Here is a 57,099-nt window from a genome sequence, read left to right as displayed (position 1 = left end):
ACCCACTTCGACCTTGCCAATAACTACGGACCGCCGTACGGATCGGCCGAAACCAACTTCGGCCGCCATTTCAAGGACGACTTCCGCCCCTACCGTGACGAACTGGTCATCTCCTCCAAGGCCGGATACGACATGTGGCCCGGACCGTACGGCAACTGGGGCTCCCGCAAATACCTGCTGGCGTCCCTGGACCAGTCGCTGGAGCGCATGGGCCTGGACTACGTCGACATCTTCTACAGCCATCGCCCCGATCCGGAAACACCGCTGGAAGAGACCATGGGCGCGCTGGACACCGCCGTCCGCTCCGGCCGGGCCCTCTATGCCGGCATCTCCTCCTACTCGCCGGAAAAGACCCTCGAGGCGGCCCGGATCCTGCGGGAAATGGGCACGCCGCTGCTCATCCACCAGCCCTCGTACTCGATGCTCAACCGGTGGGTTGAGCAGGGTGAGCCCAACCTGTTCTCGGCGCTGGAGGAGACCGGTGCAGGTTCCATTGCCTTCTCGCCGCTGGCCCAGGGCCTGCTGACGAACAAGTACCTCAACGGCGTGCCCGAGGACTCACGTGCCGCCGCGGGCAAATCGCTGGGGAAATCCCAGCTGTCCGAGGACAACCTCCGCCGCGTACGCTCCCTGAACGAGCTGGCAGAGTCCCGCGGCCAGACACTGGCCCAGATGGCCATAGCCTGGGTACTGCGCCCGCAGGCCGGCGGCGGAGCGATCACGTCTGCGCTGGTGGGAGCCTCCAGCGTGAAGCAGCTGGAGGACAGCCTGGCCGCGGTCAACAACCTCGGATTCACGTCTGAAGAACTCGCGGCCATCGACAAGTATGCAGTGGAGTCGGGCATCAACCTGTGGGCCTCGGCGCTGGAGGCCTGACCGCGGGTGAAAGAATGGGTCATGTGAATGACCTACAAGCTCCTCCCGCCGCAGAACGACTAGCCGTGATTGACCTGGACGCGCTGCGGCACAATGTCCGCCACCTCGTCCGGCTTGTCAGCCCGGCCCGGGTGATGGCGGTTGTCAAAGCAGATGCCTACGGGCACGGCGCGGGCCCGGTGGCCCGCGCCGCGCTGGAGGCGGGCGCCTCCTGGCTGGGCGTTGCCCATATCTCCGAGGCGCTGGCCCTGCGCAGCGCCGGAATCAATGCCCCGGTACTGGCCTGGCTGCACACGGTGGACAGCCCCTTCGCCGAGGCGGTGGCTGGCAACATTGACCTGGGCCTGTCCGGCTGGGAACTGGAGTCAGTGGTGGCTGCCGCGCGCGAACTGCAGATTCCGGCCCGCGTCCACCTGAAGATCGACACCGGGCTGGGACGCAACGGGTGCCCGCCGGACCTGTGGGAGTCCTTCGTGGGGCGGGCACTGGCCTATCAGGAGGAAGGGCTGCTGCGGGTGGTGGGCATCTTCTCCCACTTCTCCGTCGCCGATGAACCGGAACGCCCCGAAACGGACCTGCAGCTGGAAAGGTTCCGGACCGCCGTCGCGGTCGCCGAAGACGCCGGAGTGGACCACGAGGTGCGGCATATCGCCAACACCCCGGCGGCGCTTTCCCGCCCGGATTCACACTTCGACATGGTGCGCGTGGGCCTGGGCCTATACGGTCTATCGCCCTTCCCCGGGCAGAGCCCGGAGCAGCTGGGCCTGCAGCCGGTCATGACGCTGAAGACCACCATTGCCAACTGCAAGGAGGTCCCTGCGGGGCAGGGCGTCTCCTACGGGTTGCGGTACTCGACCGCTGAGCCGACCACGCTGGCCCTGGTTCCGCTGGGCTACGCCGACGGCGTTCCCCGGGTCGGCACCGGCGGCCCGGTCTGGGTGGATGGAACCGTGTACCCCGTGGTGGGACGCATCGCCATGGACCAAATGGTCATTGACCTCGAAACCACAGGCATCGCCGGGACCGGCAAGGACCTGGTGGGCAGGGAAGCCATCCTGTTCGGAGGCGCAGGCCTGCCGTCCGTGGATGAATGGGCCGATGCCTCCGGCAGCATCAACTATGAAATCATCACCCGGATCAGCGGCCGCGTGCAGCGCCGGTATACGGATACCGGATCGTCTCAGGAAGCAGGCCAAGGGCCCGCGGAGCCGGAAGCAGCACCCGAGGGGAGCGAAGCATGAGCCCCGCGGAACATGCCGGAGCGGACCGTCCGGTCTGGGAGACCGAAATCCGGACCACCGACGCCGGCCACACCCAGGCTGTCGCCGAACGGCTCGGCCATCTGCTCGTCGCCGGAGACCTGCTGCTGCTGACGGGGGAACTCGGCGCCGGGAAAACCACCTTCACACAGGGGCTGGGCCGCGGACTTGGCGTCCGGCCCGGCATCATCTCGCCCACCTTTGTCCTGGTACGCATCCATCCCAGCCTCACCGACGGCCCGGATCTGGTGCATGTGGATGCCTACCGGCTTGGCTCCAGCGCCGAGGTCGATGACATCGACCTGGAAAACACGATGGACAGTGCGGTCACGGTCGTGGAGTGGGGGCAGGGTCTGGTGGAGCACTTGAGCGACCACCGGTTGGAGATCACCCTGATCCGTCCCACCGGGACCGGGACCGGAACCGGAACCGGAAGCGTGGCCGGCGCGGCCGGCCCTGTTGTGCCCGGCTTTGACTTCGAGGACGACCCCGACGAAGAACGCGTGATCCGGATCGCGGCGTATGGCCGGCGGTGGGAAAACAGCAGGCTTCCCCAGGACGTAAAATAGACACCGTGCTTATTCTCTCCATTGACACCTCCGCCATTGCCAGCGCGGCACTGCTAAACGGGGAAGGGGAGATCCTGGCTTCCTTTGCCACCGAAGACACCCGTTCCCATGCCGAAGTGCTGGCACCGGGGATAGCCGATCTGCTGGCGGCCGAGGGTTTGGCTTCCGAAGACCTCGACGCCGTAGTGGTGGGCGTTGGTCCCGGGCCCTTCACCGGCCTGCGCTCGGGCATCGTTACCGCCCGCACCCTCGGCTTCGCCTGGGACAAGCCCGTACATGGTGTCATGAGCCTGGATGCCATCGCCTTTGAGGCGGCCCTTGATGCCTGGCGGCTGGGCATCGACGAATTTGTGGTCGCCACGGATGCCCGGCGCAAGGAAGTCTACTGGGCGCGTTACCGCAGCACCGGCGGCACCGCGGAACTGCTCGCCGGGCCCTTCGTCGGAGATCCGTCGGAGGTGCCCGACCTGCCGGTCTACGGCGCCGGCGCCGGACTGTATCCCCAGGTGCTGCACGCCGTAGCCGGCTTCGAGGGCGCCCAGCCCACCGCTGCCGCCCTGGGCCGCACCGCCGTCGTCCGCCTGGTCCGCGGCCTGCCTCTGCTCGACACGACACCGCTGTACCTGCGCGAATCTGACGCCAAGGTCCCCGGACCGCGGAAGCGCGCCCTGTGAGCGCCGCAGATCGGGCCGGAGCCGCAGCCACCATCCGTCCCATGACCTTCGACGACATTGCCGCCGTCGATGCCCTGGAAAAGGCACTGTTCCCGGTGGACGCGTGGCCGCTGCAGATGTTCTACGACGAGCTGAACCAGACAGACACCCGCTCCTACTACGTGGCTGAAGCAGACGGCACGGTAGTGGGGTACGCCGGCCTGATGTGCGTGCTGCCGATCGCCGACGTCCAGACCATCGCCGTCGTGCCTGCGGCCGAGGGGACCGGCATCGGGTCGGCGCTGCTCACCGTCCTCATCACCGAAGCCAAGGAACGCGGCGCCGACGACGTGCTGCTGGAAGTGCGCGACGACAATCCCCGCGCCCAGCGTCTGTACCGCTGGTTCGGGTTCGAACAGATCCATATCCGGCCCCGCTATTACCGCGACGGCGCCGACGCCCTCATCATGCGGCTGGCCCTGTCCACATGGGACGGGCCCCCGCAGGCAGCTACGAAGGAAACAGAATGAACCGCACCGAACCCCTGGTGCTTGGCATCGAATCATCCTGCGACGAAACCGGGATCGGCATTGTGCGTGGCGACAAGCTGCTGACCAACACCGTGTCCTCCTCCATGGATGAACACGTGCGGTTTGGCGGCGTGATCCCGGAGATCGCCTCCCGCGCCCACTTGGACGCGTTTGTCCCCACGCTCCGGCAGGCCCTGGACGAGGCCGGAGTGCGCCTGGACGAGATCGACGCCATCGCCGTCACCTCGGGCCCGGGCTTGGCCGGCGCCCTCATGGTGGGAGTCTGCGCCGCCAAAGCGCTCGCCGTAGCCACCGGCAAACCCCTCTACGCGATCAACCACCTGGTGGCGCATGTGGGGGTGGGAGTGCTCGACGGCGGTAAACTGCCGGACAATCTCGGCGCGCTGCTGGTCTCCGGCGGCCACACCGAGATCCTGCGGGTGACATCGTTGACCGGCGACGTGCAGTTGCTCGGATCCACGATCGACGACGCCGCCGGCGAGGCCTACGACAAGGTGGCCCGCATCCTTGGCCTGGGTTATCCCGGCGGGCCGGCGATCGACAAGCTGGCACGAACAGGAAATCCGAAGGCAATCCGTTTCCCGCGGGGCCTGACACAGCCCAAGTACCTGGGAACGGCTGAGGAACCAGGTCCCCACCGTTACGACTGGTCCTTCTCCGGGCTGAAGACGGCAGTGGCCCGCTGCGTTGAACAGTACGAAGCCGCCGGAGAAGAACTGCCCGTGGCTGATATCGCGGCCTCCTTCCAGGAAGCGGTAGTGGACGTGATCACGGCCAAGGCGGTCCTCGCCTGCACCGAAAACGGCATCACCAACCTCTTGCTGGGCGGGGGAGTGGCCGCCAATTCCCGGCTCCGGGAGCTGACGGCCCAGCGCTGTGCGGCGAAGGGCATCACCCTGCGGGTGCCGCCTATCTCGCTGTGCACCGACAACGGCGCGATGGTTGCAGCGCTGGGTTCCCAGGTAGTGATGTCCGGGGCTGAACCGTCAGGCCTGAAATTCGCGCCGGATCCTTCCATGCCGGTGACCAGCATCCACCTCTAGGCCGGGGATTTCCGCCAGCCGTGGGGACATCCCCGGAAACGGTGGGCGGGTTCCCGGCAGCGGTGGCGACGTGGATCCGTAGCGGTGTCCGGTGGGTGTGATGGTTTCGACCGTGTGCCTGGTTGCGGCTGCCGCGCCCGCGCTGCCAGGAGCAGGCTGTGTCACCACGGCCGCGCTCCAGCCCGGTGCTTCCTTGGCCTGGTTGCAGGCCTGGCACAGGCCCTGAATGTTCTCCGCGCTGGTTGTGCCGCCCTCGCGGAACGGTTTGATGTGGTCGAAGTGCCGGATCGGCGCCCCGCACCACGGCATCCGGCAAACCTGATCCCGGACCGCAATAAACCGGGCCAAACCCTCCGGCACCAACCGCGCCCGGGAATCCATGCCGACCAGCTGGCCGGTGGACGGCTCCGTATACAGCCGCCGCAGCCAGGTCCGGGCGGCCTTATCAGTGCGGCTGCCTGTCTTCCGGACCAAATCCCGGGCGAACTGCGCCGGAACCATCCCGTATCCGGGCAGTACCGCCGGCTCCGCGGACCCGGCCAACAGGGCCCGGTCCGTCATCACCAGCTGCACCTGAACCCGCACATCCTCGGCCTTCGCCCGGCCGGTGACCCGCTCCACGAGGGTGTCGGCCATGATCTGGCCCTTCGTGCGCGGATCCCCGGCCGCCCGCAGCCGGTCCGCTTCCCGCGTGAGCGCCGCGAACACGCCCACGCCTTGGGCGACCGGCAGGAGCCCGGTCAGATACGTCATGGTGTCCGGTGCCGGACGGCAGGACACATAGCGTTCCGAGGCCGCTTTGGAGGCCCGGTTCACCACGGAGTGCGGATCCAGGGCGTAGGAGAGGGTCTTGATCCGGGCAATCAACTGGTTATCCCCGAGCGTTTCCAGCTCGGCCAGGTTCCCGGCGACCTGCTCGTCGATCCGCTGCCGGTCTTCCAGGGACAGGCATGCGGTTTCCTTCACCAGGATGGTGGCCCGCCACTCGTTGATCACGCCCAGGGTCAGGGCGTGCAGGGTGTGCGGCATTTCCCGGGTCAGGATCCGGGCGGTGCCCAGCATCCGGGTGCCGCGGTTCGGGGACTCCCGCCGGGCCAGCCCGATCTGCGCTCCGACCCCTTTACCGAGCTGATCGGCCTTCACACCCGCTGCGGCCTGGGCGCGGCGGGTCAGCGCATCAAACACCGCGGTGACCCGGACCTGCGCCGCCGAGGCAGCAGCCTTCAATTCCTCCAAGGCCCGGATCTGATCGATCAACCCGGACAGGACAGCAGTATCCGGGCCTTCAGGAGCTGACGCCCGGGTGGCTGTACCGGCGGTTGTTTCGTACATGTGTTCTACTTTAGTGCTGCAGATCACACCAGAGTCAGGGCTTGGACTACGGGTCTTTTACCCTAACTCCCCAGGAGCAACTGCTCCGGGAACACCGAATTACCCTGGCTGAAAGCCGAGCCGATCCGGCTTAGCCCTGGCCGCGCAGCTGGCGGATGCCGTCCTGCACCACGGCGCGCAGGTCGCCGTCGTTCTCTGCCGCGATCCGCCGCTGCCGCTGGTAGCCCGCACCGCGCTCGATGATGACTGCCACGTCCGCCAGCTCGGCACTGCAGCCCAGCTTTTCGGCCACGGGAGCCAGCCGCGGGAGGACGTCTTCCAGCAGGTGGTCGGTGACCAGCTTCTCGTTGCCGGCCGCATCGAGGATGATGATCGCGTCCAGACCGTACCGGGCGGCACGCCACTTGTTCTCCTGCACATGCCACGGCGGCATGGTCGGGATGGTGCCGCCGTTGTCCAGGATCGTGGAGAATTCATCCACCAGGCACTGGGTCAGCGCCGCTACGGCTCCCACGTCCTCGATGGTCGCCATGCCGTCACAGACCCGCATTTCCACGGTGCCGAGATTGGGTACGGGGCGGATGTCCCAGCGGATTTCGCTGATCGAATCGATCACTCCGGTGGTGAACATGTCCTGTACATACGACTCGTATTCGCCCCAGGAACCGAACTGGAACGGCAGGCCGGCGGTGGGCAGCTGCTGGAACATCAGGGCGCGCTGGGACGCGTAGCCGGTGTCTTCGCCGGACCAGTACGGGGAGGACGCCGACAGGGCCTGGAAATGCGGGAAGTAATTGACCAGCCCGTCGAGCACCGGCAGGGCCTTGTCCTTGGAATCCAGGCCGACATGGACGTGCACCCCGTAGATCAGCATCTGCTGCCCCCACCACTGGGTGCGGTCGATCAGTTTGGCGTAGCGTTCCTTGTCCGTGACCGGCTGTGAACGCGGGGCGCTGAACGGGTGCGAGCCGGAACAGAACAGCTCCACGCCCATCGGGTCGGTGACCTTGCGCAGGGCTTCCAATGAGCGGTTGAGGTCTGCCTTGGCTTCAGCGACCGTGTGGCAGACGCCGGTCACGAGTTCCACCGTGTTTTCGAGCAGCTCCTGCTTGATGTGCGGATGCTCGTCGTCTTCGCTGATCCCAGGCCAGGCAGCGCTGACGCCGCGCAGGACTTCGTCCGCCACGGATACGAGATCCCCCGTGGTCCGGTCGACAAGTGCCAGCTCCCATTCAACGCCGAGGGTTGATTGTGCTGACTGGGCGAAGCCGATTTCCAAACTGTCTCCTGCTGTATGCGTAATCCGTGGGAACCCGGTCCCGCATCTTCGCGCATGAGTAACCCGGTTCAATCCTAGCTGTGCAGCGGACCCACTCAGTCAACAGTCCCGGCCGGTTATTCCCGGCCTGAACTAGGGATCAGGAGACCGAAGGACATAATGGGTACGTGCCGATCCTGAACAAAGACATGACCCTGTGTATCTCGCTGGCAGCGCGGCCCTCCAACATCGGAACGCGCTTCCACAATTACCTGTATGACCTGTTGGAGCTGAACTACGTCTACAAGGCCTTCGCTCCCGCCGACCTGGCGCAGGCCATCGCCGGTGTCCGTGGCCTGCCGATCCGCGGCTGCGCCGTCTCGATGCCGTACAAGGAGGACGTCATAGCCCTCGTAGACCGGATGGACGCTTCGGCACTGGCGATTGCCTCGGTGAACACGATAGTGAACGACGACGGCGTCCTCACTGCCTACAACACCGACTACCTGGCCATCGTCCGGCTGCTCGCCGACCACCACGTCCCCGCTTCCTACTCCGTGCTGCTGCGCGGATCCGGGGGCATGGCCAAGGCGGTTGCCGCGGCGCTGAGGGATTCCGGTTTCTCCGATGTCACGGTGGTGGCCCGCAACGAGGCCACCGGCCGGCTGCTGGCTGACGCCTACGACTTCAACTGGCGGCCCGACGCCGCCGGTGCCACGGCGGACCTGCTGATCAACGTGACCCCGCTGGGGATGGCCGGGGAGGACGAAGACATCCAGGCGTTCGACGACGCCGCGGTGGCTGCCGCGCACACTGTGTTCGACGTCGTCGCGCTGCCCTCCGAAACGCCGCTGATCAAGGCCGCCCGGACGGCCGGGAAACCGGTCATCACCGGGGCAGAGGTGATCGCGGTCCAGGCGGAGGAACAGTTTGTGCTCTATACCGGGGTGCGGCCCACCCCGGAGCAGGTCAAGGCTGCCAGCGAGTTCTCCCGCGCCTAGGGAACTACAGGTTCCACCACGATGGCCACCCGGTCTTCGCCCAGCCGGGTGAGGACCAGGGTCGCCTTGTTCGGCCCCTTGCCGGAGCCGGTCAGCAGCTGCTTGCGCAGCTCTTCCGGGGTGACCGACATCCCGCGCTTCTTGATGTCCAGGACGCCGATCCCGTTGGCCTTGACCCACGCCTTGAGCGCCTTGACGTTGTAGGGACGCACCTCGAGCACCCGGTAGGCCCGGGCAAAGGGTGTTTCCATCAGCTCGGGCGCACCGATATAGGCAATGTGTTCATCCAGCAGGTGCCCGCCCAGGGAACGGGCGACGTCGGCGACCAGCCCCGCACGGATGACGGCGCCGTCGGGCTCATACAGGAAGGCATCGACGGCGCCGACGGCCACGTCTTCACCGCCGGGCGCGTAGTCCACCGGTGAGGTCAGCTCGGCCGCACCGTTGGGGCCGATCACCAGGGCTGCCCGGCGGACGCCCTCGCGGCGCAGCGCGTTGAACCAGAGCGTCGCTTCGGTGACGTCGCCGTCCACCGAAACCCACTGTGCTTCGCAGTTTCCGGGAAGGGCCTCGTGCGGAATGCCCGGGCCCATCTTCACGCCAACGGGCAGGCCGCGGTCCGCCAGGGACTCCACGAAGGACAGCGGCGGCGAGAAGGCCTCGGGATCAAAAATGCGGGTGGTCCCCGAAGTGGAAGTGGTGCGGCGCGCCGGATCCAGCCACACGCCGTCGAACCCGGAGAGGTCAAAGTCCTCGGCGTTGCCCTGGACAACCTTCGCGTCCGGCCAGGGCATCAGGTTGATGGTGGCGGCGGCGGCGGTGATTTCATCGAGTTCGACGGCGGTCACCTGCCGGTCCAGTGTGGCCAGCGCAAGTGCGTCGGCGCCGATGCCGCAGCCCAGGTCGGCGATCTTCTCCAGCCCGGCCTCAACGTACCGCTGCGCGTGCAGTGCTGCGACGTTCAGGCGGGTGGCCTGTTCCAGTCCGGGGGAGGTGAAGACCATGTGGTCGGCAAAGGGACCGAACTTGGTGCGGGCCTTCATCCGCAGTTTCGCCTGGGTCAGGACGGCGGCAACGAGTTCGGGGGAGTGCCCGGCCTTGCGAAGGTCGGTGTTGAGCTTGAAGGACTCGGACTCCAGATACGGGCCGAGGGAGTTCAGCAGTTCCCAGCCTTCGGAAGTCAGAACATGGGCAAGGGAAGTGTCCGGCATGCCTACCAGCCTAGTTCTTCTGCGGGGCCGCACGTTAGCTGTAGGTTGGGCGGCATGACGAAGATCGCCGCCGAGCCGCTGGCTGCGCTGCGGGCCAGGACCAGTGCAAAATGGCAGACCTACCCGGCTGATGTGCTGCCGTTGTTCGTGGCGGAGATGGACTTTCCGCTGGCAGTGCCCGTGCAGCAGGCCATCATCGAACGGGTCCTCGCCTCGGATACCGGCTATATCGCCGGGCCGGAACCCGTGGCCGCAGCCTTCGCCGGATTCGCGGAACGCAGCTGGGGCTGGGCCGTGGACCCCGGGGATGTGCGGACCACTACCGATGCGTCGGTGGCCATTGTCGAATGCCTGCGCCAGGCCGTGCCGGTGGATGGGTCGGTGATCATCACGCCGCCGGTCTACCCGCCCTTCTACGAGCTTCCGCCGGAGGCCGATGCCTCGGTGGTCGAAGTGCCGCTGCTGCTCACGGGGACCGGCTGGCAGTTGGACCTGCCGGAACTGGAGAAGGCCTTCGCCCGTGGCGCCGATGCGCTGCTGCTGTGCAGTCCGCATAATCCGCTGGGCCTTATCCATTCCGCCGATTCACTTCGCGTCGTGGCGGAGTTGTCGGCGAAGTACGGCGTGGCAGTCATCAGCGACGAGATCCACGCCCCGCTGGCCTACATGCCGGGCGCGTTCACACCGTATCTTTCCGTCTCCGCCAACGCCCGGGAATACGGCATCTGCGTCACCGCAGCGTCCAAGGCCTGGAACATCGCGGGCACCAAGTGCGCGTTGATGGTGGCCCAGTCCGACCGCACCCGGCTGCAGCTGGACTCGATGCCGGAGGAAGTGGCCGCCCGCACCTCGATTCTGGGCCTGCACGCGACGAAAGCCGCCTATGATGACGGCGCCCCGTGGCTGGCCGGCGTCCTGGAGTCGCTGGATGCGAACCGCAGGCTGTTGGGGGAGCTGCTGGCGGCGGAACTGCCTGAGGCCGTGTATCGCCCGCCGGCTGCCGGCTACCTGGCATGGCTGGATTTGCGCGGCCTGGGCTGGGGCGATGATCCGGCGGCGGTGGCACTGGAACAGGGACGGGTGGCGTTGGAATCGGGCCTGAAGTTCGGCCGGCGCGGCGCAGGTTTTGCGCGGTTGAATTTCGCTTGCTCCCCGGAGGTGCTCACCGAGGCCGTGGACCGGCTGGCGCGGGTAAGGGCAGGGCGTCAGGCGAAGTAGACGCCGATCCGGTTGCCGTCGATCTCCTCGATGCGGATGTCGATCTCGTAAATGTCCCGCAGCACGTCCGGCTGCATAATCCGGGACGGCGGACCCTGATGGATAATCCGGCCCTGCCGCATGGCAATGATGTCGTCGGAGTAGCAGGAGGCGAAGTTGATGTCGTGGATGACCAGCACCACCGTCTTGCCGAAGTCGTCGGTGAGCCGGCGCAGCAAGCGCATCATTTCCACCGAGTGCTTCATGTCCAGGTTGTTCAACGGCTCGTCCAGCAACAGGTAGTCGGTGCCCTGCGCCAGGACCATCGCGATGAACGCCCGCTGGCGCTGCCCGCCGGAGAGCTCGTCCACGAAGCGGTCGGCCAGGGCGGTGAGGTCCAGGTAGGCCATGGCTTCATCGATGAAGACCTTGTCGGCGCTGGTGGGCCGGCCGCCGTTGTGCGGGTACCGGCCAAAGCCCACCAGGTCACGCACGGTCAGGCGCACGGTCAGCTGGTTGTCCTGCCGGAGGATGGCCATCTTCCGGGCCAGCTCCTTCCCGGGGGTGGCGAACACATCGAGGCCGTCCACGCTCACGGAGCCGGCATCCATGCGCAGCAGCCGCGACATGATGGAGAGCAGCGTGGACTTCCCGGCACCGTTGGGCCCGATGATGGAGGTGATGCCGCCTTCCTTGATGTCGGCGCTGACGCCGTCGACCACCACTTGGTTGGCATAGGACTTGGAGACGCCGGTTACGGAGATCATTTGACGTTGCCTCTCAGCAGCAGGATAAGGAAGACGATGCCGCCGACGAACTCAATGACAATGCTCAGTGCGGTGTCGAACGCGAAGATGCGTTCCAGGACCAGTTGGCCGCCCACCAAGGCAATGACACCGAGCAGCACGGCAATGGGCAGCACGGCGGTGTGCCGGAAATGCGAGCACAGCTGGTAGGCCAGGGACGCCACCAGCAGGCCGAAGAACGTCACCGGCCCCACCAGGGCGGTGGAGACGGCCACCAGGACGGAGCAGATCACCAGTGTGGCGGTAACCGCCTTTTTGTGGTCTACGCCAAGGTTGACGGCGGTGTCCCGGCCCAGGGCCAGGACATCGAAGGAATGGCGCATCCGCCAGGCCATGAAGCTGACGACGGCGACGGCGACGCCGGAGTACCCCAGCAGTGCGCCGTCCACGTTGTTGAAGGACGCGAAGAACAGGTCCTGCAGGATGATGAATTCGCTGGGGTCGATCAGGCGCTGGAGCAGGGAGGAGAAGCCCCGGAACATGGTGCCGAAGATGATCCCCACCAGCAGCATCAGGTGCAGGGATTTGCCGCCGCCGGTGAACAGCCAGCGGTAGAGCAGGAAGGAGAAGCCCACCATAAGGGCGATTTCGACGGCGAACCGCAGCGGTTCGGACATGGTCAGCACGGCCTGCCCGCCGAGGGTAAACACCAGAACGGTCTGCAGCAGCACGTAGAGGGCATCAAAGCCCATGATCGACGGGGTCAGGATGCGGTTGCACGTCACCGTCTGGAACAACACGGTGGACACCCCGACGGCGTACGCCACCAGGATCATGGAGGCCACCTTGATGGCGCGGCGGGGGAGGATGTAGCCGATGTTCCCGCGCAGCTCAATGGTCATGAACACGGCGACCAGGGCTGCTGCCACCACTGACAGCGTGATGATCCAGAACTTCGGCGGCAGCGACCGGACCGGATGCCGGCGGTGGGAAACCAACGCCGTCGGCAACGGGCTGGCGGGAGCTTCGAGGCCGGTTTCAGTTTTAGCCACGGTCGGCACGCTTTCGCAGGAGCAGGTAGAGGAAGAGGACGCTGCCGATGGCGGCGACAATGACACCCACCGGGATCTCGTACGGATAGCGGATGGTGCGCCCGATGATGTCGCAGGCAAGGACAAAACCGGCGCCGAAGACGGCTACCCAGGGGACGGCCCGGCGCACGTTGTCACCGATCAGCAGCGACACGAGGTTGGGCACGATCAGGCCCAGGAAGGGGATGGACCCGACGCTGACGACGACGACGGCGCTGATCAGGGACACGATCACCAGTCCCAGGGCCATGACGCGGTTGTAGTTCAAACCCAGGTTGGTGGTGAAGTCGGCGCCCATCCCTGCGACGGTGAAGCGGTCGGCTGCCAGATACCCGATGACGGTCAGCAGTCCCACAATCCACAGGAGCTCGTACCGGCCGCGCAGGACGCCGGAAAAGTCGCCCACCATCCAGCTGTTCAAGGTCTGCAGCAGGTCGGTGCGGTAGGCGAAGAAGGTTGTTACGGCTGAAATGACACCGCCGAGCATGATGCCCACCAGTGGAACCAGGAGGGTGTTGCGCAGCGGCAGGCGGCGCAGGATCAGCAGGAACAGTGCTGTTCCGGCGGCGGCAAATAGCGTGGCAGTGGACATCTTCAGCATCATCGATGCGCCGGGAATCAGGATGGTGACGACCAGGATGCCCAGCGATGCGGATTCAACTGTGCCCACGGTGGAGGGTTCCACGAACTTGTTACGGGCCATCAGCTGCATGATCAGTCCGGCGACGCTGACGGCCATGCCGGCGAGGATGATGCTCAGTGTGCGCGGCACGCGGCTGACCCAGAAGACCTGCCAGGCCGCGGGGTCGCCCGCGGTCAGGGACCGCAGCGAGACATCGCTGACGCCGATGAACATGCTCGCCACCGCCAGCACCAGCACCAGCGCGGCGCCCAGCGCGAGGCCGGGCAGGGCGCGCGGAAGCCGCCGTCGTCGGCTGGCGACGTCAGCGGCTGGCGGGGCAGGGGCGGTAACCGGGGGAGGAGGCTGTGAAGAAGCCTGGCCTGGTTCCGGGACGGCAGGGGCGCTCATATCAAAAAGTCCGGTCTCCGTGGCCCGGGCACGCGGCATGAAGCCAGGCGCCCGGGCTGCGGGTGGAAAGCAGGAGTTAGGAAATACCGTTCTGGACTTCGGTCACCATGGCGTCCACATTGTTCAGGCCGTAGCCCACGAGGTACCAGCTATTGGCGTTGAGCGCGGTGATGCGCTCGTTCTTGGCTGCGTTGGTGCCATTGACCAGTTCGTTGTCCAGGACGGCAACGGCGGCTTCGCCGCTCTCGCCCACTGCGGTGTCACGGTCGATGACGAAGAGGTTGTCGGGGTTCTTATCGGCGATGTACTCGGCGGTGATGGATTCGCCGTGCTTGCCGTCGGCCTTGATCTCGGCAACCGGGGTGACGCCCAGGACGTCGTGGATGATGCCGAAGCGGGAGCCGGCGCCGTAGGCGGTCATTTCCCCGCCGCTGGTCATCACGATCAGGCCGGTGCCTGCTTCGGCTGCAGCGGTCTTGGTCTCTTCGATGCGCGCGTCGATGGCTGCCAGCTTCTCTTCGGCGGCTTCCTCCTTGTCGAAGATGCGGCCCAGGGTGCCGGTGACTTCCTTGAAGGATGCCATCGAATCTGCAGCATCAACGCTGAGGTCGATGGTGGGGGCAATCTTGCTCAGCTCTTCATAGGACGCGGCGACGCGGCCGGAGATGATGATCAGGTCCGGGGCACCTTCGCTGATTGCCTCGAAGTCCGGCTCCTTCATGGAGCCGATCTTGGCGTAGTCATCGCCAGCGTACTTGGACAGGCTCTCGGGGAAGTTGGCGGCGGGAACACCGTCGACGTCAACGTCGAGGGCGTTCATGGTGTCCAGTGCGCCGAGGTCAAAGGTGTAGACGGTTTCGGGATTGACCGGGACCTCGGTGCTGCCCTGGGCATGCTCCACAGTGATGTTGGCCGGTTTGGCCGCGGCATCGGCAGACGCTTCGGTCTCTGCGCCGCACGCGCTGAGGGCGAGGAGGGAAGCCAGGGCGGTCCCTGCGACAAGGCGGGACTTGAAAGTGTTTTTCACGGTAAGGAACTCCAGCTGCTTAGGTCAACGTCCGCCCGGCGGGGAAACCACCAATAAGGACACAGAAATGTTTGCTAATGTGTGCGCGCCTTTGAAAGCTACCGTGTTAGGTGAGCCTAAGGCAACTTGGAAGCATGACGAAGGCAACAAAAGAACTTCCCGGAGCAGGTAGCCCAAAAAAGGATTGTTGGCACTCGCCTTGACCGAGTGCTAACCGTTGCATAAAGTCGGAGCTAGCACTCTCCAAGTGAGGGTGCTAATTCCTGAGGGAAGCGCCATCCGGCACCGCGACGACGGCCAGCGCCTACCGACGGCCCCATCCGTTAGTAACTACGCAAAGGAGAGCCCGAGTGTCGGTCTCGATTAAGCCCCTTGAGGATCGCATTGTTGTCCGCCCCCTCGAAGCCGAGCAGACCACTGCTTCCGGCCTCGTCATCCCGGACACCGCCAAGGAAAAGCCCCAGGAGGGCGAAGTTGTCGCAGTAGGCCCCGGCCGTGTTGACGACAACGGCAACCGCGTTCCGGTTGATGTTTCCGAAGGTGACGTTGTCATCTACTCGAAGTACGGCGGAACCGAAGTCAAGCACGGCGGCCAGGAGTACCTGGTGCTGTCCGCCCGCGACGTGCTGGCCATCGTCGTTAAGTAGTCGAAAAAGGGAAACCCCGGCCAATCTGGCCGGGGTTTTCTGATGCAGGTGCAGATGTAGCTGTCGGAAAGGACACACACATGGCAAAGCAATTGGAGTTCAACGACTCCGCCCGCCGTTCGCTGGAGGCCGGCGTCGACAAGCTGGCCAACACCGTCAAGGTGACCCTCGGCCCGCGCGGCCGCAACGTAGTGCTCGCCAAGACCTGGGGCGCTCCCACCATCACGAACGACGGCGTCACCATCGCCCGTGAGGTTGAGCTGGAGGACCCGTACGAGAACCTCGGCGCACAGCTGGCCAAGGAAGTAGCAACCAAGACCAACGATGTTGCCGGCGACGGCACCACCACCGCAACCGTCCTGGCCCAGGCGCTGGTCAAGGAAGGCCTGCGCAACGTTGCTGCCGGCGCAGCTCCGGGCCAGCTCAAGCGCGGCATGGAGACTGCCGTGGAGGCAGTGGCAGCCCGCCTGCTGGAAAATGCCAAGGAAGTCCAGGGCAACCAGGTGGCGCATGTCGCCGCCATCTCCGCGCAGAGCACCGAGATCGGCGAGCTGCTCGCCAAGGCCTTTGACACCGTCGGCAAGGACGGCGTCATCACCATCGAGGAATCCTCCTCGACGCAGACCGAACTGGTCATCACCGAGGGCATGCAGTTCGACAAGGGCTACCTGTCCCCGTACTTCGTGACCGATCCGGAGCGTCAGGAAGCCGTCCTCGAGGACGCCTTGATCCTGATCAACTCCGGCAAGATCTCCTCCGTGGCCGAGTTCCTGCCGCTGCTGGAAAAGGCGCTGCAGACCTCCAAGCCGCTGTTCATCATCGCCGAGGACATTGAAGGCGAAGCCCTGTCCACCCTGGTGGTCAACAAGATCCGCGGCACCCTGAACGTGGTAGCCGTCAAGGCTCCCGGCTTCGGCGACCGCCGCAAGGCCATGATGCAGGACATCGCCACCCTCACCGGTGCGCAGGTTGTCTCCCCGGACCTGGGCCTGAAGCTGGACCAGGTTGGCCTTGAGGTGCTGGGTTCGGCCCGCCGCATCACGGTCACCAAGGACAGCACCACCATCGTCGACGGAACCGGCTCGGAATCAGACGTCGCGGACCGCGTTTCCCAGATCCGTGCAGAGATTGAGCGCTCGGATTCCGACTGGGACCGCGAGAAGCTGCAGGAACGCCTGGCCAAGCTCTCCGGCGGCATTGGTGTCATCAAGGTCGGCGCAGCCACCGAGGTTGAGCTGAAGGAAAAGAAGCACCGCATCGAAGACGCCGTGTCTTCCACGCGTGCAGCCCTGGAAGAGGGCATTGTGGCCGGCGGCGGTTCCGCACTGGTCCACGCTGCCAAGGCCCTGGACACCGATCCGGAGGTCGCCAAGCTCGAAGGCGACGCCGCCACCGCCGTGGGCCTGGTGCGCCGCGCACTGGCCCAGCCGCTGCGCTGGATCGCCGAGAACGCCGGTGCCGAAGGCATGGTTGTTGTTGCCAAGGTCACCGACCTCGAGGTCAACCACGGCTTCAACGCCGCAACCGGCGTCTACGAGAACCTCGTTGACGCCGGGATCATCGACCCGGTCAAGGTCACGCGGTCGGCGCTGCGCAACGCGGCGTCCATCGCCGCGCTGGTCCTCACCACGGAAGCTCTCGTGGTGGAGAAGCCGGCCGACAACGACGAAGATCACGGCCACCAGCACTAGGTGCCGTAAAAGCCCCGGATCCAGTGTGGAAATCCGCACCGGATCCGGGGCTTTTTGCTGTCCGGAGACCGCCGGATCCCCGCCCCGGAGAAACACCGCGGCCGGTGCCCTGTTGTTTGAACTGTAAACTTCAACGGTATTTCGGATCAGAGGAAGTTCTAATTATTTTGAGTTCTAACGTGGTTTCGGCTCCGCACCAGCGGCGCTACCGGCCCGAAGTCCAGGGCCTGCGCGCCCTGGCCGTAGTGCTGGTGGTGCTCTACCACGTCTGGCTGGGCCGGGTCTCCGGCGGTGTGGACATCTTCCTCCTGATCTCCGCTTTCCTGCTGACCGGCTCCTTTGTGCGCAAGGTCGAAGCCGGGGCGCCGCTGGCACTGGGCCGCTACTGGCTTCACCGCTTCAAGGGCCTGCTGCCCGCCGCGGTGGTTGTCCTGCTGGCTGTGCTTGCCGCCAGCGCGTGGCTGCTGCCCAAGAGTGACTGGGCCGGGATTTTCCGGCAGGTCTGGTCCTCGCTGTTCTACGTGCAGAACTGGACCCTGGCCAACAGCTCAGTGGACTACTACGCCCGGGACAACAGTGCGGCCAGCCCGCTGCAGCACTTCTGGTCCCTCTCCGTCCAGGGACAGGTCTTCATCCTCTGGCCGCTGATCTTCGCCGGTGCCGCCTTCGCGGCCAACCGGCTGCGGCTGCGCTACCGGCATGTCCTGCTCGGAGTCTTCGGAGCGGTCTTCCTGTGCTCGCTGGCCTTTTCCATCTGGCAGACGGCCGTGAACCAGGGATATGCCTACTTCGACACCCGGACCCGCCTGTGGGAGTTCGCTCTCGGCTCGCTGCTGGCCTTGGCCCTGCCGTATCTGCGCTTTGGCCGGATCCCGCGCATCATCATGGGGTGGATCGGTGTTGCTGCGATGCTCAGCTGCGGAGTCCTCCTGCAGGTGCAGCAGCAGTTCCCCGGCTACATGGCGCTGTGGCCCACGCTGGCCGCGGCCCTGATCATCACCGCCGGAGACACCGGCAGCCGGGCCGGCGCGGACCGCTTCCTCTCCTCCAAGCCGCTGGTGGCCATGGGGAACAACTCCTACGCGCTGTACCTGTGGCACTGGCCGGTCCTCGTGCTCTGGCTGGTCACCGCCGGGAAGGAAAACGCCGGACTGCTGGACGGCGCCGTCGTCATCGCGCTCTCCTGCGTCCTGGCCGTGCTCACCACCTCGCTGGTGGAGAACCCAATGAGCCGCTGGTCCTGGCCCAATACGGCACCGTGGCGCACCGCCGTCGTCGTCGCCGCGTCCCTGGCCCTGGTCGCTGCGCCGCTGGCCGGCTGGCAGGCCGGCGTCCGCAGCCAGGAGCAGGCCGTGCGGCTGCAGACCGTGATGGACAATCCCGGCGCGCTGGCCCTCGACCCCGGCTTTGAATATGCCGGTTCCACCGACGCCGTGGTGAAGCCCTCCTCAACCGGCATGGGCGCCGAGTGGGCGAAAACCGACGGCGCCTGCGAAGAGGCCTACCTGCCGGAGGACCCGCTGCTGGCCGGCTGCCTGCGGATCGGTTCCGCCGAAGGGGCCGTCAAGAGCATCGTGGTGCTCGGGGACTCCCATGCCCAGCAGTGGCTGTCCGCCCTGGGCCCGGTGGCCAAGGCGAACAACTGGCACCTCGTGGCGCTGCTCAAGCCGGGCTGCCGCTACGGCGCCGCCGCCGAAAGCCGCAGCGAGGAATGCAACGCGTTCAACGCGGCCTCCTCCGACTACGTGCAGCAAACGGTTCCCGACGCTGTCTTCACGGTCGCATCCGTCTCCAAGCCCAGCTCGGCGGAGGAAACCCTGGCCGACGGCTACGAGGCAGGGGTTGCCCCCTTCACTGCTGCCGGAATCGACGTGCTTGCCATGCGGGACAACCCCCGCTTCGACTTCGACATGGTCAAGTGCCTGGACGCCAACAACCTCGACACCACGGCGTGCACCCTGCCGCGCACCCAGCTCCTGGCCGCCGTCTCACCGCTGGATGCACTCGCCGCGACCCCCGGGATCCACACCCTGGATATGACCGACCAGCTCTGCACCGCCCAGGAATGCCCGGGCATCATCGGCAACACCTTCGTCTACATGGACCACGACCACCTGAGCCGCACCTACCTCGAGACCACCACCGGCGTCCTCGCCCGACGGATTCTCGCGGCGACAGGCTGGGAGGGAACAGCTGTGAGCGCCACCACCAACGAATTGTTGGAATAGGGACCCGGAGGCTTTCGTTTTAGGATGTAAGGAAGCCAACCGGTCCTTTCCCGGTTCCCTCCATCCCTCCGGTCCCCCGCGAAAGAGGCGTAGTTTTGAGCCAGCAGTCCCCAGAGCATGATCCGTTCGGCTTCATCGGCCTGACCTACGACGACGTCCTGCTGCTGCCCGGCCCGACGGACGTCATCCCGTCCGAGGCGGACACGTCTTCCCGCCTGTCAAAGCGGATCCGGGTGCACACGCCCCTGCTGTCCGCAGCCATGGACACGGTTACCGAATCCCGCATGGCCATCGCCATGGCCCGCCAGGGCGGGCTCGGCGTGATTCACCGCAACCTCTCCATCCCCGACCAGGCTGAGCACGTCGACCGGGTCAAGCGCAGCGAATCCGGCATGATCACCAACCCGGTCACCATTTCCCCGGAAGCCACCCTGCAGGACTTGGACGACCTGTGCGCGCACTTCCGCGTCTCGGGCCTGCCCGTGGTGGACACGGACAACAAGCTGCTGGGCATCGTGACCAACCGCGACACACGCTTCATTCCGCGCGCCGACTATCCGCACCGCAAGGTCAGCGAAGTCATGACCCGGATGCCGCTGATCACCGGCCGCGTGGGTATCAGCGCCGAGGAAACCATGGAGCTGCTCGGCAAGCACCGCATCGAGAAGCTGCCGCTGGTCGACAATGACGGCCGCCTGCAGGGCCTGATCACGGTCAAGGACTTCGACAAGGCAGAGCAGTACCCGCTGGCCACCAAGGATGACGAAGGCCGGCTGCGTGTCGGTGCCGCCATCGGTTTCTTCGGTGACGGCTACGAGCGCGCCATGACGCTGGTCGACGCCGGCGTCGACATCCTGGTTGTGGACACCGCCAACGGCCACAGCGCCGGGGTGCTGGAAATGATCTCCCGCCTGAAGAAGGACCCGGCGGCTGCGCACGTCGATATCATCGGCGGCCAGGCAGCCACCCGTGAAGGCGCCCAGGCACTCATTGATGCCGGCGCCGACGCCATCAAGGTCGGTGTCGGTCCGGGCTCCATCTGCACCACCCGCGTGGTGGCCGGCGTGGGCGTTCCCCAGATCACAGCCATCTACGAGGCCTCCAAGGCAGCCATCCCGGCCGGCATTCCGCTGATCGCCGACGGCGGCCTGCAGTACTCGGGCGACATCGGCAAGGCGATTGTGGCCGGCGCCGATACCGTAATGCTCGGCGGCCTGCTCGCCGGCTCCGCGGAAAGCCCGGGAGACCTGGTCTTCGTCAACGGCAAGCAGTTCAAGTCCTACCGCGGCATGGGCTCCCTGGGCGCCATGCAGTCCCGGGGCAAGAACACCTCGTACTCCAAGGACCGCTACTTCCAGGCGGACGTTCCCTCCGACGAGAAGCTGATTCCCGAGGGCATCGAGGGCCAGGTGCCCTACCGCGGCCCGCTTTCCGCCGTCGCGCACCAGTTGGTCGGCGGCCTGCGCCAGACCATGTTCTACACCGGTGCCCGCACCATCGAGGAACTCAAGGCCAAGGGCAAGTTTGTCCGGATCACTCCGGCCGGCCTGAAGGAATCCCACCCGCACGACATCATGATGACCGCGGAAGCGCCGAACTACGGTACCCGCCGCTAAGGTTCCGACACCGGATCCACAGCTCCGCGCCACGCAGCGGCCGCCACCCTGACGGGAGGCGGCCGCTGCCGCTTTAAGCGCCGGTGCGTGGCTGCGATAACCTAGGGGTGTGAGTAACGAGATTGAAATTGGCCGTGGCAAGCGTGGGCGCCGAGCCTACTCCCTCGATGATGTGGCGATTGTGCCGTCCCGGCGTACCCGGGACCCGCAGGATGTTTCGATCAACTGGCAGATAGATGCGTATCAGTTTGCCATGCCGGTCATGGGCGCGCCCATGGACTCGGTCATGTCCCCGGCCACCGCAATCGCCCTGGGCCGCCTGGGCGGACTGGGCGTGCTGAACCTTGAGGGCCTGTGGACCCGCTACGAGGATCCGCAGCCGCTGCTGGACGAAATCGCGGTCCTGAGCGAAGAGAACTTCAACCCCGCCGCCACCCGCCGGCTCCAGGAAATCTACGACGCGCCAATCAAAGCGGAGCTGATCACCTCCCGGCTGGCCGAGATGCGCGACGCCGGTGTCACCGTTGCCGGATCCCTCACCCCGCAGCGCACCCAGGAGTTCTACAAGACGGTCCTCGCCGCCGGCGTCGACATCTTTGTCATCCGCGGCACCACTGTTTCGGCCGAGCACGTCTCCAAGACGGTCGAGCCGCTGAACCTGAAGCAGTTCATCTACGAACTCGATGTGCCGGTCATCGTTGGCGGAGCCGCCGGCTACACCCCTGCCCTGCACCTGATGCGCACCGGCGCAGCCGGCGTGCTGGTGGGCTTCGGCGGGGGAGCGACCACCACCACCCGCCGCGCGCTCGGCATCCACGCGCCGATGGCCACGGCCATCGCCGACATCGCCGAAGCACGCCGCGACTACATGGATGAGTCGGGCGGCCGTTACGTACACGTGATCGCAGACGGCGGCATGGGAACCAGCGGAGACATCGTCAAGGCCATCGCCATGGGCGCCGACGCCGTCATGCTGGGTTCCGCCCTTGCCCGCGCCGAGGAAGCCCCGGGCCAGGGCTGGCACTGGGGCCAGGAAGCGCACCACAGCGAACTTCCGCGCGGCGACAGGGTCCGCCTGGACACTGTAGGGCCGCTGGAGGAAGTCCTCTGGGGCCCCTCGCACCACACCAACGGAACATCGAACCTGATGGGCGCCCTGCGCCGGGCCATGGCCACCACCGGATATTCGGATGTGAAGGCCTTCCAGCGCATCGAGGTCCTGGTCTCGCCCTACCTATCCAACATGTAGTTGCCTAGAGTGGGGCGCAGATAGGCTGCACCGGCAGGAAAGGAAGTCTGTGATGATGAGCAACGATGCACTCAGTCCGGAATACCGCCAGGATGCCCTGGCCCAACTGCGCTCCACTGCGGAACCCGGCCAGGAACTGGACATCCTGATTGTCGGAGGCGGCGTCGTCGGCACCGGCGCGGCTCTGGACGCGGTGACCCGCGGGCTGAAGGTGGGCATGGTGGAGGCCCGCGACTGGGCCTCCGGCACCTCATCGCGCTCCTCCAAACTCATCCACGGCGGGCTGCGCTACCTGGAAATGCTGGACTTCGCGCTGGTGTCCGAAGCCCTGAAGGAACGCGGCCTGCTGATCCAGCGGATCGCCCCGCACCTCGTGAAGCCGGTTCCGTTCCTCTACCCGCTGACCCACCGGTTCTACGAGCGGCCCTACGTGGGCGCCGGGATCCTGCTCTACGACACCATGGGGCTGACCTCGGGCAACTCCCGCGGCGTGCCGATGCACAAGCACCTGAGCCGGAAGGCGACCCTGCGGGCAGCGCCCAGCCTGAAGGATGACGCCATGATCGGCTCCATCCGCTACTACGATGCCCAGGTGGATGACGCCCGGTATGTGGCCACGATGGCCCGCACCTCTGCCCATTACGGAGCCACCGTCGCCAACCGGGTGTCAGTGGTGGATTTCCTGCGTGAAGGTGAACGCGTCGTCGGTGCGCGGGTCAAGGACCAGGAATCCGGAGCGGAATTCGATGTCTTCGCCCGCCAGGTGGTCAACGCCACCGGCGTCTGGACCGATGAAACCCAGGCCATGGTGACGGACCGGGGCCAGCTGAAGGTCCGTGCCTCCAAGGGAGTGCACCTGGTGGTGCCCCGGGACCGGATCCAGTCCACCGTGGGCATGATCCTGCGCACCGAGAAGTCCGTGCTGTTCGTCATCCCGTGGGGCCGGCACTGGATTGTGGGAACCACCGATACCGACTGGAACCTGGACAAGGCCCACCCCGCTGCAACGTCGGCTGACATCGATTACCTGCTGGAACACGTCAACCTGGTGCTCAAGACGCCGCTGACCCGTGAAGACGTCGAGGGCGTCTATGCCGGCCTGCGGCCGCTGCTCGCCGGCGAAAACGACTCCACCGCCAAGCTCTCCCGCGAACATGTTGTCGCCCACCCGGTTCCGGGACTGGTGGTTGTTGCCGGCGGCAAATGGACCACCTACCGGGTCATGGCCAAGGACGCCGTCGACGAGGCAGCCCGCGCCCTGGACGGGAAGGTACCCGAGAGCTGCACCTCCACCATTCCCCTGCTGGGAGCCGAAGGCTACAAAGCGGCCTGGAACCTGCGCCACCGCACCGCCGAGCGCTACGGAGTGCACGTGGCACGGGTGGAGCACCTGTTGAACCGGTACGGGTCGCTGGCCACCGACGTCCTGGAGCTGATCCGGGCAAACCCGGAACTGGGGGAGCCGCTGCCCGGAGCAGACGACTATTTGCGGGCGGAGGTCGTCTACGCCGCTACCGCCGAGGGCGCACGCCATGTGGAAGACGTCCTGGCCCGCCGCACCCGCATTTCGATCGAGTCCTGGGACCGTGGGGTGTCCGCTGCCCCGGTGGTGGCCGAACTCATGGCACCTGTTCTGAACTGGGATGCGGAGCGGGTGTTGAAGGAAGTGGCCTACTACGAGGCACGGGTTGAGGCCGAGCGCCTAAGCCAGGAACAGCCCGATGACATCTCGGCGGATGCGGCACGGTTGAAGGCGCACGACATTGCGCCGCTGACCTGAGGCGGTACAGGACTTTGACGGACCCTGGACTGACGCTCAACGAGAAGGGCGCAATCCTCACGACGCCGGAGATGGTCATCCTCGATATGGAGGCCGTTGACCGTTACGATGCCGCTGCCCAGCTCGCGCAGCGGATGTACCGGCAGGGAAGGATCCGGGATGTTGACGCGTTCCTGGAGCAGGTCAATGCCCGTGAACACCAGATGGCCACCGGCCTGCCTGGAGGAATAGGCGTTCCGCACGCGCGCAGCCAGTACGTCACCGAAACGTCCATCGGCGTGGGGATCACCCGGTACGGCCACAGCATCGATTTTGGTGCCTCCGACGGGCCGGCCACCGTGATTCTTCTCATAGCGACACCGGCAGGGGCCTTTTCCGAGCATCTCGAAGTCCTGGCCACCCTGGCGCGGTCCTTGTTCCGGCCTGCTTTCCGGGACTCGCTGCGCCGGGCCGGCGACGCCGAAGTGATCGCGGAACTGATCAATTCCTCACTGGTGTTCTTTGAGCACTGAAGAGGTCCGGATCCGCCTCGTGACCGGCAGCCATTGGGCGTTCCCCCTGCTCAGGACGTACGGTTAAGCCGTGCTGAAAACTGCCCTGCAACCCCGCTGGATCGCCGGCCTGCTTTTTGCCCTGGCGATCTCCACGGTCTTTGTCTTCTTGAGCCAATGGCAGTTTTCGACCGCGGAAAGCGACCTCCCGCCGTCCTCTTCCGCCACCGAAGAGGTCCGTCCGCTGACCGAGGTCTTCACGCCCGGCGTGGAACTGTACGGAACCACAGCGGACCAGATGGTCTCCATGACCGGGACTTTCCGCGCCGAAGACACGGTGCTGATCGACAACCGGCTGTACGACGGCGACGAAGGCTACTGGGTGGTCACGGCACTGGCCGTCGACGGCGCACCTGACGGCGCAGTCATGCCCGTAGTCCGGGGCTGGATCGCCGACCCCGCAGACCTTGCGCCCGCCCCGGAGGGGCAGGTCGACGTCGTCGGGCGCCTGCTGCCACCGGAAGCCCCCCTTCCGGAACCCGCCGCGGACGGCATCCTGCCCAGCCTGGCCAGCTCCGAGCTGATCAACGTCTGGGACACCCCCGGTTATGCCGCCTTCGTCACGGCCGACGAGATCACCGTCAACGGTGAAGCGGCCAACAGCGGTGGGATGCGGGTGGTGGACGTCGGCGCCCAGCCGCAGGAAACCACCGTGAACTGGATGAACATTTTTTATGCCCTTGAGTGGGTGGTCTTCGCCGGGTTCTCGGTGTTCCTTTGGTGGCGCCTGGTCGCCGATGCCTACCGCCGATCCCTCGAGGACGACGACGAGTACTACGACGATGATGAAGACGACGACGACGGCGGTCTTCCCGCCGGTCCGGCCCCCAGCAGTGAGGTAAACAAGTGAGCGATCCCGCACCCGCCCCCACATCAGCCAACCCGGCGCCCGGTTCCCCTGCACCCCGGTCCCAGGCGCCCGGCGGAAAGCCGCGGAAGAAGAAGCGGCGGTTCGGCGGCACCCATGCCCAGATCCGCTCGGCCCTGGCGTTCTACAAGGTCTCGTCCTATGTCACGGGCGTGTTCCTGCTGCTGCTGTGCATCGAAATGATCCTCAAGTACGGCATGAAGATTGAAGAGATTTCCGTGGGCCCGCTGAACCTGTTCACCGGAGTGCTCATCGCGCACGGCTGGCTGTACGTGGTCTACCTGCTGGCCGATTTCCGGTTGTGGCAGCTGATGCGGTGGCCGTTCTCGAAGTTCATCCTGATTGCCCTGGGCGGCGTCATTCCCTTCCTGTCCTTCATTGTGGAATCGCGCACACATAAGCAGGTCCTGGCGGAGCTCGCAGCGCACCCCGAAGCTGCCAAGCGGTACTGACCGGCGCCGGGTCCGGAAGCGGCACGATGTGCAGGGCGGTTGCTCCGGCGACTATCCTTGAAACCGTGACTAATTCCGCGACCCCACCCATTGAAGAGCGCCCTGTCCTAGTTGTGGACTTCGGCGCCCAGTATGCCCAGCTCATTGCCCGCCGGGTACGCGATGCAGATGTCTATTCCGAGGTGGTTCCCCACACCTACACGACGGAACAGATCATGGCGAAGAACCCGGCAGCCATTATCCTTTCCGGCGGACCGTCCAGCGTCTACGCGGAAGGTGCCCCCGCTGTCAGCGAAGGCCTGTTCGAGGCCGGCGTCCCCGTCCTCGGTATCTGCTACGGCTTCCAGGCCATGGCCAACGCCCTCGGCGGCAAGGTCGCCAAGACCGGCCTGCGTGAGTATGGCTCCACCGACGCCAACGTCGTCGGCGGCGCCCGCTCAATCCTGGAAGGCACGCCGGAGCAGCAGAACACCTGGATGAGCCACGGCGACAGCGTCCAGGAGGCCCCGCCCGGATTCGAGGTGCTGGCCACCACCGCCGGTGCCCCCGTGGCAGCCTTCGCCAACGAGGAGAAGCGGCTTTACGGCGTGCAGTGGCACCCCGAAGTCAAGCACTCCGCCCACGGCCAGTCCGTGCTGGAGAACTTCCTCTTCAAGGGCGCCAAGCTCGAGAAGAGCTGGACCACGGGCAACATCGTCGAGGAGCAGGTTGAGCGCATCCGTGCGCAGGTAGGAAACTCCCGCGTGATCTGCGGCCTGTCCGGCGGCGTCGATTCCGCCGTGGCCGCAGCCCTGGTACAGCGTGCCGTGGGCGACCAGCTGACCTGCGTGTTCGTGGACCACGGACTGCTGCGTGAAGGGGAAGCCGAGCAGGTCGAACGCGACTTCGTGGCCTCCACCGGCGTCAACCTCTACGTCGCGAACGAGCAGAAGCGCTTCCTTGAAGCCCTGGCCGGCGTCACGGACCCCGAAACCAAGCGCAAGATCATCGGCCGGGAGTTCATCCGCGCCTTCGAAGAAGCCGAACGCGCCATCATGGCCGAGGCTGCTGCCGCCGGCGAGCCGATCCGCTTCCTGGTTCAGGGCACCCTCTACCCGGACGTCGTCGAATCCGGCGGCGGCGAAGGTGCAGCAAACATCAAGAGCCACCACAATGTGGGCGGTCTTCCCGAGGACCTGAAGTTCGAGCTCGTTGAGCCGCTCCGGGCCCTGTTCAAGGACGAAGTCCGCGCCGTGGGCGCCCAGCTGGGCCTGCCCGCGGAAATCGTGGGACGCCAGCCGTTCCCCGGCCCCGGCCTGGGAATCCGCATCATCGGTGAAGTCAACCAGGAACGCCTGGACCTGCTGCGCCGTGCCGATGCCATTGCCCGCGCCGAGCTCACCGCAGCCGGCTTGGATAACGACGTCTGGCAGATGCCGGTGGTGCTGCTGGCCGATGTCCGCAGTGTCGGCGTGCAGGGTGACGGCCGTACCTACGGCCATCCGATCGTGCTCCGCCCGGTCTCCAGCGAGGACGCGATGACCGCTGACTGGTCCCGCCTGCCCTACGATCTGCTGGCCCGCATTTCCAACCGCATTACCAATGAAGTCGATGGAATCAACCGAGTGGTCCTGGACGTCACGTCCAAGCCGCCGGGAACCATCGAATGGGAGTAGATTGACCGCGGGGGGCAGCCGGTTTCGGCTGTCCCCCGCGTTGCTATGTCGGGTAAACCCGGTGGGAAGCGATAGTTTAGAAGGTATGCCAATTTGGTCAAGAACGTCGCGCGGAAGTGCAGAAATGAGGGCACCAGTGTCTGAGCAGAATCCCGGGGACAGTGCCTCGGACTTCCTGCTGCCGTGGCTGGGACAACTGGGACAGCATGCCGGATCGGACACGTTGCTTCATTTCATTCCCTCACCCTCCAACAGCATCGACCTGACCCACGCGCATCCCTCCGGGCTGGCCCAGCTGCTGGCCGGACGCCGCACCCGGCTCTCCACGCTGCTGCGCGATTCCGAGCAGTACGGCGCCGCCATGAAGGCCGGCCGCCTGCTGCGCGCCAAGATCTACGAGCTCGGTACCGACCGCGGCATCGACGTCGGCTACCTCGCGGCGGGCACCGCCTCCTGGCGCTACGCTGCCGACGACGCCGTCCGTCCCGAATCCCTGACCGCACCGGTGCTGCTGACCCCGGTCTCGCTCACCGTGCACCCCTCCCAGGACGACTATGAGCTGCAGCTGACCGATAAGGCAGCGCTGAATCCCGCCTTTGTCCGGCACCTGCAGCATGAGCAGGGCCTGGATATCGATGTGGAGGCCCTGGCCCGGCTCGCCTACGGCACCGCACGCTTTGATCCCCATCCGGTGCTGGAGAAACTCCGCGCCGTCACCGAGAACGTCCGCAGCATCAACATCGAACACCGGCTGCTCGTCTCCACCTTCGCCGATCTCTCCGACCTGTCCGAGGACAGCGCCCTGGACCCGGCCCATCCGATTCTTCGCGCCCTGCTGGACGCCGCCCAGGGAAAGACCGGCAGCGCTCCCGCAGCCAGGGCCACCGGACTTCCCCCGCTGGATGACCGGCTGCCTGCCGATGAACTGCTGGTGCTCGATGCCGACAGCGACCAGCAGGAAGTCCTGGACCTGGTGCTGGACGGCCAGTCCCTGGTGGTTTCCGCCCCGCCCGGAACAGGGCAGACACAGACCGCGCTCAACGCCGCCGCGGCCCTGGTCCACGCCGGTAAGTCGGTGCTCGTCGTCGCCGAGCGCCGCGGCACGCTGAACCAGTTCGTGTCGGAGCTCGACGGCCTGCACCTTGGCTCAGCGGTACTCCAGCTCAACGCCGGACTGACCGAGCAGCAGTTGAAGGACCAGCTGATCCGCGCCATCGTCCGCAACGAGAAGGCCGCCGCACCCGAGCTGGAGAGCCTGCACAAGGTCCTCGTCGCCAACCGGCACCAGCTGCGGGACCACGTGAAGTCGCTGCACAACGTCCGCCGCCGCTGGGGCTGCTCGCCCTACCAGGCCATGCAGTCCCTCGCGGAGCTCACCTCCATGACCCCCGCTCCGGCCACCACCGTCCGGCTCAAGCGCAGCGTCCTGGACAGCATCACCGACCGTACGGAACTGACCGGCCGGCTCCGCCGCGCCGCGGAACTGGGCAGCTTCAGCCGGGCAGCGACATCGAGCCCCTGGTTTGGCGCCAAGCTCCTGAACCGCAAGGAAACCGAAGAGGCCTACGAGCTGACCCAGAGCCTGGCCCGGGACCTGCCCGGGCTGCGTTCCCAGGTCCAGGCCGTGGCCGAACACTCCCAGATCCGTCTGGGGGAGACCTTTGCCCAGTGGGGCGAGCAGCTGGAGCTGCTGGTCGCCGTCCGCGAGAGCCTGGACAAGTTCACTCCGGATATTTTCGACCGCCCGGTCAGCGACCTGATTTCCGCCACCGCATCTTCCTCCTGGCGCCGTGAACGGGCAGTGGACATGAGCTCCATGACCCGTTCGAGGCTGCGTCGCGTGGCCAAGGAGTACATCCGGCCCGGCGTCCACATCTCGGACCTGCACTCCTCGCTGGTGGAGGTGCAGCAGCAGCGCGCGGTATGGACCCGCTATGCCACCACCCAGCGCCACCCGTCGGTGGCCACCGGGCTGGCCGACATCAACCGGTCCTACATCACCGTCAAGGAACAGCTGGATACCCTGACCGGGATCCTTGACGGCACTCCGGCCAGCCCCGACCTGGCCGAACTGACCCTGGATGAGCTCGAAAAGCAGCTCAGCGCCCTCGCCGGCGACCGGGAAACCCTGGAAACCCTGCCCGAACGCACGCTCCTGTTGGATGAAATGCGCGGCCAGGGCCTGGGCGAACTGCTGGATGACCTGGAAGCCCGGGAAGTCCTGCCCCGCCAGGTCGGCTACGAACTTGAACTGGCCTGGTGGCAGTCGGCCCTCGAAGCGATGATCAGCGGCGACGACTACCTCGCCATGTCCGACGGCGACAGCCTGCGCCGGCTGGAAGCCGAATACCGGCTGGCAGACAACGCCCACGTCGCATCCGGCAGCTCCCGGGTCCGGGCAGCCCTGGCCGAGAGCTGGCGCCGCGGCGTCAAGACTGCGCCGTCCGACGCCGCCACCCTGCGGGACGCCATCAAGAACGGGCCGCTGGCCCTGCCCGATTTATGTGCGCAGTCCACCGAACTGGTATCGGCACTGCTGCCGGTCTGGGCCGCCAGCCCGCTGATCCTGCCCATGGTCCTCCCGGGCCACCGCTCCTTTGATGCAGTGATCCTCTTGGACGCCGAGTCGACTTCCCTGCAGTCCGCAGTGCCGGCCCTGGCGCGCGCAGCTCAGGTTGTGGCCTTCGGGGACGGGCAGCTGGGCGGTCCGCGTCCCTTCACGATCGGGGTGGAGCCCGTGCTTCAGGGCCAGCAGAACGACCTGGTCAGTGCATTTGAAGCACTCGCCACGGTCCTGCCGGTCCGCACCCTGTCCACGGTCTACCGCGGACCGGACCGCGGCCTGCTGGATCAGCTCAGCCGCAGCTTCTACGAGGACCGGCTGAAAACCGTTCCCCGCGGCGCCGACGTAAGCTCCGCCGAGCGCCCTCTCGTCGTGGAATACCTCGCCGACGGTACCGGCATGCCCAGCTCCGACCACGAGGGCGTCGAAAGTGTCGCCGCCGAGGTCAACCGCGTGGTGGACCTGGTCTTCGAGCACATCCGCCGCCGGCCGCACCAGTCCCTGGGCGTGGTCACGGCGAGCCCGCGGCACGCCGTGCGCGTTGCTGAAGCGATCCGCATCCAGATGGCGAACTTCCCCTGGGCCTCCGACTTCTTCACCCCGGGCAAGGAATCCTTCCGAGTGGTCCCCGTGGACCGTGCCGCAGGCCTGGTGCGGGACTGCATCATCTTCTCGCTCGGCTTCGGCCGGACCCCGCACGGCAGGGCACTGCATACCTTCGGATCCCTGTCCTCGCCCGAGGGCCGGGGCCGGTTCCTGACCGCCATGACACGGGCCCGTAGCAAGCTTCACGTGCTGACCTGCTTCCGGCCGGAGGACCTGGACAAGTCCAGGCTTGGCTATGGAGCCCTGGACTTCTACGAGCTGATCAGCCGGGAACTCGACCCGGTAACGGGCGGCCCCCGGAACGCTCCGGTAGCCGGGGCCCAAGGTGTCGACGGCGGAGCCGGCGGCATCATGGACGAAGACCCGCTGGTGGCGGACCTCGTGAACCGGCTGCGTGCCCGCGGCGCCAAGGTCTGGGACCACTACGAGGGAACCATCGACATCGTTGCCACGGTGGAGAGCAGCAACTCCGAGGCAGACGTTACGGTTCCGATGGCGATTGAGTCAGACGGCACCGAACGCTACCGGAACATGAGTGTGCGTGAACGCAGCCGGCTGCGGCCGCAACTCCTGGAGCGGCTGGGCTGGCGTTACATGCCGCTGTGGACCATCGAGGTCTTCAGCGATCCGTCGGCCTGCGCGGACCTGGTAGGCCGGTATCTGAACCTGCCGGCCCCGCGCGACGGTGACGACGCCGGCAGGGGTGCCGGCGCGGCCAGGGCCCCGCTGGCACGGCGCGGCAGCCTTGCCGCCGCACCGCACGGCAGCAGCCGGATCCGCGAACGCGGAACGGTCCCTGGCCGCGAAACCCCTTCCGCCTCGTCAGGGGACGGCGGCACCGGCGACGGCCGCTCAACGGAAAACCCCGCCGGACAAGGCAGCGGAGCCACCGCCGGGAAGGCACCGCAGCAAACGGAGCGGCCGTGACGGCACGGAAACCGCACCGCCGGGCCAGTAGCGGACCCACTGCAACCGGCAACGGGGAAGCAGCGGTCCGGTCTGTCCCGGAGCAGCAGGGCACGGACCGGGCGGCGGCGGACGGCGCAGCTGAAACTGCCGCCCCGCACGGGGCGGCCCGCGGGGTCCCGGCCGCAGGTGAATTGTCAGACCTCCTGGGGCAGGCCGCAGAGGATGATCCCCGGGTGTGGGGTGACAGCCCGGACAATCGGGACTCCTGGTTCCTGGAGCAGCGTCCTCCGCACTGGGACTAGCCGGTCCATCTGCCGCCGTGAGCGCACCGGGCTGCCCTGGCCCGCCGAACCGCTCCTAGCCGCCGGTCAGTATCAAATGGACCTGCCCGGCGCCGGATGCGGCGGCAAGGGCGGCCGCCTCCCCGGGAGCCGCAGCGAGGACCACCACGGCTCCGGACTCCCCGGCACCGGGCCATGCTTCTGCGCCGTCTTCGGCAGTCCATAGAACCGGGGCATCGGCAGCCAGGACAGTGGGCGGCCCGGAGGGCTGAAACCCGTCGGGCTGGCCGAGCACAACGTCCACCAGCTGCCCGGGTCTCAGCAGCTGCACCATCGCCGGGTCAGCGGGGCGGACCGAGACCGCGACCGAACCGGGCGGCGCTCCGGTCAAAAGCCCCGCTCCCACCAGGGAGGTCGGCATCAACGGGCTGCCTTGCTTCAGGGGAGTGGCCAGACGTTCGCCTGAAAGCTGTGCCACAGCGGTAAAAGAGCCAGGAGGCACCGCTGCGGCGGCAACCGCGAGAATCTTCAGGTCGTGCTCACGCAGCACTGCTCCTGCAGGCAGGTCAGCTGCCGAGACCACAATCCTGACTTCACCGGAATCGGGAGGCAGCAGCGCCTGGACCCCGGTCCCGGCTGCAGTGCAGCACAGCAGTGCTGCGAGAAGGCGACGCCGGCGGAGCACAAACCTCCGCAGGCGGGACCGGACCGGGCCGGACTGTGCCGGGCCGGACCGCGCCGAGGGAGCTGGTGCGCGGGACGAGCGGGAGGAAGCCATCCCCTGACGCTAGGCGCAGCGGCATCCCGGAGCCCGTTCAGCACAGCGCACTGTGGACAGCACCGGGCAGGGTAAAGCCCTTCAAGAGCGAGGGGAGGAAGAAAGTGCCGCGTGGACGACCGGCGGGACTATCCGGCGGAGGTGCCCGATGCGGTCGTCGACGCGGTGGATGGCTTGGAGCCGGACGCCGGGCCGGAGGCCGATGCTGCGGGGGCAGGGGAACTTTCGGTCTTGGCCGGAGCTGCCGGAACGCTGTTCTTGGCGTCGCGGGAATCCGTGCGGTAAAAACCCGAGCCCTTGAAGACAACGCCAACGCTGTTGAACTTCTTGCGCAGATTTCCACTGCAGGCCGGACACACGGTCAGCGTGTTGTCGGTGAAGGACTGCTGGATATCGAACGCGTGACCGCAGTCCTTGCAGGCATAGGCATAAGTGGGCACTGTTACTCCTCCTGAGAAGACCAAGATGTCAGGCCCCGGGCCAAGCTGCCTGTCGAAGAAACGGGCGCTGGCACTCGGTGGCCTTGAGTGCTAACTATACCGCGTGTCTGCTGCCTGCCGGGTCCAGCGGCAGCCAGGTCCACCCCGAGGGCGTGAGCACGCCATCCACGGGCTGGTCGAAAGCATCCGAGGCCCAGGAACCTGCGGGAACAAACTCATGGTCGTACACCAGGGCCACCGCAAGCGCGTTGTTGCCGGCTGCCCGGAGCTCCGCCAGGAAACGGTCGTAATAGCCGCCGCCCTGACCCATCCGCACCCCGGCTGAGTCGATGGCCAGCGCCGGCAGGAAGACCAGGTCCAAGGCGGGCAGTTCCTGCAGGGACAGCCGCTTGCCTACCGGTTCCGGCACTGAGGGGAACAGTCCTGGCTGCAGCGCCGTGCCGGGGGTCCAGTGGCACCAGGACAGCCTGCGCCCCGGTTCACAGACAGGAAGGACGACGTCGTACCCAGCCTCGACCAGGCCTTCCAGCAGGGAAGCAGTAGCCGGTTCGGACCCGGCGGAGAGGTACGCGGCCACGGTGCCGCCTGCCGGAACCAGCTCCGGCAGCTCCGCCAGGGCATGGTCGGCCAGGGCCAGGCCGGCTTCTTGCGCCGCGGTGCCGGGCAGCAGCCTGCGCAGCCGCCGGAATTCGGTCCGGGCCGGAATCTTGGGAACAGGCGTCACGGAATCATCCATTACTCCATTGTGCCAACCGTCTTCCGGTAATCGCGGAAGTTTGGTCTAAAAGGGCATCGTCTATGTACCCTTACGGAATGACTTCACGCGCCACTGTAACCAAAGCCGTAATTCCCGCCGCCGGACTGGGCACCCGTTTCCTTCCCGCCACTAAGGCCATGCCGAAGGAAATGCTGCCGGTGGTCGACAAGCCGGCCATCCAGTACGTGGTGGAGGAGGCAGTCAACTCCGGAATGTCGGACATCCTGATGATTACCGGCCGCAACAAGCGTTCCCTCGAGGATCACTTCGACCGGGTGCCGTTCATTGAAAAGACCCTGGAAGATAAAGGCGACCTGGAGAGGCTGGCCATGGTGCGCGCCGCTTCCGAACTCGGTGAAATCCACTACCTCCGCCAGGGCGACCCCAAGGGCCTGGGCCACGCAGTGCTGCGCGCCAAGCTGCATGTCGGCAACGAGCCCTTCGCCGTGCTTCTGGGTGATGACCTCATTGACGCACGTGATGACCTCCTGGAGAAGATGGTCGAGGTCCAGGCCAAGACCGGCGGCTCCGTGATTGCCCTGATCGAGGTTGAGCCGGAGCAGATCAGCGCCTACGGCTGCGCCGACATCTCCGTCGTCGAGGGCGAAGACTATGTGAAGGTCAACAAGCTCGTGGAGAAGCCCGACGTGGATGAGGCTCCCTCCAACCTTGCCGTGATCGGCCGCTACGTCCTGCACCCGGCCGTCTTCGGCGTCCTGGAGGAAACCGGGCCCGGACGCGGCGGGGAAATCCAGCTGACCGATGCCCTGCAGACCCTCGCCGCCCAGGAAGATGGTGAAGGCTCCGGCGTGTACGGCGTCGTCTTCCGCGGCCGCCGCTACGACACCGGTGACAAGCTGAGCTACCTGAAGGCCGTAGTAACCCTGGCCTCCGAGCGTGAGGACCTCGGTCCGGACCTGCGCGAGTGGCTCAAGGACTTCACCGGTACGCTCGAAAGCTGATGCGGTGTGGGGCTCGGCGCTCTGGCCCGTGACGCTCGAATGCGGTGACGTGGGGCTGCGGCCCATCCGCTACCGCGACCGCGCTGAGTGGACCAGGCTCCGGGCCCGCAACGCCCGGTGGATGGCCCCCTGGGAAGCAAGCAACCCGTTGCCCGGCGGCGAGCTGCCCTCCTACCGGGCCATGGTGAGCAGCCTGAACCGGCAGGCCCGCGAGGATTCGGCCCTCCCCTTCGTCATCACCGAACGCGGGGAGTCACTGCATCATCCGCCCGCGATCGTAGGGCAGCTGACGGTCTCCACGATTGTCTGGGGCTCGGCCCGCATGGCCACGCTGGGCTACTGGGTGGACGAGGCGCACGCCGGACGGGGCATTGCCCCCACCGCCGTGGCGCTGGCGACGGACCACTGCTTCCGGGGACTCGGCCTGCACCGGATGGAGATCAACATCAAGCCGGAAAACCGGGCAAGCCTGCGGGTGGTGGAAAAGCTTGGCTTCCGGGACGAAGGCCTGCGGGAGCGGTACCTGCACATTGCGGGGGAGTGGGCCGACCACCGCAGCTTTGCCCTCACGGCGGAGGAAGTTCCGGAGGGCCTGCTGACCCGGTGGCAGTCCCGGCGGTGAACATGGGTGGTGCCCGGCCGGCTTTCGCTCCGGGGTCCGCTTTTTTTGCACCGGACGCCGACACACCGGCACTAATGCGCCCCGCCGTGTGTATTAGCTCATAACGTCGTAGGTGTGGATTTCCCTCTCAACAGCTCCCTGATACTGGCCGTTACCGTTGGCCTGTGGTTGCTGTGGGTTGCCCCCTATATGCTCCGCCGGCCAGCCTCCGCGTTGCCGGCTGTTCTGCCCCCGCCCTCCTCAACAGCCATCCGCTCTTCCATCTCTGCCGATGGACTGTCCCAGCAGGGGAACATCATGAACAACACCGCATCCGCCCGGCCCGGCACATCCGCCGCCACCACCTCCCCGGCTTCGGAGAACGCCCGGCCGCAGGCCACGCAGCCGGCCTTCCGGATCCGCTACGGCCGGGCAGCCCTGGCGCTGGCAGGTGCGCTCGCTGTGGTGACGGTCATCGCCGGCCTTCCCCTGGCCCTGTTCGGCGCAGCGTCCTGGTGGCTCCCGGCAGGGGCAGCCGTCCTCACGGCAGCCGTAGTTGCCTCCCTGCGTACGCTGGCCGTGCGCGACCGGCGGAGCCGGGTCAACGCCGCCTTCCGCGCGGCCATGGCCTCCGGCTCTGCCCGCCGGGCTGCCGAGCCCGAAGCGGCGCCCGCTGAAGCACCCGTGGTCCAGGAGCGTCCGCAGCGCGAAACGGTTCTGTTTGACGCGGAATCCACCGGGACCGCCAAGGTCGACGACGCCGGAGAGACCTCGGTCAGCACCGCACCGGGATCACCCGATCGCCCCCTGACCGCAGCGGAGCTGCGCACCGCCGCCCTTGCCGTGGCTGCCCAGGCGGCCCCGCAGGCACCTGCAGGCCCCCCGAAGACTTCCACCACCCCGTGGGAGCCGGTGGAAGTACCCAAACCCACCTACGTTGAAGCCGCAGTGGCACCGCGCGCCGCACCGGAACCGATCGTTCTGCCGCAGACGCCCAAGCCCGCAGCCCGGACCTCCATCCGCGCCGGAGCCGAAGCGGCTGCAGCAGACAACGCAGCCGGCGCCGAGGCTGCACTGAACACCGGCAAGATCAACCTCGACGACGTGCTGCAGCGCCGCCGCGCCTAGCCATGAACCGTGAGGGCGGGCCGCGGAAGCTGCCGTCCGAGTCGGCCCTGAAAAGCTTGCTGGAGGGACCCGGCATCCACCGGCCCCTGGCTGCCGTGCTGCGGCCGCTGGGCCTCACCCCGGTGACCTGGGCCCATCTGCGTTCCCATCACCGCCCCGGAGCCGGCATCACCGCCCTGTACCGGGTTCAGGCACAGCCACGCCGGGCCGCATCTGCAGGCCAACCCGGGCAGACCGTGCACCTGCAGATCGGAGCGACAACCGCTGCCCTGCCGCCGGAAACAATTACTGGAGAACCGGCCGGCACGGTCACAGCCACCCTGGATGGCACCGCCATCCGGCTCTGGGTGCATCCCCGCGATCCGGTCCTGACCGGGCTGCCCTGGGCCACCAACGCCGAAGCAGTGGCCCGTGATGTGTTCGTGGGGACGGGAACGGCTTCGCTGGCACTCACTGCGTACCGGCCGCTGCGCCGGGCCGTGGTGCGGGCAGACCACGCCGGGGCGAGGGCCTACCTGAAAGTTCCACAGCCGAAGCTGGCGGCCGGCCTGCGGCACCGGCTTGAACTGGCCGCGGGGGCAGGGCTGCCGGTGCCGCCCCTGCTGGACGCCGGACCTGCTGCCGGCAGCGCACGGGAGAACGTGCTGGTCATGGATTCCCTGCCCGGAAAATCCCTGCATCTGCAGCTGCGCCCGGCAGGTGCCCCTGCATTTGATCCGGATGCCCTGGTTGACCTGCTGGACCGGCTCCCCGCCGGCGCCATGGCCTTTTCCCGCCGGCCTGGCTGGGCGGAACGGGTAGTGGAGTACGCCGACGGCGCCGTCGTCGCGCTGGGCACGGAATCCGGGCGCATCAGCCATCTTGCGGGGGACATTGCGGCGGCGGTGGCCGCTGCCGACCCGGGGCCGCTGGTTCCCTCCCATGGTGACTTTCACGGAGGCAACCTGCTGGCTGTGGGAAACAGTGAAACGCTCGAAATCAGCGGCCTGCTCGACGTCGATGCCCTGGGCCCCGGGCATCGCGTGGATGACCTGGCCTGCTTCCTGGGCCATCTGCGGGTGTTGTCGGCGCTGAACCCCCAGAACAGCGGACTCCGGGCAGCAGCGCAGCTGTGCACCCGTTCCTTTGCCCGCCAAACGGATCCCGAGGCCCTTTATGCGCGGTCCGCCGCCGTGGCGCTGACACTGGTGGCCGGAGCCGCAAGCCGGGGCCGGCAGGCAGGCGGGCTGACCCTGGCCACTGCGGAGGAGCTGTTGAGCAGCACCCGGACCGGCTCCGGGTGAGGCCTAGGTGTACTCAGACAGGACGTTGGTTGCACCGGGTGATGGGTGCTTTGCCTCCGAGGCTGGTGTGCGGGCGTTGGTGGTTGTAGAAGTCTAGCCACGGTCCCAGCGCGTCGGTTCGGGCCTGGTTGGAGTCGAAGACCTGCCGGTAGGCCCAGCCTTCCTGCAGGGTCCGGTTGAAGCGTTCGGCTTTGCCGTTCTGCCACGGATGGCGGGGCTTGATCAGAATGTGTTTGGCATCCAGTGCGGTGAGTACGGACTGAAAATCGTTCGAGAGGCGGTAGGCGAACGCGTTATCGGTCATCACCCGTTGCACCGGCGCCCCGTGGGCAGCCATGAACGCTGCGGCCCGTTCCAGGAACCCGGCGCAGGTGAAGCCTTTCTCATCGGGGTGGACTTCCACGAACGCGAGCCGGGAGTGGTCATCCACGGCCACGTGGACGTAGTCGAACCCGACCCGAGTATGGCCGGTGTTGTGGTTGCGGGCGGATTGCTTCGGGTCTGCCCGCCAGCCACCGCCGTCGGGTATCCGGCCAAGTTTCTTCACATCTATGTGGACCATGTCCCCGGGTGCGTCGCGTTCATACCGGCGTTCGGTCGCCCGGCCTGCACGGATCCGGGTCCCGGTCAGCGGGTCCAGATCCCAGAGCTTCGGCATCCCGGCACGGGTAAGGATCCGGGAGACCGTCCGGACGCCGACACCGGTGCGTGCCGCGATATCGGCCGGCCCCGTGCGGTGCTCGGTCCGGGACGCAAGGACCTCGGCCGTCTTCGCTGGGCTGGTGGCGTGCGGGCAGGATTTCGGCTTCGACGAACGGTCTTCCAAGCCAGGCAGTCCTTCGTCCCGGTAGCGATTCACCCACCGGTAGGCCGTGGGCCGGGAGATGCCCATTTCTTTGGCGACGTGGGCTACCGGCCGGCCGGAAGTAACGCGCTGGATCAGGATCATTCTTCCGGCCGGAGCCAGACGGGCATTACGGTGGGACATGAAGACCTCTTAGGTTCGGGTGTGTGTGGTAACCACCAAACCTAAGAGGTCTTCACCCTATTCACGTGTAACTAACGTGGTGTCTCAGTACACCTAGGTGGCGGGGGCCAGCTTCTGCAGCAGCGGTTCACTGCGGTAGGGGATGTGTTCATGCAGGGCCAGGACCGTCTCGGTGCGGATCACGCCCTTGATGCGCAGTACCGAGCGCAGCGCCTGCTGCAGCTGCTGGGTGTCAGTGGCCGCCAGCCGGCACCAGATGTCGCCGTGCCCGGAGATCTCGTACACCTCCAGGATCTGCGGCAGTTTGCGCAGCCCGGTGATGACCGTGTCCAGCTCCCGGTGTGAGACCTCAAGGGTGACAAACGCCAGGACGTCATAGCCCAGCAGCGCCAGGTCGACGTCGCGCCCGCCCGGGCGGACCAGCCCGGCCCGGTCCAAGTGCTTCAGATGGCTCTGCGTGGTGTTGCGGGCGATGCCCAGCGTTTCACTCAACTCGCCGATCTGTGCCCGCGGATCGCGTACCAGCTCCAGCAGCAACTTCAGGTCCAGGGCGTCCAGATTGCCCATTGCGCGCATCTCCTCTCAGCGGTTACGAAGAATATTGATCGAAACGCTCAATTTTGGTCCTTTTGTCGCCTCAAAAGACCCGGTAGCCCTCATCCTATAGAGGAATTGATCAGTATCTGCATGTGGGTACATCCGCAGCAGAGCAAAACCGGCACCAGGAAAGAGTAGTGGACACGAATTGACCGTCCTCAGCGAACTGCGGATGCGGCCCGCTCCGACCGGGCGTCGTGAGTGGGATCCGGACCGTAGGCCCCGGCTGCTGCTGACCCTGGCCATCATGGCCACCCTGCTGGTCGGAGCCAACCTGGCCACCCCGCTGTATCCGCTGCTGGGGGACCGCCTGGGGATGAACCACTTTGGCGTCAGCGTTGCCTTTGCCGCCTACGTGATGGTCCTCATTGCGGGGCTGCTCCTCGTGGGCCACTGGTCCGACTTCATCGGCCGGCGCGCGGCGCTGGTCCTGGCCGGGGTCGTCAGCCTCCTCGGCGGCGTATTGTTCGGGACCGCCACGGGCATGGGGGCCCTGATCGCCGGCCGCGCCCTGCAGGGAGCCTCGGTGGCGCTGGCCACCGGCGCCAGCTCCGCGGCCCTGCGCGAACTGCTGCCGCACCGGCCGGAATGGGCCACCCGCTTCACCCTCCTGGTCTCCGCCGGCGGTGTGGCCGCCGGACCCGTGATCGGCGGGCTGCTGTCCCTTCTGCCGGCGCCCACCTTGACCCCGTTCCTGATCCACTCCGTGGTCCTGGCCGCCCTGCTGGTTCCGTTGTGCCTGCTCAAGGCCCGTCCGGCGATCTCCCTGCCGCCGCCGGGACGCGCCTCCAAGGCCCTGCGCCCGCGCCGGCTGGCTGTCTCGCACCGCGCCCGGTCCCAGTTCTGGATGGCCTCCATCACCGGGTTCCTGAGCTTCGCCGTCTTCGGCTTCTACCTGTCGCTTGCACCCACCTACTTTGCCGGCATCGCCGGTACCTCCTCCCGCCCTGCGATCGGCCTGCTGGCCGCCCTGGCCCTGGCGGCCTCGGCCGTCAGCCAGCTCACGGGCATCCGCGGCCGCTGGGTCGTGCCGGCCGGGCTGGCGCTGATGGGGACCGGCGTGGCACTGATTCCGGCTGCCGGCGCCCTCTCCAGCGTCGCGCTCCTGGCGGTGGCATCGCTGGCAGCCGGCTTTGGCCAGGGGATGGCCTTCCGGGCCGTGTTCAACGACGTCGCTGCCTCCGTGGAGGCGGCCCAGCACGCCCAGATCATCAGCACGGTCTATGTGATCACCTATCTGGGCAGTGCGCTCCCGGTGCTGGGCCTCGGCGCTGCCGGCGCCGCTTGGGGGCTGGCCGTCTCAGTGACCTGGTTCTCCGCCGCCATCACGGCCTCCTGCGCCGCGCTGTGCGGTTTCGCCCTGTTCCGCATCCTCAAGCGCGCCTGACCGGCTGCCGGTACTGGTTCCGCCCGTTTCCGCCCGAGTGCGCAGCAGACCGGACAGGAACGTAGGCTGGGTCATATGGACACTTCCCCCAAGGCGGAGCCCGGATCCGGTTCCGGACGCATCATCGGCCTGGATATCGGCGGCACCAAAACCCACGGACTGCTGCTGCAGCACGGAACTGCCGCCGCGGAGGCCGTGGCCGGAAGCGCCAACGTCCAGAACGTGAGCCCGGCGCAGGCCGCAGCGAACCTCGCAGAGATTTTCGCGGCGCTTGGAGCGGGGGCGGTGGAGCGCGTGATTGCCGGTTCCGGTGGGATTGACACGGACGACGACGCCGCCGCCCTGCGCGCGCTGATCGCCGAGCAGGTGCCGGGCGCGGTCATTGACGTCATCCACGACACCCGCCTGATCCTCGCGGCCGGCGAGAGCCCGGCCGGGATCGCTGTTATTGCAGGCACCGGCTCGGTGGCCTGGGGCCAGGCACCCGACGGCCGGGAGGCACGCTCCGGCGGCTGGGGCTACCTGCTTGGCGACGAAGGCAGCGGCTACTGGATCGCGCGCGAGGCCGTGCGCCGTACCCTGCGCCGCATGAACCTGGGCCTGGAACCCGATCCGCTGGCAGCGGCACTGTTGCCCGCCTGCTCGGTGCGGGCACCCGAGGAACTCATCAGTCTGTTCCATGCCCCTGCTACCGGCCGCCGGTACTGGGCAGGCAAGGCAGGCATCGTGTTTGAGGCCGCCGACGCGGGCAGCGCGGCCGCCGCGGAGATCATCGAGGCAGCCTCGCGGCACCTGGCAGGGCTCGCCGCCGATACCGCCCGGCTGCTCGGCATCACCGGTCCGGTGGTGATCGGAGGGGGACTGGGCGTGAACCAGCCGCTGCTGCAGGCCCAACTGCGGCAGGACCTGGAACGGGCCGGACTGGCGGACATCCGCTTCCTGACGCAGGACCCGGTCTACGGCGTCCGCTATCTCACGGCGGGGCAGGCCCCGCGTGGCTGAGGACTTTGACGTGCGCATCGGCGCCTACGCCGTGATCCTGCGCGGGGAGTCGATCCTGCTCTCCCATTGGAATGACCATGGGTACTCCAGTTGGACGCTGCCCGGCGGGGGACTGGAAGCCAGAGAAGACGCGCCGGCCGCCGTCGTGCGGGAAGTCCGCGAAGAGACCGGCTACACCATCGGCACCCCGGAGCTGCTGGGGGTGGATTCCCTCTTCATCGAGCCCGAGCACCGGTTCACGGGCGAGAACCCCCGTCTGCTGCACGCCCTGCGGATCATTTACCGCGCGCAGATCCTCTCCGGCGAGCTCACCCACGAGCTGGACGGCAGCACCGACGAGGCGGCCTGGGTGCCGCTTCAGAAGGTTCCGGAGCTTGGACCGACGCCGCTGGTCCAGGTGGGCCTGCGGTTGGCCATCCAAAGCCGCACCTGATCCGAATCCTGTTCCGGACAAGATAGCCATTTCTGTTCTGGACTACACAGACCCGGTGTCCTACCGTAAACACACGGCAGGCCCAGAGCTCCGCAGGACCCGATGATGCCAACGGAAGGTGCCCCATGACCCCGCCGGAACCAGCCCCGCCCGAGACAATGATCAGTTTCCGCGGCGTGACCAAGTCCTTCTCCGGTTCCGCCGCCCCTGCAGTGGAGAACCTGAGCCTGGATATCGCCCGCGGTTCCATCACCGTCTTCGTGGGGCCGTCGGGCTGCGGCAAGACCACCTCGCTGCGGATGATCAACCGGATGCTGGACCCCACCGCCGGATCGATCACCGTGGACGGCACCGACATCTCGGGGGTCAAGGCTCCCCAGCTGCGGCGTTCCATGGGGTACGTGATGCAGTCCGCCGGGCTCATGCCGCACCGGACGGTGCTGGACAACGTGGCCACCGTTCCCCGGCTGCTCGGCCAGTCCAAGGCCCGCGCCCGGGCCCGGGCAGCGGAACTGCTCGACGTCGTCGGCCTCGCCTCGGCGATGGGTGCCCGCTATCCGGCGCAGCTCTCCGGCGGCCAGCAGCAGCGCGTGGGCGTGGCCCGCGCGCTCGCCGCCGACCCGCCGGTGCTGCTCATGGACGAACCCTTCAGCGCCGTGGACCCGGTGGTCCGGGCCGAGCTGCAGGAGGAGCTGCTGCGGCTGCAGCGCGAGCTGGCCAAGACCATTGTTTTTGTCACCCATGACATCGACGAGGCCACCATCCTGGGCGACAAGGTGGCCGTGCTCGCCGTGGGCGGACGCCTGGCCCAGTACGCCGCCCCGGAAGAAATCCTGCGCGCCCCGGTGGATGACTTCGTGGCAGGCTTCGTCGGCCGGGACCGCGGCTTCCGGCACCTGTCCTTCCAACCGGGAGAAAATGTTCCGCTGCACCAGGTGCAGCTGCTGGATCCGGCGCAGCTGGCCGACCCCGCGGTTCCCGTGACCGGGGACTGGGCGCTGGCGGTCGACGACGACGGCCGCCCGCTGGGGTGGGTGCCCGCGCGCTACCGTGCGGAAATTACCTCGCCGGACCGGCTGGTGCCCGGCGGTTCCCTGTACCGCGAGGGGGAGACCCTGCGGCAGGCGCTCGACGCCGCACTGTCCTCACCGGCCGGACTGGGCGTGGCGGTCGACGCCGATTCGCGGGTTGCCGGCACCATCGTCCCCGGCGAGGTCCTGGCCCTGATCGAGGCCGCCCGGCTGCAGCGAAGCGGGGGCTGACGTGGAGTGGTTCCTTTCCCACACGGACCAGGTGTACCGGCTGACCGGGCTGCACCTGTTCCAGTCGATTGTGCCGCTGGTGCTGGGCGTGCTCATCGCCGTGCCGCTGGCCGCCCTGGTCCGCCACCGCATCCGGCTGCGCGGCGTCGTGCTCTCCACCGGGTCGCTGCTCTACACCATTCCGTCGCTGGCCCTCTTCGTGACGCTGCCGGCCATTCTGGGCACCCGCATCCTGGACATCAGCAACATCATCATCGCGCTGACCATCTACGCAGTGGCGTTGATGCTGCGGGTGGCCCTTGACGCCTTTGACTCGGTGGACGACGGCGTCCGGCAGGCGGCGGTGGCCATGGGCTACCGGCCGCTGCGCCGGTTCTTCACGGTGGACCTGCCCTTGTCCGTCCCGGTGCTGATCGCCGGATTGCGGGTGGTTTCGGTCAGCAACATTTCCATCGTCAGCGTCGGAGCGCTCATCGGGGTGGAGAACCTGGGCTTCTTCTTCCGCGACGGGCTGCGGCGGTACTTCATCACCGAGATCGTGGTGGGCATCATTGCCACCCTGGTGCTCGCCTTCGCCATGGACCTGCTGCTCGTGCTGCTGCAGCGCGCCCTGACCCCGTGGCTGCGGGCCGGGACCGGGATTGGGGCCGGGGCAAGACTCCGGCGCGGGCTCCGGCGCGGACCCCGGGGCGGGAAGCGGACCGGAGGCGGGCAGCCGGGCGACGGTCCGGGGCAGCGCCCGGGCAGCACTGCCCCCCGCCCGGCAGGCACACCGGCAGCAGCACCCGACGCGGCTTTGAAGGGGGCCTAGGCGATGCCCCTGATCCTTCCCCGCACCGAATACACCAGTACCAACGCCCTGGGCCAGGGCTGGGAGTGGCTCACCGACCCGGCCAACTGGACCGGCGCGGCCGGCATCCCCGCACGCACCTTCGAACACCTGCAGTACACCGGGCTCACCCTGGCCATCGCCCTGGCGATCGCCGTTCCCATTGGCCTGTACATCGGCCACACCGGCCGCGGGCAAGTGGCGGTGGTGGCCGTCTCGGGCCTGCTGCGGGCGCTGCCCACCCTGGGCATGCTGACCCTGTTTGTGTTGCTCGCCGGCCTGGGCCTGATGCCGCCCATCTGGTCGCTGGTGCTGCTGGCCATTCCGCCGCTGCTCGCCGGAACGTATTCCGGGATCGGCTCGGTGGACCGCAGCGTGGTCGACGCGGCCCGCGCCCAGGGCATGACAGAGGCCCAGATCCTGTTCCGGGTGGAGCTGCCCAACGGACTGCGGGTGCTGTTCGGCGGGCTGCGCGGTGCCACCCTGCAGGTCGTGGCCACCGCAGCAGTGGTAGCCACCATCAACCTGGGCGGACTGGGGCGGTACCTGATCGACGGCTTGGCCGTGGGGGACTACGGCCGGGTCTTCGGCGGAGCCGTGATCATCGCTGCTCTGGCGCTCGCCGTCGACGCCGTGATTGCGTTGGCCGCACGCCTCACCATTTCACCCGGACTGCAGAACGGCCGCGCCCCATCCGCGGCCGAAGCAGCCGGTACCGGAACCATACCGACCGGCAGCGGAACGACCGCTGCCGGCGCACAAGGAGGAAAACCATGATGCAGCACAAGCGCCGGAACTTCCGGCCCAAAGGCCTAGCCGCCCTGGCCGGAGGATTCGCCCTGGCCCTCGCCATGGCCGGCTGCAGCGGCGGCGGGGGAGACCCGCTGGCCTCCGAGTCGCCGTCGGAAAGCGCAGCGGCCGGAGGCGAAACCATTGTGGTGGGCTCGGCTGACTTCCCCGAATCCAGCACTTTGGCCGAAATCTATGCCGGTGCACTGAACGGCGCCGGAATCCCGGCCGAAACCAAGCTGGGGATCGGCTCGCGCGAGGTGTACCTGCCGGCGCTGCAGGACGGCTCCATCGATCTGATTCCGGAATACAGCGGAGCCCTGCTGGTGGGAGTGGATCCTCAGACCACGCTGGTGGATTCGGGTGAGATCCTGGATGCGCTGCCGGACGCGTTGCCCGAGGGCCTGGTCATCCTGGAAGCATCCGATGCCGAGAACAAGGACGCCATGGTGGTTACCAAGGCCACTGCCGAGAAGTACAAGCTTGAGAGCATCGAAGACATGGCCAAGGTCTGCGACCAGCTCATCCTGGGCGCACCGGCCGAGTTCGCCGAGCGGGCCCAGGGCCTGCCCGGGCTGAAGGACAAGTACGGCTGCGAGTTCAAGGAATTCACCGCCATCGGCGACAGCGGCGGCCCGCTCACCGTGGACGCACTGCTGAACGACGACGTGCAGGTGGCCGATATCTATACGACCACCCCGGCGATCGAGGAAAACGGCCTGGTGGTGCTGGCTGATCCGCTGCAGAACTGGCCGGCCCAGCAGGTTGTTCCGCTGGCCTCGTCCGCCGCCCTCAGCGACGAGGCCATCGACGTGCTCAACAAGGTCTCAGCCCAGCTGACCACCGAGGACCTGATCGAGCTGAACCAGGCCGTCAGCGGGGACCAGAAACTGGATCCGGCCGAGGCGGCCAAGATGTGGCTGGAGGAAAAGGGCCTGGCCTGAGCCTGGCCTGAGCACCGTCGAGGACCCCTTTCCGCTTCACATGCGGAAGGGGGTCCTCTGTCTGTGGCACCATGTTTGAATGGCAGAATTCAAGCAGTCGCACAAGCTCCACAATGTTCTCTATGACATCCGCGGCCCGCTGCTCGAGCACGCGCAGCGCATGGAAGCAGCAGGCCACCGGATCCTGAAACTGAACATCGGCAACCCCGCGCCATTCGGTTTTGAGGCGCCGGAGGCCATCCTCGTGGACATGGTGCGCCACCTGCCCAAGGCCCAGGGATACAGCGACTCCCGCGGCCTGTTCTCGGCCCGCACCGCCGTCGTCCAGTACTACCAGGGCCGGGGCATCCAGAACATCGACGTCGACGACGTCTACCTGGGCAACGGGGTCAGCGAACTCATCACGCTGTCCCTGCAGGCACTGCTGAACAACGGCGACGAGATCCTGGTCCCGGCACCGGACTATCCGCTGTGGACCGCCTCTGTGTCCCTGGCCGGGGGCACCGCCGTGCACTACCTCTGCGACGAAGACGCGCACTGGTGGCCCGATGTGGAGGACCTGGAATCCAAGATCACCGACCGCACCAAGGGGATCGTGCTGATCAACCCGAACAACCCCACCGGGGCGGTGTATCCGGACCACATCGTCAAGGCGATCGTTGACCTGGCGCGCAGGCACGGGCTGATCATTTTCTCGGACGAGATCTACGAGAAGATCCTGTACGACGACGCCCTGCACATCAACTCAGCATCCATCACCGGCGACGACGTCCTGTGCCTGACCTTCAGCGGGCTGTCCAAGGCCTACCGGATTGCCGGCTACCGCAGCGGCTGGATGGCGATCTCCGGGCCCAAGCACGAGGCCGCCGACTACATCGAGGGCATCAACCTGCTGGCCAACATGCGGTTGTGCGCCAATGTTCCCGGCCAGCACGCCATCCAGACGGCGCTGGGCGGCTACCAGAGCATCAACGACCTGATCCTGCCCGGCGGGCGGCTCAAGGCACAGCGCGACCTGGCGCACAAGATGCTCAACGACATTCCCGGGGTCAGCTGCGAGCTGTCCATGGGCGCGCTGTACCTGTTCCCGAAGCTGGATCCGGAGGTCTATCCGATCGAAAGCGACGAGCAGTTTGCCCTGGACCTGCTCAAGCAGCAGAAGATCCTGATCTCGGTGGGCACTGCGTTCAACTGGGTGCGCCCGGACCACTTCCGGATGGTGACCCTGCCGAACGTGGAGGACATCGAGGACGCCATGATCCGGCTCGGCGAGTTCCTCAGCACGTACAAGCAGTAGGCGCTCACCCCGGGGACTGACCGGCTGGCGGGAGCGGGCGCGTCGGGGCTATTCCCCGCGGGCCTGCTCCCGGGCCGCGTCCAGGCGCTTGCGGGCTCCTTCGAGCCAGGACTCGCACCGGGTGGCCAGCTGCTCGCCGCGCTCCCACAGGGCCAATGACTCCTCCAACGAGGCGCCGCCGGTTTCCAGCCTGCCAACCACGGTCATCAGCTCGTCCCGTGCCTGCTCATAGCTCATGGCTTCAATGTCGGCCGGGACTGTTGTTTCGTTCACTGCGGGGTTCATTTCGGGGATTTCCTTTGGCTCGAAAATGCTGCGGGGTCGGGATAGCGGGTTGGTGCTTAGTCCTGCGGGGATTCTCGGGCGTCGGCGGTGGCTGCCACTTCGCCCACCGCCACGCGGATGCGCAGCCGGGCGGCGTCGGGCACTGCAGCCGCGTCGCGGACCACCTCGCCGTCGGGCAGCTGCACGACGGCGTAGCCGCGGTCCAGCGTGTTCTGTGGCGACAACGCCCGCACCTGGGCGCGGAGGTGGGAAATCCGGTCGGTGTCCCGCCGGATCTCCGCGTTCATGCAGGACATGGCCCGCTCCCGCAGCCGGGAGATGTCCTGGGCGCGCACATCGACGATGGTCGCCGGCGAGGCCATGACCGGACGCGACCGGATATGGTGCAGCCGGTCGGCTTCCCTGCCCACGGTCAGTTCCACGATGCGGCGCAGCTGGGCCCGGGCTGAGCCGATGCGGTGCAGCTCCTCGCCCACGTCCGGAACGATCCGCTTGGCCGCGTCGGTGGGGGTGGAGGCGCGCAGGTCGGCGACGTCGTCGAGCAGCGGGCGGTCCGCCTCATGGCCGATCGCGCTGACCACCGGAGTGGACGCCGCAGAGACGGCGCGGACCAGGTCCTCGTGGCTGAACGGCAGCAGGTCCTCCAGGGAACCGCCGCCGCGGGCAATCACAATCACGTCCACTTCGGGCATCGCGTCGAGCTGGGCCAGCGCCCGGGTCACCTCGGACACCGCGTTCACGCCCTGCACGGCAACTTCACGCACCTCGAAGGCCACCGCCGGCCAGCGCAGCGCGGCATTCTTCAGGACGTCCTTCATGGCGTCGGAGTTGCGGCCGGTGATCAGTCCGATCCGGCCCGGCAGCAGCGGCAGCGGCCGCTTCCGGTCCTCGCTGAACAGCCCCTCGGCGGCCAGTGCCTGCCGCAGGCGTTCGATCCGGGCCAGCAGGTCGCCGATCCCCACCGGGCGGATGTCCCGGGTCTGCATGGAGAGCCGGCCGGTCTTGACCCAGAAATCGGGCTTCACCTGGGCCACCACCCGGGCACCGCGCTCCAGCGGCAGCTCGAGCCGGTTCATGACCGTGCTCCATACCGTGAGGGAGAGCGAAATCTCCGCATCGACGTCGCGCAGCGTGATGTAGGAGGCATTGGCGCGCTTGTTCAGCTCGATGATCTGCCCCTCCACCCAGGTTGCGGGTGCGCGGTCAATGTAGCTCTTGAGGTTCTTCGAGAGCAGCTGCAGCGGCCAGGGATTCTCCGGCGTCGTTTCCGCAGCGGTCTTCGGAACGCTCGTCGGCGCGGTTGGTTCTTCGGGACCGGAACGGTCTATGGGGTCTTGCATAAGTTAATGTCTATCAGGTGCCGCCCCCAACGCACGTGCCGGCGGAATCCCGCCGGGTTCAGCCCGCCTCCTAAGACGGACAAGGAAACACTTCATGCGCACACTCTGTTCGGCACTTCTGGGCCTCGCCGCCGTTCTCCTGGCGGTCACGGCTTTCTGTTCCGCGTGGCTGGCTGAAAATGTCGTGTCCGATACCGGCTTCACCGCCCTGGGCCAGCCGCTGGGCACTGATCCGGCGTTCCAGGAGGACCTGTCCGAGGCCATCGGCGAGGAGGCCGCGGCGACCGTCCAGGTGCCCGATGCCCTGGTTCCGCTGATCCAGCCGCTGATCACCGGTGCGGTGCAAGGCGTGCAGTCCCTGCCGGAGTATCCGCAGGCCTGGGACCAGACGCTTCAGCGCTCCCACGCGCTGACGTTCGACGGCGGGCCGGACATCACGCTGGACGTGGCACCCCTGGTGTCACTGGTCACGGGGAGCATCGGGGCCCAGTCGGGGATCGACGTCGCCCCGCCGGAGCAGTCACCGATTACCCTGGCCGGCGGTGACCAGCAGCGGAACCTTGATGCACTGGTGTCAGTGGCAGGCGCCTGGCCGTTCCTGGCCCTGGGTGCCGCTGCTGCCGCCGTCCTGGCCCTGTTGGCAGCGCGGCACCGCTCGGCCGCGCTGGCCTGGCTGGGCGCCGGGGCACTGATCTCCGGCGGCCTGCTGTGGTTTGCGGCCGGCAGCCTTCCGTCGCTCGCGGCCCGCCCGGCGTACAGCAGTGCGGTGGCGGAGACCTTCGCCGCTGCCTTTGCCTCCGAAGCCGCCGCCAGCCTGCAGGCCTGGACCCTGCCGTTCATGCTCGGCGCAGCGGCGCTCCTGGTGTTGGGACTCATCCTAGGGTCAGTCAGCGGCTCCCGCCGCCGTCGTCGTGCTTATGGCCGCCGTTCCTGAGCGCTGCCCTCGTCTCCGCCACCGGCAGGCATGCGCGACAGCGGTGCGCCGTCAGCGGACGGCACACCGCCGCGGCCATGTGGGACCGGCCCACCCGATAGCATGGAGGCATGACCAGCACTGCCGTATCCGTGCCTATGCCCACCGTGCCGCGCCGACGCCGCAGCCCTGAGGACATTGCCGCCGCCGCCCCCGTGAGCGGACCCCGCCGCGTCCTGCTCGCCGCCCCGCGCGGCTACTGCGCCGGCGTCGACCGCGCCGTGATTGCCGTGGAGAAGGCGCTGGAGGCCTACGGCCCGCCCGTCTACGTCCGCAAGCAGATTGTGCACAACCTGCACGTGGTCCACACACTGGAGGAGAAGGGCGCCATCTTCGTCGATGAAACCGACGAGGTTCCCGAGGGCTCGCTGCTGATCTTCTCCGCGCACGGCGTTTCCCCCGCCGTCGTCCAGTCCGCGGCGGACCGGCAGCTGCGCACCATCGACGCCACCTGCCCGCTGGTGACCAAGGTCCACAAGGAAGCTGTCCGGTTTGCCCGCGACGACTTCGACATCCTGCTGATCGGGCACGCCGGCCACGAGGAAGTCGAAGGCACCTACGGCGAGGCGCCCGAGCACACCCAGATTGTCAACGGCCCCGAAGACGTGGACAAGGTCACCGTCCGGGACCCCGACAAGGTCATCTGGCTCTCGCAGACCACGCTTAGCGTTGATGAAGCCATGCACACCGTCGGACTGCTGCGGAAGCGTTTCCCGACCCTGCAGGACCCGCCCAGCGACGACATTTGCTACGCCACCTCCAACCGCCAGGCCGCGATCAAGAAGATCGCTCCGGATGCGGATCTGGTGCTGGTGGTGGGCTCGGCCAACTCCTCGAACTCGGTGCGCCTGGTCGAGGTGGCCCTTGAATACGGAGCCAAGGCCTCTTACCGCGTCGACTTCGCCAACGAGGTGGATGAGAGCTGGTTCGAGGGCGTGTCCACCGTGGGCGTCACGTCCGGCGCCTCCGTCCCGGAGAACCTGGTCCAGGACGTGCTGCGGCTGCTGGCCGACTACGGCTACGGCGACGTCGAGGAAGTGGTCACCGCGCAGGAGGACATCATGTTCTCGCTGCCCAAGGAAATCCGGGCCACGCTCAAGGCCATGGGGGACACCTCCCGGGGTCTCGGAGGCCGGCGCGCCGGAGCGTAGCGCGGGCACCGGTATGATTGTTTACCGTGGCTCTTACTATTGGCATCGTCGGCCTGCCCAACGTCGGCAAATCAACCCTGTTCAATGCGCTGACCCGCAATAACGTTCTGGCGGCGAACTACCCGTTCGCCACCATCGAACCGAATGTCGGCGTCGTGTCGCTGCCGGATCCGCGCCTGGCCAAGCTGGCCGAGGTCTTCGGATCGGCCCGGATCCTGCCGGCCACGGTGTCCTTCGTGGACATCGCCGGCATCGTCAAGGGCGCGTCCGAAGGTGAAGGACTGGGCAACCAGTTCCTGGCGAACATCCGTGAAGCCGAGGCCATCGCCCAGGTGATCCGCGTGTTCGATGACCCCGATGTCATCCACGTGGACGGCAAGGTGGACCCGAGCTCCGACATGGAGACCATCAACACCGAACTGATCCTTGCCGACCTGCAGACGCTGGAAAAGGCGATCCCGCGGGTGGAGAAGGAAGTCAAGATCAAGAAGCGCGACGCCGCGCAGCTGGCCGCCATGCAGGCCGCTCAGGCTGTTTTGGAGCGCGGCGATACCATCTTCGCCTCAGTGGCCAGCGACAAGCTGGAAATGGAGCACCTGCGCGAGCTGAGCCTGCTCACCGCCAAGCCGTTCATCTACGTGTTCAATGTCGACGACGCCGTGCTGGCCAGCCCGGAGCGCCAGGAGGAACTGCGCAGGCTCGTGGCTCCGGCCGAGGCGATCTTCCTGGACGCCAAGCTCGAATCCGACCTCGTGGAGCTGGACGAAGAAGAAGCCCGCGAAATGCTCGAGATGAGCGGCCAGGAGGAGTCCGGCCTGGACAAGCTGGCACGGGTCGGCTTCGACACCCTGGGCCTGCAGACCTACCTCACGGCCGGTCCCAAGGAAACCCGTGCATGGACCATCCACCGCGGCGACACGGCGCCCCAGGCTGCCGGCGTCATCCACTCCGACTTCCAGCGCGGCTTCATTAAGGCTGAAGTGGTTTCCTTCGACGACCTGATCGAGGCCGGTTCCATGGCCGAGGCCAAGTCCCGCGGCAAGGTCCGCATTGAAGGCAAGGAATACGTCATGGCCGACGGCGACGTGGTGGAGTTTAGGTTCAATGTATAGGTTTTTCGTCTGAATCAATGAGAATGCCGCCCTCCACGGAAACGTTGAGGGCGGCATTTCTTATAACCGGGGGTCGATAGCTTTCGCGAAGTGCCTACTCCGACAGGCTCCGTGGTCCGGAAGCGCGTTGGACGGTCGTAAGTCGTGTTTGCATTCTGGCCACTTTGGCAAACAACGGCCGAGGGACGGCCATATGCGGCCCTCGCACCACGGCAGCGGATGATCTTTCGCTAGGGGATCCAAACTGAAGCGTCGCGAATATGCGCTACCCACTAAGTGCACACAGGATTCGCTGGCCACGTTGTCGGGATAATAGTTCATTTATCACAGTGGATTTATAGCGGTCGTGTTGGTACCGTCAACCCTATTCGGGCACCGGCATGTATGCCGGTGAGGAAGCAACTGTCGCAACGGGGGAATCTATATGTCACGTGTGTTGTCTACTGAGCAGGCCAAGTCCGCTATCGGCCAGGTGCAGTCCATCATTAATGGTGGTTTTACTGATCAGATTTCGGCGCTGGATACGCAGGGCAAGATCCTGTCCGATCCGAACACCTGGGACGGCCCGCTGGCCGCCCAGTTCCGGGGTTCAACGTGGCCGGAGACCAAGGCCGCCCTGGATAAGGCCCGCCAGGAGCTCGAGGAGTTGCGGACGCAGTTGCAGAAGATCTCCCAGGACATCTTCTCGGCCGGCGGCGGCGCCTGAGTAGTAGCCGTGCGCGGTGTTGCCCGCGCCGGTTTGCTTGTGAGGGTCTCTTTTCTTCTTTTGTGCCCGTGCGTGTGTTTACCCGGCGGGCCCGATGCTTTTATCGTTGTGGTTCCGTGCCTGGGGGGCGTTGGTTGTGACTGAATTCGTTGAGATGCCGTTGTTGCCGGAGTCGGGGGCGTCCTATGGTGGGCGGTTCGATTACGGGGTGGCCGGGTCGGCGCGGCGGGCATTCGAGTCCGAGGCGTTCCGGTTGAAAAACCAGGCAGCGTCCCACCCCGACTACACCCACAATTGGGATGAGCCCGTCCTCGTTGAAGGAGCAAACGGTGTCTGTTCCGTTTGACGATAATGCTGCCGCATCGCTGGCCAGGGTTGCCCGTGACGTGGACCGGCGGCTTCGGGATGTAGGTGTGTTGCGCCGTGGTGCCGTTGAGACTGCGGTAGCGGACTTCGCTGGCGGGTATGCCAAGTTGTTCAAAGCCGCTGCGTCCTTTGAGCTCCAGGATCGCGGCAGGCTGTCCGGTGTGCTTGACGATCTTGCTGCGCAGGTGGAAGTGGCCCGAGAGCAAGCACGGAAGGAAAATGACAGGCAGACCAAACTGGCCGATTGGCGGGAACGCGAGGCTGAACGTGAAACCAGACGCGAAAACGAGAACTTCATCGGAGATATCGGCGTCGGCATGGACGGGTTCTTTGATCGGAAACCCTCTGAGACACCCGAAGCGCCTCCTACCATCTGGGCGGTATTCTCTCCCATGCAACGCTTTCGCACATCAGGCGGAGGTGGCTCGTCGAAACTGGAAAGTTCTGCTGATCCGGACCATCTACGCACCTTCGTGGCCCAGGCCAGAGCGGATGACTCAGCGCTGAGCCACGAATTCATACAGCTGGGGAACGCGTGGACGGCGTTCACCTCTTCGTGTTCCTGGGTTCCGCTGGGATCGACCACGTTCCTTGTCGGGTTCGCACAGCTCCTGGTGGAAAATCGGTCGGATGCCGATTGGATTGAAAATGTAGCTAACGCGTTCGCTGCCGCCGGCGGGGGTGTCCTGTTGGATCATGCGCTTGATCTGGTAGCCGCTGCTGCCGCTCCATTGAGCGATCAGGACCTGCTGCATGAGCTCTCGTCCCTGCCCGCGAAGGAGCTAGCCGCCATGATGGCGGCCTCCCCTGCACTGCAGTCACAGCTTCTGTCGATAGACCCCGCCGAGATCCACTCGTGGTGGACGGCCATGAACCCGCAAACGGGCACCGGAACCCCGTTCTCGACCCGGCAGGACCTCTTGCTGACCAAGTTCCCAGAGGTCTTCGGAAACTTGGAAGGACTCCCGTATACAGCCCGGGACCACGCGAACCAAACCGCACTCAAGTCGGCCATAGCCGACCTGGAGGCGCAACTAGCGCAAAAGCAGTGTCTCCTCGACGGCACGGACGGCGACGGCGGGATGCCGCCGCTGGCGGTCGTAGTGGAAAATTCCCTTTTGCAGAAGCAGCTCGACGGACTGCACAATATCCAAAAGGCGCTCCAAGTTCCAGGCGGTTGGGCAACGAGGCAATTGATCTCCTTCACCGAAGACAATCCTCCCTTGGCTGCGGTGTCGATCGGTGATCTCGATACCGCTGACAGTGTTACCTATGCTGTTCCGGGAATGGGCACAACTTCCTATAAGGACATGACGGGGTGGACGAAATCCGGCCAAAACCTGCATGACCTGCTTCCTCAGGGAAGTGCCGTTGTGGCATGGATCGGATATGAGACCCCGCCCGAGCCCACATTGGAAAACCCTGACCTAGGTGTTCGTGACGTGAATCTAGCAGTCGCCGGCGGGCATAAACTCGGCGGAGCGCTCGGTGGCCTGGCCGCGGTCCGCGGTGAGATCATGCCGCAGGTAAACATTGTGGCCCACTCCTACGGGACGACGACGGCTGCGGTGGCCCTCACGCAGCCGGGCATCCATGTGGATAATTTCATCACCCTCGGCTCGGCGGGCCTGCCCGACAACGTCGATACGGCCGCCGATCTCAATGCCGGGCAGGTGTATTCCGGACACGCACGAGACAAGATGCCTTGGGAAACCGAAAGTGGGGATCAGTGGGCTTGGATCGGCCGGGAGACCAGCCGTGATCACACGGTGAACCCCATGGACTCTGAGTTCGGGTCCCACGCTTTTGGCACTGATACCGGCGGTGACGCCGGACGGGTGGTTACGGACCACTCCACGCATATGTCTGATAACGGTGAACAGGCCGGATACTTAGACAAAGGAACAGAATCCCTAAAAAATACGGCCCGGGCTATTAAAGGGGAAACGGAGTTGATCACCGAGTATGCTCCGTTGGGGCCGACTGACCAGCAGAAGGCCTTAATAGAAGGAATGAACGGTGCCAGCCTCTAAGACGCGTATAAAGATCTTCACGGCCGCTGCCGCCGTGCTCATGATGGGAACGACACTAGCCGCGTGCGCTGAGAAGGAGACAAACACGACAATGTCGGAGAAAAACACCCCCGAGGAGACAAACAGTGCCAGGGAAGGCCGGGACCGGGTGGTCGAACTCGTGTTCAATACCGCCGAACAGTTGGACATCACCGGGTGGTGGCCCCGCAACGGGTCAGCGGGGGCGCAGGAGTGCACCCCTGAAAGCAGCCATGGACGGGAGGATGCCACTGCCAGTTACAGCTATGACCGCTGGGCCCCCCGTGGAACCGACCATATTGGGGATGCCAAGCGCGTCGCCGAGTATTGGGAGTCCCTTGGCATGAGCGTACGCACGGTAAATCCGACAACACACCCGACTGTCTTCGCCGAGGGTGGTCCCGTCCTCCGGGCTGAATTCGACACCTATGCGTCCGACGAGTCGTACAGTATTAGCGCTATTGCCCCCTGCTCGCCGGGCGACGCTTGGACCTTGAATGAGGAGGACAGTGCAGAGCGGGATCAAGGCAAAGTACTCCCCGGAGACGAAGGCCTGGTCCTTCAAGACCCTCCGCAGTAATCCCACGAAGCAACTACCTCGCCCGGCGCCCCGCCCGCAGGTTCCGATGGGACCAGCTGGTCTGCTAAAGCCCTTAATCGAAGGAATGAATTGTCCGCCGCTAAGCCACATATAAGGATCCTCACGGCAGCGGCTTCCGCGCTCATGATGGGAATGACAATGACCGCATGCACTGAGAAGGAGCCAAGCACGACAATGTCGGAGAAGACGACGCCGGAAGAGACAATCAGTGCCAGGGAAGGCCGGGACCGGGTGGTGGAACTCGTGTTCAATACCGCCGAACAGTTCGACGTCACCGGGTGGTGGCCCCGCAACGGCGCAGCGTGGGCGCAGGAGTGCACCCCCGAAAGCAGCCATGGACGGGAGGACGCCACTGCCAGTTACAGCTATGACCGCTGGGCCCCCCGTGGAACCGACCATATTGGGGATGCCAAGCGCGTCGCCGAGTATTGGGAGTCCCTTGGCATGAGCGTACGCACGGTAAATCCGACAACGCACCCGACTGTCTTCGCCGAGGGCGGTCCCGTCCTTAGGGCTGTATTCAATACCTATGCAGCGGACGAGTCGTACAGTATTAGCGCTATTGCTCCCTGCTCGCCGGGCGACGCTTGGACCTTGAATGAGGAGGACAGTGCCGAGCGGGATCAGGGCAAAGTCCTCCCCGGAGACGAAGGCCTGGTCCTTCAAGACCCTCCGCAGTAACTTCACAATACAATTACCTCGCCCGGCGCCCCGCCCGCAGGTTTCGGTGGGACCGACTGGTCTGCTAAAGCCCTTAATCGAAGGAATGAAATGTCCGCCGCTAAGCCACATATAAGGATCCTCACGGCAGCGGCTTCCGCGCTCATGATGGGAATGACAATAACCGCATGCGCCGAGAAGGAGCCCAGTACGGAGATCAGTGCCAGAGAAGGGCGGGACCGGGTGGTTGAACTAGTCTTCAATACCACCGAACAGCTCGACGTCACCGGGTGGTGGCCCCGCAACGGCGCAGCGTGGGCGCAGGAGTGCACCCCCGAAAGCAGCCGTGGACGGGAGGATGCCACTGCCAGTTACAGCTACGACCGCTGGGCGCCCCGGGGAACGGATCATATTGGGGATGCCAAGCGCGTCGCCGA

At 66.4% G+C, this 57,099-nt stretch carries 55 protein-coding genes (2 of these 55 cut by a window edge); 41 read left to right on the top strand and 14 right to left on the bottom strand.

The genetic code is table 11. The annotated features are described in order from the left end of the window. The 6 genes in view from mgrA to tsaD are tightly spaced (at most 41 nt apart) and all read left to right on the top strand, a layout consistent with a single transcriptional unit that may run on beyond the window. Positions 1-876, top strand: partial view of an L-glyceraldehyde 3-phosphate reductase gene (gene mgrA, locus KKR91_RS13275; RefSeq protein WP_210228117.1) — the 3' portion only. 171 nt of this gene lie to the left of the window's left edge; the window shows 876 of its 1,047 coding nt (coding positions 172-1,047); the start codon falls outside the window, past its left edge; its stop codon occupies positions 874-876. Between the two features lie 14 nt (positions 877-890). Next, a complete protein-coding gene (alr, locus tag KKR91_RS13270; protein ID WP_210228119.1) occupies positions 891-2,117 on the top strand; it encodes an alanine racemase in 1,227 nt (408 codons plus the stop codon). Continuing rightward, a complete protein-coding gene (tsaE, locus tag KKR91_RS13265) occupies positions 2,114-2,704 on the top strand; it encodes a tRNA (adenosine(37)-N6)-threonylcarbamoyltransferase complex ATPase subunit type 1 TsaE (RefSeq protein ID WP_210228121.1) in 591 nt (196 codons plus the stop codon). Before alr ends, tsaE begins: the two co-directional genes overlap by 4 nt. 5 nt (positions 2,705-2,709) lie before the next feature. Next, positions 2,710-3,378 (top strand): tRNA (adenosine(37)-N6)-threonylcarbamoyltransferase complex dimerization subunit type 1 TsaB, encoded by a 669-nt coding sequence (gene tsaB / locus KKR91_RS13260; protein ID WP_210228123.1) that lies wholly within the window; start codon positions 2,710-2,712, stop codon positions 3,376-3,378. A gap of 41 nt (positions 3,379-3,419) precedes the next feature. After that, positions 3,420-3,887 carry a ribosomal protein S18-alanine N-acetyltransferase gene (rimI, locus tag KKR91_RS13255; RefSeq protein WP_210228344.1) on the top strand — a complete coding sequence of 156 codons (468 nt, stop codon included), beginning with the start codon at positions 3,420-3,422 and terminating at the stop codon, positions 3,885-3,887. Further along, positions 3,884-4,951: a tRNA (adenosine(37)-N6)-threonylcarbamoyltransferase complex transferase subunit TsaD gene (gene tsaD / locus KKR91_RS13250; protein ID WP_210228125.1), complete on the top strand. Its 1,068-nt coding sequence runs from the start codon at positions 3,884-3,886 to the stop codon at positions 4,949-4,951. Before rimI ends, tsaD begins: the two co-directional genes overlap by 4 nt. Here tsaD and KKR91_RS13245 read toward each other — a convergent pair. Then, the gene (locus KKR91_RS13245) at positions 4,895-6,283 is read right to left on the bottom strand and encodes an HNH endonuclease (RefSeq protein ID WP_237687382.1); all 1,389 of its coding nucleotides are present in this window, start codon (positions 6,281-6,283) and stop codon (positions 4,895-4,897) included. The genes tsaD and KKR91_RS13245 overlap by 57 nt on opposite strands. A gap of 130 nt (positions 6,284-6,413) precedes the next feature. After that, positions 6,414-7,562, bottom strand: a complete 1,149-nt coding sequence (locus KKR91_RS13240; protein ID WP_210228127.1) for a glutamate--cysteine ligase — start codon at positions 7,560-7,562, stop codon at positions 6,414-6,416. Positions 7,563-7,729: 167 nt separating this feature from the next. Here KKR91_RS13240 and KKR91_RS13235 point away from each other — a divergent pair, with 167 nt between their 5' ends. Next, a complete protein-coding gene (locus tag KKR91_RS13235) occupies positions 7,730-8,542 on the top strand; it encodes a shikimate 5-dehydrogenase (protein WP_273544898.1) in 813 nt (270 codons plus the stop codon). Here the strand turns inward: KKR91_RS13235 and KKR91_RS13230 are convergent. Then, the gene (locus KKR91_RS13230) at positions 8,539-9,753 is read right to left on the bottom strand and encodes a class I SAM-dependent methyltransferase (protein WP_210228129.1); all 1,215 of its coding nucleotides are present in this window, start codon (positions 9,751-9,753) and stop codon (positions 8,539-8,541) included. The genes KKR91_RS13235 and KKR91_RS13230 overlap by 4 nt on opposite strands. Positions 9,754-9,807: 54 nt before the next feature. On the opposite strand from KKR91_RS13230, the gene KKR91_RS13225 reads away from it, so the two are divergent. Further along, positions 9,808-10,971 carry a MalY/PatB family protein gene (locus KKR91_RS13225; RefSeq protein ID WP_210228131.1) on the top strand — a complete coding sequence of 388 codons (1,164 nt, stop codon included), beginning with the start codon at positions 9,808-9,810 and terminating at the stop codon, positions 10,969-10,971. On the opposite strand, the gene KKR91_RS13220 is transcribed toward KKR91_RS13225, so the two are convergent. The 4 genes from KKR91_RS13220 to KKR91_RS13205 all read right to left on the bottom strand — a co-directional run bounded on the left by KKR91_RS13220 (position 10,959) and on the right by KKR91_RS13205 (position 14,844). Next, entirely contained in the window at positions 10,959-11,717 is a 759-nt protein-coding gene (locus tag KKR91_RS13220; protein ID WP_210228133.1) for an iron ABC transporter ATP-binding protein, read from the bottom strand. The genes KKR91_RS13225 and KKR91_RS13220 overlap by 13 nt on opposite strands. Further along, positions 11,714-12,748, bottom strand: coding sequence for an iron chelate uptake ABC transporter family permease subunit (locus KKR91_RS13215; protein WP_237687381.1), 1,035 nt, complete (start codon positions 12,746-12,748; stop codon positions 11,714-11,716). The genes KKR91_RS13220 and KKR91_RS13215 overlap by 4 nt, the downstream gene beginning before the upstream one ends. Then, positions 12,741-13,817, bottom strand: a complete 1,077-nt coding sequence (locus KKR91_RS13210) for an ABC transporter permease (RefSeq protein ID WP_210228135.1) — start codon at positions 13,815-13,817, stop codon at positions 12,741-12,743. Before KKR91_RS13210 ends, KKR91_RS13215 begins: the two co-directional genes overlap by 8 nt. Positions 13,818-13,893: 76 nt before the next feature. Further along, the gene (locus KKR91_RS13205) at positions 13,894-14,844 is read right to left on the bottom strand and encodes a siderophore ABC transporter substrate-binding protein (RefSeq protein ID WP_210228137.1); all 951 of its coding nucleotides are present in this window, start codon (positions 14,842-14,844) and stop codon (positions 13,894-13,896) included. 350 nt (positions 14,845-15,194) lie between these two features. Here KKR91_RS13205 and groES point away from each other — a divergent pair, with 350 nt between their 5' ends. The 12 genes from groES to KKR91_RS13145 all read left to right on the top strand — a co-directional run bounded on the left by groES (position 15,195) and on the right by KKR91_RS13145 (position 31,961). After that, positions 15,195-15,491 carry a co-chaperone GroES gene (groES, locus tag KKR91_RS13200; protein WP_152219702.1) on the top strand — a complete coding sequence of 99 codons (297 nt, stop codon included), beginning with the start codon at positions 15,195-15,197 and terminating at the stop codon, positions 15,489-15,491. Positions 15,492-15,571: 80 nt separating this feature from the next. After that, positions 15,572-17,182: a chaperonin GroEL gene (gene groL / locus KKR91_RS13195; RefSeq protein WP_210228139.1), complete on the top strand. Its 1,611-nt coding sequence runs from the start codon at positions 15,572-15,574 to the stop codon at positions 17,180-17,182. 167 nt (positions 17,183-17,349) lie between these two features. Continuing rightward, the gene (locus tag KKR91_RS13190) at positions 17,350-19,410 is read left to right on the top strand and encodes an acyltransferase family protein (RefSeq protein WP_210228141.1); all 2,061 of its coding nucleotides are present in this window, start codon (positions 17,350-17,352) and stop codon (positions 19,408-19,410) included. A 95-nt stretch (positions 19,411-19,505) separates the two neighbouring features. Beyond that, positions 19,506-21,026: an IMP dehydrogenase gene (guaB, locus tag KKR91_RS13185; protein WP_210228143.1), complete on the top strand. Its 1,521-nt coding sequence runs from the start codon at positions 19,506-19,508 to the stop codon at positions 21,024-21,026. A 109-nt stretch (positions 21,027-21,135) separates the two neighbouring features. Then, a complete protein-coding gene (locus tag KKR91_RS13180; RefSeq protein ID WP_210228145.1) occupies positions 21,136-22,275 on the top strand; it encodes a GuaB3 family IMP dehydrogenase-related protein in 1,140 nt (379 codons plus the stop codon). 55 nt (positions 22,276-22,330) lie between these two features. Then, positions 22,331-24,055, top strand: coding sequence for a glycerol-3-phosphate dehydrogenase/oxidase (locus tag KKR91_RS13175; protein ID WP_210228147.1), 1,725 nt, complete (start codon positions 22,331-22,333; stop codon positions 24,053-24,055). A 71-nt stretch (positions 24,056-24,126) separates the two neighbouring features. Continuing rightward, a complete protein-coding gene (locus tag KKR91_RS13170; RefSeq protein ID WP_210228352.1) occupies positions 24,127-24,567 on the top strand; it encodes a PTS sugar transporter subunit IIA in 441 nt (146 codons plus the stop codon). A gap of 70 nt (positions 24,568-24,637) precedes the next feature. Continuing rightward, entirely contained in the window at positions 24,638-25,456 is an 819-nt protein-coding gene (locus KKR91_RS13165; RefSeq protein ID WP_237687380.1) for an SURF1 family protein, read from the top strand. Continuing rightward, positions 25,453-25,926, top strand: a complete 474-nt coding sequence (locus KKR91_RS13160; protein ID WP_210228149.1) for a DUF3817 domain-containing protein — start codon at positions 25,453-25,455, stop codon at positions 25,924-25,926. The genes KKR91_RS13165 and KKR91_RS13160 overlap by 4 nt, the downstream gene beginning before the upstream one ends. Positions 25,927-25,952: 26 nt before the next feature. Then, positions 25,953-27,581 (top strand): glutamine-hydrolyzing GMP synthase, encoded by a 1,629-nt coding sequence (guaA, locus tag KKR91_RS13155; protein WP_210228152.1) that lies wholly within the window; start codon positions 25,953-25,955, stop codon positions 27,579-27,581. Between the two features lie 124 nt (positions 27,582-27,705). Further along, positions 27,706-31,677, top strand: coding sequence for a DUF4011 domain-containing protein (locus KKR91_RS13150; RefSeq protein WP_237687379.1), 3,972 nt, complete (start codon positions 27,706-27,708; stop codon positions 31,675-31,677). After that, entirely contained in the window at positions 31,674-31,961 is a 288-nt protein-coding gene (locus KKR91_RS13145; RefSeq protein ID WP_215057242.1) for a hypothetical protein, read from the top strand. Before KKR91_RS13150 ends, KKR91_RS13145 begins: the two co-directional genes overlap by 4 nt. A gap of 55 nt (positions 31,962-32,016) precedes the next feature. Here the strand turns inward: KKR91_RS13145 and cpaB are convergent, their stop codons facing one another. The 3 genes from cpaB to KKR91_RS13130 all read right to left on the bottom strand — a co-directional run bounded on the left by cpaB (position 32,017) and on the right by KKR91_RS13130 (position 33,894). Further along, positions 32,017-32,718 (bottom strand): Flp pilus assembly protein CpaB, encoded by a 702-nt coding sequence (gene cpaB, locus KKR91_RS13140; RefSeq protein WP_210228156.1) that lies wholly within the window; start codon positions 32,716-32,718, stop codon positions 32,017-32,019. A gap of 128 nt (positions 32,719-32,846) precedes the next feature. Continuing rightward, positions 32,847-33,158 (bottom strand): FmdB family zinc ribbon protein, encoded by a 312-nt coding sequence (locus KKR91_RS13135; RefSeq protein WP_210228157.1) that lies wholly within the window; start codon positions 33,156-33,158, stop codon positions 32,847-32,849. A 94-nt stretch (positions 33,159-33,252) separates the two neighbouring features. Further along, positions 33,253-33,894: a 5-formyltetrahydrofolate cyclo-ligase gene (locus KKR91_RS13130; RefSeq protein WP_210228159.1), complete on the bottom strand. Its 642-nt coding sequence runs from the start codon at positions 33,892-33,894 to the stop codon at positions 33,253-33,255. 77 nt (positions 33,895-33,971) lie between these two features. Here KKR91_RS13130 and galU point away from each other — a divergent pair, with 77 nt between their 5' ends. From galU to KKR91_RS13110, 4 genes are all read left to right on the top strand, one after another. Beyond that, positions 33,972-34,877: a UTP--glucose-1-phosphate uridylyltransferase GalU gene (gene galU / locus KKR91_RS13125; RefSeq protein ID WP_210228161.1), complete on the top strand. Its 906-nt coding sequence runs from the start codon at positions 33,972-33,974 to the stop codon at positions 34,875-34,877. Between the two features lie 4 nt (positions 34,878-34,881). After that, positions 34,882-35,499, top strand: coding sequence for a GNAT family N-acetyltransferase (locus tag KKR91_RS13120; protein WP_210228163.1), 618 nt, complete (start codon positions 34,882-34,884; stop codon positions 35,497-35,499). Between the two features lie 297 nt (positions 35,500-35,796). Beyond that, positions 35,797-36,606 (top strand): hypothetical protein, encoded by an 810-nt coding sequence (locus KKR91_RS13115; RefSeq protein ID WP_237687378.1) that lies wholly within the window; start codon positions 35,797-35,799, stop codon positions 36,604-36,606. Between the two features lie 2 nt (positions 36,607-36,608). After that, complete coding sequence (locus KKR91_RS13110) at positions 36,609-37,889, top strand: phosphotransferase family protein (RefSeq protein WP_210228165.1); 1,281 nt, start codon at positions 36,609-36,611, stop codon at positions 37,887-37,889. A 13-nt stretch (positions 37,890-37,902) separates the two neighbouring features. Here KKR91_RS13110 and KKR91_RS13105 read toward each other — a convergent pair whose 3' ends face one another. Further along, a complete protein-coding gene (locus KKR91_RS13105) occupies positions 37,903-38,877 on the bottom strand; it encodes an IS481 family transposase (protein ID WP_210231847.1) in 975 nt (324 codons plus the stop codon). A gap of 93 nt (positions 38,878-38,970) precedes the next feature. Further along, on the bottom strand, positions 38,971-39,444 hold the full coding sequence (locus KKR91_RS13100; RefSeq protein WP_210231119.1) for an Lrp/AsnC family transcriptional regulator: 474 nt from the start codon (positions 39,442-39,444) through the stop codon (positions 38,971-38,973). 178 nt (positions 39,445-39,622) lie between these two features. Between KKR91_RS13100 and KKR91_RS13095 the strand changes: the two genes are divergently transcribed. The 8 genes from KKR91_RS13095 to KKR91_RS13060 all read left to right on the top strand — a co-directional run bounded on the left by KKR91_RS13095 (position 39,623) and on the right by KKR91_RS13060 (position 47,417). Further along, a complete protein-coding gene (locus KKR91_RS13095; RefSeq protein ID WP_210231120.1) occupies positions 39,623-40,861 on the top strand; it encodes an MFS transporter in 1,239 nt (412 codons plus the stop codon). A 75-nt stretch (positions 40,862-40,936) separates the two neighbouring features. Further along, complete coding sequence (locus tag KKR91_RS13090; RefSeq protein WP_210231121.1) at positions 40,937-41,863, top strand: N-acetylglucosamine kinase; 927 nt, start codon at positions 40,937-40,939, stop codon at positions 41,861-41,863. After that, positions 41,856-42,296: an NUDIX hydrolase gene (locus tag KKR91_RS13085; RefSeq protein WP_237687377.1), complete on the top strand. Its 441-nt coding sequence runs from the start codon at positions 41,856-41,858 to the stop codon at positions 42,294-42,296. Before KKR91_RS13090 ends, KKR91_RS13085 begins: the two co-directional genes overlap by 8 nt. Positions 42,297-42,454: 158 nt before the next feature. Then, positions 42,455-43,558, top strand: a complete 1,104-nt coding sequence (locus KKR91_RS13080) for an ABC transporter ATP-binding protein (protein ID WP_210231311.1) — start codon at positions 42,455-42,457, stop codon at positions 43,556-43,558. A gap of 1 nt (position 43,559) precedes the next feature. Further along, on the top strand, positions 43,560-44,369 hold the full coding sequence (locus KKR91_RS13075) for an ABC transporter permease (protein ID WP_210231122.1): 810 nt from the start codon (positions 43,560-43,562) through the stop codon (positions 44,367-44,369). A 3-nt stretch (positions 44,370-44,372) separates the two neighbouring features. Next, on the top strand, positions 44,373-45,164 hold the full coding sequence (locus KKR91_RS13070) for an ABC transporter permease (RefSeq protein WP_210231123.1): 792 nt from the start codon (positions 44,373-44,375) through the stop codon (positions 45,162-45,164). After that, complete coding sequence (locus KKR91_RS13065; protein ID WP_210231124.1) at positions 45,161-46,120, top strand: ABC transporter substrate-binding protein; 960 nt, start codon at positions 45,161-45,163, stop codon at positions 46,118-46,120. Before KKR91_RS13070 ends, KKR91_RS13065 begins: the two co-directional genes overlap by 4 nt. Before the next feature lie 79 nt (positions 46,121-46,199). Next, on the top strand, positions 46,200-47,417 hold the full coding sequence (locus tag KKR91_RS13060; protein ID WP_210231125.1) for a pyridoxal phosphate-dependent aminotransferase: 1,218 nt from the start codon (positions 46,200-46,202) through the stop codon (positions 47,415-47,417). 48 nt (positions 47,418-47,465) lie between these two features. Here KKR91_RS13060 and KKR91_RS13055 read toward each other — a convergent pair whose 3' ends face one another. After that, a complete protein-coding gene (locus KKR91_RS13055) occupies positions 47,466-47,702 on the bottom strand; it encodes an exodeoxyribonuclease VII small subunit (protein WP_210231126.1) in 237 nt (78 codons plus the stop codon). 56 nt (positions 47,703-47,758) lie between these two features. Next, positions 47,759-49,042: an exodeoxyribonuclease VII large subunit gene (gene xseA, locus KKR91_RS13050; protein WP_210231127.1), complete on the bottom strand. Its 1,284-nt coding sequence runs from the start codon at positions 49,040-49,042 to the stop codon at positions 47,759-47,761. A gap of 94 nt (positions 49,043-49,136) precedes the next feature. On the opposite strand from xseA, the gene KKR91_RS13045 reads away from it, so the two are divergent. From KKR91_RS13045 to KKR91_RS13005, 9 genes are all read left to right on the top strand, one after another. Further along, positions 49,137-49,976 (top strand): hypothetical protein, encoded by an 840-nt coding sequence (locus KKR91_RS13045; RefSeq protein WP_210231128.1) that lies wholly within the window; start codon positions 49,137-49,139, stop codon positions 49,974-49,976. Between the two features lie 110 nt (positions 49,977-50,086). Next, positions 50,087-51,166 carry a 4-hydroxy-3-methylbut-2-enyl diphosphate reductase gene (locus KKR91_RS13040; RefSeq protein WP_210231129.1) on the top strand — a complete coding sequence of 360 codons (1,080 nt, stop codon included), beginning with the start codon at positions 50,087-50,089 and terminating at the stop codon, positions 51,164-51,166. A 26-nt stretch (positions 51,167-51,192) separates the two neighbouring features. Then, positions 51,193-52,278 (top strand): redox-regulated ATPase YchF, encoded by a 1,086-nt coding sequence (ychF, locus tag KKR91_RS13035; protein WP_210231130.1) that lies wholly within the window; start codon positions 51,193-51,195, stop codon positions 52,276-52,278. Positions 52,279-52,702: 424 nt separating this feature from the next. Further along, a complete protein-coding gene (locus KKR91_RS13030) occupies positions 52,703-52,984 on the top strand; it encodes a pyrophosphorylase (RefSeq protein WP_210231131.1) in 282 nt (93 codons plus the stop codon). Positions 52,985-53,120: 136 nt separating this feature from the next. Beyond that, complete coding sequence (locus KKR91_RS13025) at positions 53,121-53,330, top strand: hypothetical protein (RefSeq protein WP_210231132.1); 210 nt, start codon at positions 53,121-53,123, stop codon at positions 53,328-53,330. Continuing rightward, on the top strand, positions 53,314-55,383 hold the full coding sequence (locus tag KKR91_RS13020; RefSeq protein WP_210231133.1) for an alpha/beta hydrolase: 2,070 nt from the start codon (positions 53,314-53,316) through the stop codon (positions 55,381-55,383). Before KKR91_RS13025 ends, KKR91_RS13020 begins: the two co-directional genes overlap by 17 nt. Before the next feature lie 91 nt (positions 55,384-55,474). After that, positions 55,475-55,981, top strand: a complete 507-nt coding sequence (locus tag KKR91_RS13015; RefSeq protein ID WP_210231134.1) for a hypothetical protein — start codon at positions 55,475-55,477, stop codon at positions 55,979-55,981. 195 nt (positions 55,982-56,176) lie between these two features. Beyond that, positions 56,177-56,683 carry a hypothetical protein gene (locus tag KKR91_RS13010; RefSeq protein WP_210231135.1) on the top strand — a complete coding sequence of 169 codons (507 nt, stop codon included), beginning with the start codon at positions 56,177-56,179 and terminating at the stop codon, positions 56,681-56,683. A gap of 222 nt (positions 56,684-56,905) precedes the next feature. Next, positions 56,906-57,099, top strand: partial view of a hypothetical protein gene (locus KKR91_RS13005; RefSeq protein WP_215057240.1) — the 5' portion only. The gene runs 256 nt beyond the window's last position; only the first 194 of its 450 coding nucleotides appear in the window; the start codon lies at positions 56,906-56,908; its stop codon lies beyond the right edge, outside the window.

The sequence above is a fragment of the Arthrobacter jiangjiafuii genome (assembly GCF_018622995.1).
In the GTDB taxonomy this organism is placed as follows: Bacteria; Actinomycetota; Actinomycetes; order Actinomycetales; family Micrococcaceae; genus Arthrobacter_B; species Arthrobacter_B jiangjiafuii.
This window is presented reverse-complemented; position numbering and strand designations above follow the sequence as displayed.

Excerpts from the sequence above, each read along its gene's own strand:
- alr (WP_210228119.1), top strand. The coding sequence starts at position 891 with ATGGGTCATGTGAATGACCTACAAGCTCCTCCCGCCGCAGAACGACTA.
- tsaE (WP_210228121.1), top strand. The coding sequence starts at position 2,114 with ATGAGCCCCGCGGAACATGCCGGAGCGGACCGTCCGGTCTGGGAGACC.
- rimI (WP_210228344.1), top strand. The coding sequence starts at position 3,420 with ATGACCTTCGACGACATTGCCGCCGTCGATGCCCTGGAAAAGGCACTG.
- tsaD (WP_210228125.1), top strand. The coding sequence starts at position 3,884 with ATGAACCGCACCGAACCCCTGGTGCTTGGCATCGAATCATCCTGCGAC.
- KKR91_RS13245 (WP_237687382.1), bottom strand. The coding sequence starts at position 6,283 with ATGTACGAAACAACCGCCGGTACAGCCACCCGGGCGTCAGCTCCTGAA.
- KKR91_RS13230 (WP_210228129.1), bottom strand. The coding sequence starts at position 9,753 with ATGCCGGACACTTCCCTTGCCCATGTTCTGACTTCCGAAGGCTGGGAA.
- KKR91_RS13225 (WP_210228131.1), top strand. The coding sequence starts at position 9,808 with ATGACGAAGATCGCCGCCGAGCCGCTGGCTGCGCTGCGGGCCAGGACC.
- KKR91_RS13220 (WP_210228133.1), bottom strand. The coding sequence starts at position 11,717 with ATGATCTCCGTAACCGGCGTCTCCAAGTCCTATGCCAACCAAGTGGTG.
- KKR91_RS13210 (WP_210228135.1), bottom strand. The coding sequence starts at position 13,817 with ATGAGCGCCCCTGCCGTCCCGGAACCAGGCCAGGCTTCTTCACAGCCT.
- groL (WP_210228139.1), top strand. The coding sequence starts at position 15,572 with ATGGCAAAGCAATTGGAGTTCAACGACTCCGCCCGCCGTTCGCTGGAG.
- KKR91_RS13175 (WP_210228147.1), top strand. The coding sequence starts at position 22,331 with ATGAGCAACGATGCACTCAGTCCGGAATACCGCCAGGATGCCCTGGCC.
- KKR91_RS13170 (WP_210228352.1), top strand. The coding sequence starts at position 24,127 with ATGGTCATCCTCGATATGGAGGCCGTTGACCGTTACGATGCCGCTGCC.
- guaA (WP_210228152.1), top strand. The coding sequence starts at position 25,953 with ATGTGCAGGGCGGTTGCTCCGGCGACTATCCTTGAAACCGTGACTAAT.
- KKR91_RS13150 (WP_237687379.1), top strand. The coding sequence starts at position 27,706 with ATGAGGGCACCAGTGTCTGAGCAGAATCCCGGGGACAGTGCCTCGGAC.
- cpaB (WP_210228156.1), bottom strand. The coding sequence starts at position 32,718 with ATGGCTTCCTCCCGCTCGTCCCGCGCACCAGCTCCCTCGGCGCGGTCC.
- KKR91_RS13130 (WP_210228159.1), bottom strand. The coding sequence starts at position 33,894 with ATGGATGATTCCGTGACGCCTGTTCCCAAGATTCCGGCCCGGACCGAA.
- galU (WP_210228161.1), top strand. The coding sequence starts at position 33,972 with ATGACTTCACGCGCCACTGTAACCAAAGCCGTAATTCCCGCCGCCGGA.
- KKR91_RS13115 (WP_237687378.1), top strand. The coding sequence starts at position 35,797 with ATGAACAACACCGCATCCGCCCGGCCCGGCACATCCGCCGCCACCACC.
- KKR91_RS13110 (WP_210228165.1), top strand. The coding sequence starts at position 36,609 with ATGAACCGTGAGGGCGGGCCGCGGAAGCTGCCGTCCGAGTCGGCCCTG.
- KKR91_RS13105 (WP_210231847.1), bottom strand. The coding sequence starts at position 38,877 with ATGTCCCACCGTAATGCCCGTCTGGCTCCGGCCGGAAGAATGATCCTG.
- KKR91_RS13100 (WP_210231119.1), bottom strand. The coding sequence starts at position 39,444 with ATGGGCAATCTGGACGCCCTGGACCTGAAGTTGCTGCTGGAGCTGGTA.
- KKR91_RS13090 (WP_210231121.1), top strand. The coding sequence starts at position 40,937 with ATGGACACTTCCCCCAAGGCGGAGCCCGGATCCGGTTCCGGACGCATC.
- KKR91_RS13080 (WP_210231311.1), top strand. The coding sequence starts at position 42,455 with ATGATCAGTTTCCGCGGCGTGACCAAGTCCTTCTCCGGTTCCGCCGCC.
- KKR91_RS13070 (WP_210231123.1), top strand. The coding sequence starts at position 44,373 with ATGCCCCTGATCCTTCCCCGCACCGAATACACCAGTACCAACGCCCTG.
- KKR91_RS13065 (WP_210231124.1), top strand. The coding sequence starts at position 45,161 with ATGATGCAGCACAAGCGCCGGAACTTCCGGCCCAAAGGCCTAGCCGCC.
- KKR91_RS13060 (WP_210231125.1), top strand. The coding sequence starts at position 46,200 with ATGGCAGAATTCAAGCAGTCGCACAAGCTCCACAATGTTCTCTATGAC.
- KKR91_RS13055 (WP_210231126.1), bottom strand. The coding sequence starts at position 47,702 with ATGAACCCCGCAGTGAACGAAACAACAGTCCCGGCCGACATTGAAGCC.
- xseA (WP_210231127.1), bottom strand. The coding sequence starts at position 49,042 with ATGCAAGACCCCATAGACCGTTCCGGTCCCGAAGAACCAACCGCGCCG.
- KKR91_RS13045 (WP_210231128.1), top strand. The coding sequence starts at position 49,137 with ATGCGCACACTCTGTTCGGCACTTCTGGGCCTCGCCGCCGTTCTCCTG.
- KKR91_RS13040 (WP_210231129.1), top strand. The coding sequence starts at position 50,087 with ATGACCAGCACTGCCGTATCCGTGCCTATGCCCACCGTGCCGCGCCGA.
- KKR91_RS13030 (WP_210231131.1), top strand. The coding sequence starts at position 52,703 with ATGTCACGTGTGTTGTCTACTGAGCAGGCCAAGTCCGCTATCGGCCAG.
- KKR91_RS13015 (WP_210231134.1), top strand. The coding sequence starts at position 55,475 with ATGTCGGAGAAAAACACCCCCGAGGAGACAAACAGTGCCAGGGAAGGC.
- KKR91_RS13010 (WP_210231135.1), top strand. The coding sequence starts at position 56,177 with ATGTCGGAGAAGACGACGCCGGAAGAGACAATCAGTGCCAGGGAAGGC.